This is a genomic window from Microcoleus sp. PH2017_34_RAT_O_A (assembly GCF_020737885.1).
Taxonomy (GTDB): Bacteria; Cyanobacteriota; Cyanobacteriia; order Cyanobacteriales; family Microcoleaceae; genus Microcoleus.
Genome location: NZ_JAEQDD010000098.1, coordinates 1 through 57,671 on the forward strand (window position 1 = coordinate 1; position 57,671 = coordinate 57,671).

The 57,671-nt window shown below is 45.3% G+C and carries 46 protein-coding genes and 2 pseudogenes; 28 read left to right on the forward strand and 20 right to left on the reverse strand.

Features of this window, described 5'->3' with window-relative positions:
• Nucleotides 1-612 precede the first annotated feature (612 nt).
• Nucleotides 613-1,287 (reverse strand): phycobilisome degradation protein NblB, encoded by a 675-nt coding sequence (gene nblB, locus JGK11_RS26280; protein ID WP_293182700.1) that lies wholly within the window; start codon nt 1,285-1,287, stop codon nt 613-615.
• Between the two features lie 126 nt (nt 1,288-1,413).
• Nucleotides 1,414-1,875, reverse strand: coding sequence for a CBS domain-containing protein (locus tag JGK11_RS26285; protein ID WP_293182698.1), 462 nt, complete (start codon nt 1,873-1,875; stop codon nt 1,414-1,416).
• Between the two features lie 248 nt (nt 1,876-2,123).
• On the opposite strand from JGK11_RS26285, the gene JGK11_RS26290 reads away from it, so the two are divergent.
• From JGK11_RS26290 to JGK11_RS26300, 3 genes are all read left to right on the forward strand, one after another.
• Entirely contained in the window at nt 2,124-2,450 is a 327-nt protein-coding gene (locus tag JGK11_RS26290; RefSeq protein ID WP_293213471.1) for a (2Fe-2S) ferredoxin domain-containing protein, read from the forward strand.
• Between the two features lie 388 nt (nt 2,451-2,838).
• Nucleotides 2,839-4,317 carry a D-alanyl-D-alanine carboxypeptidase/D-alanyl-D-alanine-endopeptidase gene (dacB, locus tag JGK11_RS26295; protein WP_293213473.1) on the forward strand — a complete coding sequence of 493 codons (1,479 nt, stop codon included), beginning with the start codon at nt 2,839-2,841 and terminating at the stop codon, nt 4,315-4,317.
• 336 nt (nt 4,318-4,653) lie between these two features.
• On the forward strand, nt 4,654-5,550 hold the full coding sequence (locus JGK11_RS26300; RefSeq protein ID WP_293213475.1) for an alpha/beta hydrolase: 897 nt from the start codon (nt 4,654-4,656) through the stop codon (nt 5,548-5,550).
• Nucleotides 5,551-6,222: 672 nt separating this feature from the next.
• Here JGK11_RS26300 and JGK11_RS26305 read toward each other — a convergent pair.
• The 4 genes from JGK11_RS26305 to recA all read right to left on the reverse strand — a co-directional run bounded on the left by JGK11_RS26305 (nt 6,223) and on the right by recA (nt 8,835).
• Complete coding sequence (locus tag JGK11_RS26305; RefSeq protein WP_293148388.1) at nt 6,223-6,450, reverse strand: helix-turn-helix transcriptional regulator; 228 nt, start codon at nt 6,448-6,450, stop codon at nt 6,223-6,225.
• Between the two features lie 30 nt (nt 6,451-6,480).
• On the reverse strand, nt 6,481-6,648 hold the full coding sequence (locus JGK11_RS26310) for a hypothetical protein (protein ID WP_293182690.1): 168 nt from the start codon (nt 6,646-6,648) through the stop codon (nt 6,481-6,483).
• A gap of 96 nt (nt 6,649-6,744) precedes the next feature.
• Nucleotides 6,745-6,954, reverse strand: coding sequence for a hypothetical protein (locus JGK11_RS26315; protein ID WP_293182688.1), 210 nt, complete (start codon nt 6,952-6,954; stop codon nt 6,745-6,747).
• 741 nt (nt 6,955-7,695) lie between these two features.
• Nucleotides 7,696-8,835: a recombinase RecA gene (gene recA / locus JGK11_RS26320; RefSeq protein WP_293182686.1), complete on the reverse strand. Its 1,140-nt coding sequence runs from the start codon at nt 8,833-8,835 to the stop codon at nt 7,696-7,698.
• A 350-nt stretch (nt 8,836-9,185) separates the two neighbouring features.
• Between recA and JGK11_RS26325 the strand changes: the two genes are divergently transcribed.
• Both JGK11_RS26325 and JGK11_RS26330 read left to right on the forward strand, forming a co-directional pair.
• A complete protein-coding gene (locus tag JGK11_RS26325; RefSeq protein WP_293213478.1) occupies nt 9,186-11,006 on the forward strand; it encodes a glycosyltransferase family 39 protein in 1,821 nt (606 codons plus the stop codon).
• Nucleotides 11,007-11,388: 382 nt separating this feature from the next.
• Nucleotides 11,389-12,915: a peptide ligase PGM1-related protein gene (locus tag JGK11_RS26330; protein WP_293182680.1), complete on the forward strand. Its 1,527-nt coding sequence runs from the start codon at nt 11,389-11,391 to the stop codon at nt 12,913-12,915.
• Between the two features lie 355 nt (nt 12,916-13,270).
• Here the strand turns inward: JGK11_RS26330 and lepB are convergent, their stop codons facing one another.
• Nucleotides 13,271-13,879: a signal peptidase I gene (lepB, locus tag JGK11_RS26335; RefSeq protein WP_293196220.1), complete on the reverse strand. Its 609-nt coding sequence runs from the start codon at nt 13,877-13,879 to the stop codon at nt 13,271-13,273.
• A 245-nt stretch (nt 13,880-14,124) separates the two neighbouring features.
• Between lepB and JGK11_RS26340 the strand changes: the two genes are divergently transcribed.
• The 3 genes from JGK11_RS26340 (at nt 14,125) to JGK11_RS26350 (ending at nt 16,247) form a co-directional block, all read left to right on the forward strand.
• Complete coding sequence (locus tag JGK11_RS26340) at nt 14,125-15,447, forward strand: dihydroorotase (protein ID WP_293213481.1); 1,323 nt, start codon at nt 14,125-14,127, stop codon at nt 15,445-15,447.
• Nucleotides 15,448-15,578: 131 nt separating this feature from the next.
• Complete coding sequence (locus JGK11_RS26345; RefSeq protein WP_293182674.1) at nt 15,579-15,902, forward strand: DUF433 domain-containing protein; 324 nt, start codon at nt 15,579-15,581, stop codon at nt 15,900-15,902.
• Between the two features lie 3 nt (nt 15,903-15,905).
• Nucleotides 15,906-16,247, forward strand: a complete 342-nt coding sequence (locus tag JGK11_RS26350) for a DUF5615 family PIN-like protein (protein ID WP_293192040.1) — start codon at nt 15,906-15,908, stop codon at nt 16,245-16,247.
• Between the two features lie 39 nt (nt 16,248-16,286).
• On the opposite strand, the gene tsaE is transcribed toward JGK11_RS26350, so the two are convergent.
• Both tsaE and JGK11_RS26360 read right to left on the reverse strand, forming a co-directional pair.
• Complete coding sequence (tsaE, locus tag JGK11_RS26355; protein WP_293192042.1) at nt 16,287-16,736, reverse strand: tRNA (adenosine(37)-N6)-threonylcarbamoyltransferase complex ATPase subunit type 1 TsaE; 450 nt, start codon at nt 16,734-16,736, stop codon at nt 16,287-16,289.
• Between the two features lie 281 nt (nt 16,737-17,017).
• Nucleotides 17,018-18,418 carry a gluconeogenesis factor YvcK family protein gene (locus tag JGK11_RS26360; RefSeq protein ID WP_293192044.1) on the reverse strand — a complete coding sequence of 467 codons (1,401 nt, stop codon included), beginning with the start codon at nt 18,416-18,418 and terminating at the stop codon, nt 17,018-17,020.
• Between the two features lie 168 nt (nt 18,419-18,586).
• On the opposite strand from JGK11_RS26360, the gene JGK11_RS26365 reads away from it, so the two are divergent.
• From JGK11_RS26365 to JGK11_RS26420, 12 genes and pseudogenes are all read left to right on the forward strand, one after another.
• On the forward strand, nt 18,587-19,369 hold the full coding sequence (locus JGK11_RS26365; RefSeq protein ID WP_293192047.1) for an ABC transporter ATP-binding protein: 783 nt from the start codon (nt 18,587-18,589) through the stop codon (nt 19,367-19,369).
• Nucleotides 19,362-19,517 (forward strand): hypothetical protein, encoded by a 156-nt coding sequence (locus JGK11_RS26370; RefSeq protein ID WP_293192049.1) that lies wholly within the window; start codon nt 19,362-19,364, stop codon nt 19,515-19,517. Before JGK11_RS26365 ends, JGK11_RS26370 begins: the two co-directional genes overlap by 8 nt.
• Before the next feature lie 86 nt (nt 19,518-19,603).
• Entirely contained in the window at nt 19,604-19,978 is a 375-nt protein-coding gene (locus tag JGK11_RS26375; RefSeq protein ID WP_293182666.1) for a four helix bundle protein, read from the forward strand.
• A 76-nt stretch (nt 19,979-20,054) separates the two neighbouring features.
• Nucleotides 20,055-21,578: an MlaD family protein gene (locus tag JGK11_RS26380; RefSeq protein ID WP_293196214.1), complete on the forward strand. Its 1,524-nt coding sequence runs from the start codon at nt 20,055-20,057 to the stop codon at nt 21,576-21,578.
• A 167-nt stretch (nt 21,579-21,745) separates the two neighbouring features.
• Nucleotides 21,746-22,498: pseudogene (locus JGK11_RS26385) on the forward strand (Uma2 family endonuclease).
• Nucleotides 22,499-22,542: 44 nt separating this feature from the next.
• Complete coding sequence (locus JGK11_RS26390) at nt 22,543-23,130, forward strand: Uma2 family endonuclease (RefSeq protein WP_293196212.1); 588 nt, start codon at nt 22,543-22,545, stop codon at nt 23,128-23,130.
• A 195-nt stretch (nt 23,131-23,325) separates the two neighbouring features.
• A pseudogene (locus JGK11_RS26395) lies at nt 23,326-23,953 on the forward strand (Uma2 family endonuclease).
• Between the two features lie 90 nt (nt 23,954-24,043).
• The gene (locus tag JGK11_RS26400; RefSeq protein ID WP_293213484.1) at nt 24,044-24,670 is read left to right on the forward strand and encodes a Uma2 family endonuclease; all 627 of its coding nucleotides are present in this window, start codon (nt 24,044-24,046) and stop codon (nt 24,668-24,670) included.
• A gap of 324 nt (nt 24,671-24,994) precedes the next feature.
• A complete protein-coding gene (locus JGK11_RS26405; protein WP_293213487.1) occupies nt 24,995-25,735 on the forward strand; it encodes a Uma2 family endonuclease in 741 nt (246 codons plus the stop codon).
• Between the two features lie 194 nt (nt 25,736-25,929).
• Complete coding sequence (locus JGK11_RS26410) at nt 25,930-26,328, forward strand: tetratricopeptide repeat protein (protein WP_293213490.1); 399 nt, start codon at nt 25,930-25,932, stop codon at nt 26,326-26,328.
• A gap of 124 nt (nt 26,329-26,452) precedes the next feature.
• Nucleotides 26,453-33,340, forward strand: coding sequence for an FkbM family methyltransferase (locus JGK11_RS26415; RefSeq protein ID WP_293213514.1), 6,888 nt, complete (start codon nt 26,453-26,455; stop codon nt 33,338-33,340).
• A 16-nt stretch (nt 33,341-33,356) separates the two neighbouring features.
• The gene (locus tag JGK11_RS26420; RefSeq protein WP_293213492.1) at nt 33,357-35,075 is read left to right on the forward strand and encodes an FkbM family methyltransferase; all 1,719 of its coding nucleotides are present in this window, start codon (nt 33,357-33,359) and stop codon (nt 35,073-35,075) included.
• Nucleotides 35,076-35,108: 33 nt separating this feature from the next.
• Here the strand turns inward: JGK11_RS26420 and JGK11_RS26425 are convergent, their stop codons facing one another.
• The 3 genes from JGK11_RS26425 to JGK11_RS26435 form a co-directional block, all read right to left on the reverse strand.
• The gene (locus tag JGK11_RS26425; RefSeq protein WP_293213495.1) at nt 35,109-37,349 is read right to left on the reverse strand and encodes an O-linked N-acetylglucosamine transferase, SPINDLY family protein; all 2,241 of its coding nucleotides are present in this window, start codon (nt 37,347-37,349) and stop codon (nt 35,109-35,111) included.
• 164 nt (nt 37,350-37,513) lie between these two features.
• Entirely contained in the window at nt 37,514-38,083 is a 570-nt protein-coding gene (locus JGK11_RS26430) for a type IV pilin-like G/H family protein (RefSeq protein ID WP_293213498.1), read from the reverse strand.
• 129 nt (nt 38,084-38,212) lie between these two features.
• Nucleotides 38,213-39,535 (reverse strand): class I SAM-dependent methyltransferase, encoded by a 1,323-nt coding sequence (locus JGK11_RS26435; RefSeq protein WP_293205930.1) that lies wholly within the window; start codon nt 39,533-39,535, stop codon nt 38,213-38,215.
• A gap of 365 nt (nt 39,536-39,900) precedes the next feature.
• On the opposite strand from JGK11_RS26435, the gene JGK11_RS26440 reads away from it, so the two are divergent.
• The 3 genes from JGK11_RS26440 (at nt 39,901) to JGK11_RS26450 (ending at nt 44,266) form a co-directional block, all read left to right on the forward strand.
• Nucleotides 39,901-42,102: an O-linked N-acetylglucosamine transferase, SPINDLY family protein gene (locus tag JGK11_RS26440; RefSeq protein WP_293213501.1), complete on the forward strand. Its 2,202-nt coding sequence runs from the start codon at nt 39,901-39,903 to the stop codon at nt 42,100-42,102.
• Nucleotides 42,103-42,340: 238 nt separating this feature from the next.
• Complete coding sequence (locus tag JGK11_RS26445; protein ID WP_293193371.1) at nt 42,341-42,958, forward strand: Uma2 family endonuclease; 618 nt, start codon at nt 42,341-42,343, stop codon at nt 42,956-42,958.
• Nucleotides 42,959-43,081: 123 nt separating this feature from the next.
• The gene (locus tag JGK11_RS26450) at nt 43,082-44,266 is read left to right on the forward strand and encodes an AI-2E family transporter (RefSeq protein WP_293193372.1); all 1,185 of its coding nucleotides are present in this window, start codon (nt 43,082-43,084) and stop codon (nt 44,264-44,266) included.
• 245 nt (nt 44,267-44,511) lie between these two features.
• Here JGK11_RS26450 and JGK11_RS26455 read toward each other — a convergent pair whose 3' ends face one another.
• Nucleotides 44,512-45,138 (reverse strand): Uma2 family endonuclease, encoded by a 627-nt coding sequence (locus tag JGK11_RS26455; protein ID WP_293186545.1) that lies wholly within the window; start codon nt 45,136-45,138, stop codon nt 44,512-44,514.
• A gap of 421 nt (nt 45,139-45,559) precedes the next feature.
• Here JGK11_RS26455 and JGK11_RS26460 point away from each other — a divergent pair, with 421 nt between their 5' ends.
• Nucleotides 45,560-46,735: a homocysteine biosynthesis protein gene (locus JGK11_RS26460; protein ID WP_293186547.1), complete on the forward strand. Its 1,176-nt coding sequence runs from the start codon at nt 45,560-45,562 to the stop codon at nt 46,733-46,735.
• 252 nt (nt 46,736-46,987) lie between these two features.
• Here JGK11_RS26460 and JGK11_RS26465 read toward each other — a convergent pair whose 3' ends face one another.
• A complete protein-coding gene (locus JGK11_RS26465; protein WP_293213503.1) occupies nt 46,988-48,229 on the reverse strand; it encodes a hypothetical protein in 1,242 nt (413 codons plus the stop codon).
• A gap of 796 nt (nt 48,230-49,025) precedes the next feature.
• Between JGK11_RS26465 and JGK11_RS26470 the strand changes: the two genes are divergently transcribed.
• Both JGK11_RS26470 and JGK11_RS26475 read left to right on the forward strand, forming a co-directional pair.
• Nucleotides 49,026-49,961: a tetratricopeptide repeat protein gene (locus JGK11_RS26470; protein ID WP_293213505.1), complete on the forward strand. Its 936-nt coding sequence runs from the start codon at nt 49,026-49,028 to the stop codon at nt 49,959-49,961.
• Between the two features lie 327 nt (nt 49,962-50,288).
• The gene (locus JGK11_RS26475) at nt 50,289-51,179 is read left to right on the forward strand and encodes a Uma2 family endonuclease (RefSeq protein ID WP_293213507.1); all 891 of its coding nucleotides are present in this window, start codon (nt 50,289-50,291) and stop codon (nt 51,177-51,179) included.
• A gap of 26 nt (nt 51,180-51,205) precedes the next feature.
• On the opposite strand, the gene JGK11_RS26480 is transcribed toward JGK11_RS26475, so the two are convergent.
• The 5 genes from JGK11_RS26480 to JGK11_RS26500 form a co-directional block, all read right to left on the reverse strand.
• The gene (locus JGK11_RS26480) at nt 51,206-51,412 is read right to left on the reverse strand and encodes a hypothetical protein (RefSeq protein WP_293213510.1); all 207 of its coding nucleotides are present in this window, start codon (nt 51,410-51,412) and stop codon (nt 51,206-51,208) included.
• Entirely contained in the window at nt 51,409-51,753 is a 345-nt protein-coding gene (locus JGK11_RS26485) for a hypothetical protein (protein ID WP_293186554.1), read from the reverse strand. The genes JGK11_RS26480 and JGK11_RS26485 overlap by 4 nt, the downstream gene beginning before the upstream one ends.
• Entirely contained in the window at nt 51,746-51,991 is a 246-nt protein-coding gene (locus tag JGK11_RS26490; protein ID WP_293186555.1) for a hypothetical protein, read from the reverse strand. The genes JGK11_RS26485 and JGK11_RS26490 overlap by 8 nt, the downstream gene beginning before the upstream one ends.
• Before the next feature lie 148 nt (nt 51,992-52,139).
• Nucleotides 52,140-53,867, reverse strand: a complete 1,728-nt coding sequence (locus JGK11_RS26495) for a succinate dehydrogenase/fumarate reductase flavoprotein subunit (protein WP_293213512.1) — start codon at nt 53,865-53,867, stop codon at nt 52,140-52,142.
• Between the two features lie 130 nt (nt 53,868-53,997).
• A complete protein-coding gene (locus JGK11_RS26500; protein WP_293186559.1) occupies nt 53,998-54,312 on the reverse strand; it encodes a hypothetical protein in 315 nt (104 codons plus the stop codon).
• Between the two features lie 552 nt (nt 54,313-54,864).
• Between JGK11_RS26500 and JGK11_RS26505 the strand changes: the two genes are divergently transcribed.
• Nucleotides 54,865-55,590, forward strand: a complete 726-nt coding sequence (locus JGK11_RS26505) for a lysophospholipid acyltransferase family protein (RefSeq protein WP_293186561.1) — start codon at nt 54,865-54,867, stop codon at nt 55,588-55,590.
• Between the two features lie 353 nt (nt 55,591-55,943).
• Complete coding sequence (locus JGK11_RS26510; protein ID WP_293186563.1) at nt 55,944-56,759, forward strand: alpha/beta fold hydrolase; 816 nt, start codon at nt 55,944-55,946, stop codon at nt 56,757-56,759.
• A gap of 216 nt (nt 56,760-56,975) precedes the next feature.
• On the opposite strand, the gene JGK11_RS26515 is transcribed toward JGK11_RS26510, so the two are convergent.
• On the reverse strand, nt 56,976-57,548 hold the full coding sequence (locus JGK11_RS26515) for a DUF2996 domain-containing protein (protein ID WP_293187126.1): 573 nt from the start codon (nt 57,546-57,548) through the stop codon (nt 56,976-56,978).
• Between the last annotated feature and the right edge of the window lie 123 nt (nt 57,549-57,671).

A 57,671-nucleotide genomic window follows, 5' to 3' on the forward strand; every position in this document is an offset into this window, starting at 1 on the left:
TTGGTTTCACGTACTTTGCCATATTAGTATTATGGATCGCCATGTACGCATTGTCCAGTCTTGTCCAATAAATTAATGATTAGAGGCATACCGATCGAAGGTTAGTGTGGGATGAGAGGCGTGTGAGACTCCGATTCCACCTGTCCATAATCTCAAAGCGCAGCTTTGAGCAGTGGGCGGGTGGATGACGAGATGAACAAAAGTTCAATAGTCGTGGTAAAATACTTAGATCTTGGATCAAAGAATAACAATCTGGGTCTAAGTCCAAAAAATTCAGGTGACAAGTGGGGCGGGACGTGTTCCTCACTATAAAACGCCGTAAAGGGAAACCATTGGAGTCCGCGGGAAGGAAGATCTCGATATCCTTAACAGGACTCAGATGCCTACAATATACCGCTTGCGGTTGATGTAGGAGCGTCACTAAGGTTCATATTGCGCGCCCAGTTCGCGGGCTGGGGGCTAGAAACCCGGTTTCTTCGAGTTTTGCGTTTAGTTACGAAAAATCTACGAAGAAACCGGGTTTCACTCTTGTTAGCGATCGCGCGCCAACTAATTTTTTAGTAGAATCCTCACAAAAAATTCTCAATTAATTCAAAATTCACCGCTCAAAACTCACAATTTCAAAATATTATCTTGTCCGACTTTAGCCTCCTGAGACACTTGCTCAACCTCATCTTTGGCAAGAATTTCCAAAGCTGCATCTGCTTCGACACCGCCCAACCGCCCCAAAGCTTGGGCGACTCTATAACGAATCTGCCAATCTGCATTGGAAGCGTAGGGAAGCAGCAGCGGCAGGGCCCGTTTATCCCCTAATTCTCCTAATGCACTGATGGCAATAGTTTGGATCAATTCGTTTTCAGAACCCAGGGCATTTTCTAACATCGGAAATGCTTTTGGATCGCCCATTTCTCCCAAAGCTGCGACGATGCTGAGTTGCACCAACCATTCAGATGTACTGCTGTAAACTTGCTGCAAATCTTCTAAAGCAGCGGTTAATTTCAAGGCGCCCAAAGCATCGGCTGCGGCTGCTTGCACGTCGGGTTCGGGATCGTTTCGCAAGCTGTGAAGCAGTACCTCTAAAGCGTTCGGCAGATTTTGCTCGCCGAGGGTTGACATTTGGCTGACGGCTGCGTATCTAACGCGGACGTTTTTGTCGCCGATCGCAATTTGAATCAAATTATAGGCGATCGCTGGTTCTAGCTGCCGCAGTTGGTTGACAGCCCGCAACCTTTCGCCAAAATCCTCGGAATTTAGCAATTGTTCGACAGATTCAGGGGTAATACTCATGCGATTTTAAAATTGGTAATTGGTAATTGGTAATTGGTAATTGGTAATTGGTGATTGCCAAAAGCTTAGAGATTGAAGGAGCGATCGGCTCATTTTCTGATACAATCCTTCAACTGCAACAATTAATTAAGACTCGGCTGCCATCCATCGGATAATATCTCCCCTAGTGAGGATGCCGATTACTTTGCCAGCACTATCGACTACCGGCAATCGGTGGATGCTGCGATCGTGCATTAGTTTGGCTGCTGCTTGGACAGATTTGTCTGGTTCGATGGTAACGGGCTCTTGACTCATCGCTTCTCCTACTGTTTGCCCTAAAGCCTTGTGGAGTTCTCGCTCGTAACGCGAGGGATTTTCTAGATAAATCACGCTGTCGAGTACCATGATGTAAGCGGGCGGAGTAACGCCGGTTTCCCGCCACATCAAGTCGGTTTCGGAGATGACTCCTACCAATAAACCATTCTCATCTACAACGGGAAGGCCGCTAATACGTCGATCGGCTAAAATTTTAATCGCTTCGTTTAAGGGCGTTTCGGGGCGCGCCAAAATCGGATCGCGACTCATCACATCGGCTACTGTTTTGGGCATGATTGGCGGTTGATTTAGTTGTTGCTCTACATCCGATCATATAGGGAAAGCGTGACACAGACTGAAGAAAAGCAGCCGGGGAGAAGGGATTCGTGACAAGCTAGAAGGACTCAAATAGTTTGAATGCCAGAATTTATCAAGGTTTTTGCGATCGCACTCACGAATTCTGCCGTTTGTCAGTCAAGCGCGCGGGCGATCGACCTCACAACATTGTTAAGATAAATTAAACAGCCGATAAATTCTTAGCGATGCCAGAATCTACCGCCGCAGAAGCAGATACCCAACCAGAAACGCGCTGTGTATTAGTTTGCCAGTATCAATCTTGCCTGAGACATGGTTCAGCAGCAGTGCTAGCTGCCTTTGAAGCCCAACCAGTCCCAGGGGTAAAAGTTGAAGCTTCTAGCTGTCAGGGACAGTGCAACACGGGCCCGACTGTGCGAGTCACCCCAGACCAAATTTGGTATTGTCGAGTTAAACCGAGTGATGTACCGTTGATCGTGGAACAGCACCTCAAAGGCGGAAAACCTGTAGAGGCGCTGTTCAATCCGAGAATTCATATGCGTTATTATTATTAGTCTTGACTCGGTGATTTTTATAAGATATGTTTGCATCTAATTTGGACTTTTCTCTTAAGTCTTTGATTGGTGGTTAACCGCAGATTTAAAGCAGATAAGCGCAGATGAACGCAGATATTTTTCGGGTGCATCTCAATGCAAGCGAATATATCCGTAGGGGCGAAGCATGACCGCAGTCAATATGAGATGATAACTAATAACTTATATGCGGTCATGCTTCGCCAAAAAGTATTTTGAATGGCGATCGCACCTCTTGCAAAAATACCTGGAACGGGCAAGATGCCCGTTCCACAAGAAAAGATTTTTTTGGTGGGACGGGCTTCTTGCCCGTCCGAAAATTTGATTTAAAGGACTTTTCTAAGAAGTCTATTGTGATGGAAGTGATGCTTTGAGAATTAAAGGAATTGCGGTTAGTTTGTTAGTCCTAATTTTGGGGCGCACGTCGGCGGTAGTCGCTCAAACGTCTGCGGTGGCTGGGGATATTTGTCCTGGGGAATTGGGGGCGAAGGTAGATGCGATCGCCAATCGTGCTGAATTTAGCCGATCGCGCTGGGGCATTTTGATTCAACCGCTATCATCTACTGCGACTCTCTACAGCCGCGACGCCACCAAATATTTCATTCCAGCATCCAATGTCAAGCTGCTAACCACAGCGGCTGCTTTGCAGAAAATCGGTGCAGATTTTCGGATTAAGACATCGGTTTACAGCGGGGAAAATGGGAGTTTGTATGTTGCCGGTAGGGGCGATCCGAGCCTTGCAGAGGCTCAGTTGAAGGACTTGGCACAGCAGTTGAAACGTCGTGGAGTCGATCGCATAAATGAGTTGATTGGCGATGACAGCTATTTTCAAGGCAGTGCAGTCAATCCGAATTGGGAATGGGAAGACGCCCAAGCTGGCTATGGCGCGCCGGTTAACAGTTTAATTTTCAATCAAAACGCGATCGAGCTTGTTTTGTCCCCACAGGCGATCGGGCAACCTCTGAAAGTCACTTTTGCCGAACCAAAGTTAGCCAATCAGTGGCAAATTCTGAACAATTCAGTCACAGTCTCTCAAAACGAATCGGAGTTTATTGAAGTTGGCAGGGAGTTCGATCGGCCTGTCATTCGAGTTGGCGGGCAGTTGAAAGTTGGTGCGGAATCTGAATCAGCTTATGTCGCAGTTGTCAATCCCGCTAATAATTTTTTACAGCATTTTCAGCAAGTTTTAGTAGCTGAGGGAATCCCTGTCAAACAAGCTTTGGTTGCCCCTGTTCCTCGCAATTTAAATCAGGAATTAGCGTTTGTTGAATCGCCACCGCTGGCCGAATTGGTGAAAGAAACTAATCGGGAAAGTAACAATCTTTATGCAGAAGTTTTATTGAGATTGTTGGGAAAAGTCACAGGCTCCATGCCTGTTTCACAAGCAGTCACAGGCAAGATGCCTGTGCCACAAGAGGATACAGGTGAAATTGGTTTGAAGGAGTTAAAAATAGCTTTAACTCAATTAGGTGTAAATCCAAACAGCTACATATTAGCCGACGGTTCCGGACTTTCCCGCCACAATTTAATTAGTCCAGAAGCCTTGGTGCAAACTTTGAGATTGATGGCGAATTCACCTACTGGATCTATCTACCGCGCATCACTGCCCGTGGCTGGCGATAGCGGTACTTTGAAAAATCGCATAAACTCTACACCAAACCGCGTAATTTTGCAAGCAAAAACTGGAACTTTGAGCGGAGTTTCGGCGCTGTCGGGATATATCGAAGTTCCCAATTACGAGCCGCTGGTGTTTAGTATTATCATCAATCAATCCGATCTGTCTGCTTCAAAAATGCGATCGGCAACGGACGAAATTGTGCTATTATTAAACCGCCTGCGCCGCTGTTAAAACCACAGATTTAAGGTGAGAAAGTTTATCTAAGTAGTTACACCTAAAAAACAAGACGTTAAACAGTTGACAGTTGACAGTTGACAGTTGAGTGCGAAGTGATAAGAACATAGATTTAAACTCCGTTCTTATCACAATCTGCCGACCTGAGTAAGGGCTTCAAACCCTTGCTATTCGGCGAAAAACTCTACAAGTTTTAAGTTTAATGAGATTGCAGCGGCGGGGATCGAAAAGCAGCTAGAATAAAAACAGAAGAATTAAAACCATTGGGCTGTTTGAACCTGCTATCAGTCGGCGAGTTCTGTACAGCCCGAAAATAAGTCTAACTTTCCAACTATGAAGTCTTTAGATTCCGAACAGCAACACATCTTTGTCGAAACCAACAACATCCGCTTGCACTGCGTTTCCCAAGGAGAAGGCGAGCTCGTGATCCTCCTGCACGGGTTTCCTGAGTTTTGGTACTCTTGGCGCCATCAAATTCCTGCCTTAGCGCGTCATTTCAAGGTTGTGGTGCCGGATTTGCGGGGCTACAACGATTCGGACAAGCCGGAAAGCGGTTATGATTTGGATACGCTGAGTGCTGATATTCGCGGTTTGATCGATCGGCTGGGCTATACAAAAGCGCACATTGTCGGTCACGATTGCGGTGGTGCGATCGCGTGGCATTTAGCTCAAAAATTCCCCGAAAAACTCAACCGCTTGGCAATTTTAAACGCTCCGCACCCGCAGCGATTCGTGCAGGAAATGGCAAGCAATTTAGACCAACTCCGCCGCAGTTGGCATATTTTGGCATTTCAAGTTCCCGGCATTCCTGAATGGTTGATCCGGCAAAATTTGAAAGATTTTGTACAAAATATCTTGCAAGGACAAGCTGTTCGCAAAGGAGCTTTTAGCGCTGAGGAAACTAAGATTTATCAAACCGCTTTAGAAAAGCCAGGAGTGTTAGCGGCGGCGATGAATTATTACCAGCAGATGTTTCACCCGCAGCGTCTTTGGCATTGGGGGCAGAAGTTAGATCCTGTGACAGTGCCTACTTTGGTGCTTTGGGGAGAAGAAGATGCGTTTTTGAGCCACACACTTGTAGAAGGTTTGGATCGGTTAATTAGCGCTCCGTTTAAGTTAAAATTAATCCCTAATTGTGGTCACTGGATTCAGCAGGAAGCGCCGCAAACGGTGAATCGAGAATTGCTGAATTTTTTGAGAAATTCTTCTCGTTCTTTGGCTTTGGCATAAAAGGTTTTAAATATTGCAAATAAAAACCCGGTTTCACACGGAAACTGGGTTTTTATTTTTCTCCGAGTATGTCTGTAGGGTGCGTCAATCGATTTTAGATTTTAGATTTTAGATTTTAGATTTTAGAGGCGACCCCACGGATAAATTCGGGGGAAGAGAGGATTTTCGATTTTCGATTTGGGGATTCCACGGATAAATCATGTGGCGGGTACCATCAAGAAATTCGCTTGTCAGTAGAGAATTTCTGAGTTACCAGAGAATTAAATCAGGCTGACGCACCCTACTATAGCCTTTCTCAAAGAGATGAGGTATGATTGACCAGAAAGAATTGGTTGAAAGCCCCAAGTCTTTGAGGGAGAAATTAAAATCAGACTATTCATTACTCCAATCCTCGGACTTAAGGGTAAAGGTCGCTCTCAAACTGTCAACTGTCAACTGTCAACTGTCAACTGTCAACTGTTGACAGCTTCTATAACCATTAAACTAAGAGGGCTGAAGCCCAACTACGTACCGCATCTTTCTGAGAACCGCTATATCTAACTTATTCCGCCTCAAAAACAGGTATAAATGCCCGACACGAGGGTCAAAATCGATTCCCAAATTTTAGACCATAGTTCAAGTTCCCTGATTCATCAAGGTGAGTCAACGTAAAATCTAAAATCTTAAATCGACTCATGAGTCCCAGAGCATATTTTCTTGCATCAACAGTGCAATCATCGCAGTTCTAGAACAAACACCGAGTTTGATAAAAATCCGCCTCACGTAAGTAGCCACCGTCCAGTGACTGATATTTAAATTTTTGGCAATACATTTGTTTGGCAGACCTTGGGCTACTAATTGGGCGATCGCTCTTTCTCGCGGGCTCAGGCTGATTACCGGTTTGTAAATTGTGCTTTGCATAGTTTTGCAGTGCAGTGACGAGTTAAAAAATTAATCAATTAATGGTAGAATCCCCAGTTTCTCTCGGACTTCAGATAAGGGAGTTTCCCAATCAGATGCAACGTCCCAGTCAATTAGCCGCTCGGCTAATTTTCCATGTTTTAAACCTTTGATAATTTGTCCGATCGGGCATTTGCCACTTAGCAATCCAACTAACACTAAAATCGCACAGGAAGGGCGAAATACTTGAGCGCGAGTAAACGCTTGAAGTACAAATTCATCTTCGGCAGAAGGTGAAAGACCAGTGAGAACCGGTTAAACGTCGTGGTTTCGTTGAATCCAGTCTCCAGATGCGATCGGCTCAAACCCTTGTTCGTCTAGAAATCGCGCCACTTCGCACCCTAATGTTCCTGCTGGCAGTTGACGCAATTTTTCCAAGTCTATTTCAAAATGTCGATCGCTCTCAATTTGAGGATTAATTGTTTGAGCCATCTTTAATATAACTCCTAATTGACCGTCAGTCATGATTGATTCTCCTGGGATAAGAATTTAAGTTCCTGAAAAATGAAATTCATGTTTGTCCAGTTCATTTTTGCGATGAATCAAGACAACTTTTTTTTACAGTTCAGCTCAGAAATCCTACATTCTGTAACAGCAATTAACTTTCAGGAGCTTTTACATTTCTTTACAAACAGCCTCAGAGGTGAAATCTGTCAGTTGTCAAAATCTGGCTAGTGTTAGTTACCGCAGCTTGACCCAGAGGGAAGTAACCGTAAACTCCACAGTATTTAGCGGTGATTGGAACTCCTTTACTTACGTATATGAATCTATTCTGCTCCTAAGTATTTGCACCTGCAATGAGTCAGAAGCTGAAGCGTGTAAACGCAGTGATGCGAGTGCTACCAAGTGAATCAAGGTGAAGAGACCAGAAGCAGGGTGAAGTAAACATTTGACAGCTTGCCCTGTAGCAATATTATTCGTAGGGTGTGTCGCCATTAAAAATTTGTGAATTAAAATCGACTTTTCGAGTAGCGACGCACCTCAATAGCTCTCGGTGAGGGAAATTTCCTCGGGCGATGGCTACGTCCCGGCTTGCGCCTACGCACTCGAAGCGAGCTAGTATTGATGCAAAAATGAGATGCACCCATTTAATTTGAGAGCATCTCATTTTTGTAACAAGCATTTTTGATTTTAGTGGTGTCCGCGAAGAGCATATTATACAATACGCTCTTCGCGGACAGAACTAATGACCGATCGCGACAAAATTTAAATTTCTTCCATGTCTCCTACATCTTGAATGTCATCATTATCAACAACCTCATCATCATCAGCATCGACATCATCAGCATCGACATCCACAGGAGCGACAGAATTAGCAGAAACCACTGCCCCAGTATCAAGTTTTTCCCGTACTAGCCGCTCGATCTCATTTTTGAAATCGATATTTTTCTCCATGTGTTGAATCACTTTGTCTCGTCCTTGAGCGATGTTCTCGCCGTTGTAACTATACCAAGAACCTTTTTTCAGGATTACTCCCATCTCGTCTGCCAAGTCAGTCAGACAGCCTAAGGTAGAAATGCCTTTACCAAATACAATGTCAAATTCGGCAATGCGGAAAGGCGGAGCAACTTTATTTTTAGCAACTTTAACTTTTGTGCGGTTGCCGTATTCTTCGGTACCTTTTTTCAAGCTTTGAATGCGGCGAATGTCGAGCCGCACGCTGGCGTAAAATTTGAGGGCGTTACCGCCGGTTGTGGTTTCGGGGTTGCCGTAAGTTATGCCGATTTTCTGCCGCAATTGGTTGAGGAAAATCACGGTACAGCCGGATTTACCGATGTTGCCGGTGATTTTCCGCAGTGCTTGGCTCATCAAGCGGGCTTGCAAACCCATGTGGGAGTCGCCCATGTCGCCTTCGATTTCGGCGCGGGGGACGAGGGCGGCTACGGAGTCAATGACTACGATATCGACGGCGACGGATCGCACGAGTTGATCGACAATTTCTAGGGCCATTTCGCCGGTATCCGGCTGGGAAACTAAGAGATTTTCAATATCGACGCCTAATGCTGAGGCGTAGGTGGGATCGAGGGCGTGCTCGGCATCTACGAAGGCTGCGATGCCGCCGGTTTTTTGGACTTCGGCGATCGCGTGGAGCGCTAGAGTAGTTTTACCGGAACTTTCGGGGCCGTAAATTTCAATTACTCGGCCTTTTGGCAAACCGCCGCCCAAAGCAATGTCCAGTGTCAGAGCTCCGGTGGGGATGGTTTCTACCCTCATGCGAGTGGAGTCTCCCAATCGGACGATCGCTCCTTTGCCAAAGCTGCGCTCGATTTGGGACAGTACGGAAGTTAGGGCTTTTTGCTTTTCTGTGTTTTCAGTAGTTTTTGTAGAAGCTTCTTTTTTTGCCATTTTCGGTACGCGGGTAGACCCCTTGCGGAGCTTGTTGATTAACTGTACAACACGTATGTTAGCAGTTATTTTTGGGGTCTGGAGGTTCTGGGGGGATTTGGTTTAGAATTCTTGATTTTGCGGTGGTTGGGCCCGATCGCGCCCTCACCAGAAAGAATTGGTTGAAAGCCCGCCCGCCTTCGAGAGAGAAATTAAAATCAGACTATTCATTACTCCAATCCTCGGATTTAAGGGTAGAGGTCGCTCTCCTTCGGTCAACTGTCAACTGTCAACTATCAACTGTCAACTGTTGAAGGTGGCTCTTGCTTGGAAGGTAGAAGGCTTTCGGCAGAAGGTAGAATAATGGTCGGTTGGGATCTGTACAGGTATCGATCGATCTTTTACAGGGCCCAAACGGGGGTGGAGAGAAACCGGGTTTTTCCACAGCAATACACAGGTTGCAGCAGGCGAACCCGGTAAAAAACCCGGTTTCTGAGCGTAGTGGTGCGATCGTCCCCGGAGTCGATCGGTACGCATCTGGGACGATCGCTACAATTAGGACAAGCATGGCATCTACAACACATCAAGACACATCTGTTAATCCCAAAAATCCTCAAAATTCGCGGTTGCTGATCTGGTTATTGGCGATCGGCATTTTACTAGGTATCGGATTTCGGTTCTTCGAGATCGATCGCAAACTTTACTGGCACGACGAAGCTTACACATCAATCCGCGCCGCTGGTTTTACCAGGCAAGAAATCGACGACGAACTATTTCAAAACCGCATTATTCCCGCACCAGAATTGCAGAAATATCAGCGGATCAAACCGGGGAGTACAGCAGCAGACACAATACGTTCCTTAGCACTAGAAGACCCGCAGCATCCGCCTTTGTACTTTTTGATGGCTCGTTTGTGGATGCAGCAATTTGGCAGTTCTCTTGCAGCATCCCGCAGTTTGCCAGCAATATTGAGTTTGCTGTCGCTGCCTTTGATGTACGCTTTAGCCCAGGAACTTTTCGCTTCAAATTTGGCAGCCTTAGTAGCAACAACGCTGTTGGCTTTATCTCCCTTTGACATCTTGTTTGCTCAGACAGCAAGGCAGTACAGTTTGCTGACTGCAACGGTGATTGGCAGCAGTTGGCTGCTGCTGAGAGCATTGCGGTTGCGGGGGTGGCAAAATTGGGCGTATTACTCGATCGCGATCGCGATCGGTTGCTACACTCACCCTTTCTTCACGTTAACACTTGTCGGACATGGAGTTTTTATAATTGCTTGCTGGCTGTTTGTCAAAAAAAGAAAATTGCGAGGTCACTTAACTAATTCGCAATTTTTCTTAGCAGTAACAGCAGCTTTAATCTTGTATCTGCCGTGGATTTACGTGCTGGCGACCAACCTGGAACGAGCCTCAGCAACGACAGATTGGACGCGAATATCTCCTGGTTGGCTGTACCTGGCAAAATTGTGGACGCTCAGCTTTACAGCCTTATTTTTTGACTTCGACTTCGGCTTTGACAATATCTGGACTTATCTGCTAAGATTGCCATTTTTGCTGTTAATTGCAGCAGCCGTTTACAACATCTGCCGCCGCACAAATATTTCAACTTTGCTGTTTATTGTAACATCAATTTTCGTCCCGTTTTTGATGCTAGTTTTACCGGATATAATCCTAGGTGGCAAACGCTCCGCCGTCAGTCGGTATCTGATTTCCTGCTTTCCGGGGGTGCAGCTAGCAGTTGCTTGCTTGCTGGCCAATAATGTGAAAACTCAGCAGCGGTTTTGGCAAGTCGTTTTAGCCGGGGTATTTACAGCAAGCATAGCATCCTGTACAGTCAGCGGTGTTGCTGATACTTGGTGGAGCAAAGACTTGAGCTATTTTAATGCTGAAGTTGCGAGAAATATTAACAAAGAGGCGATGGCTAATCGCTCGATTAAAGATACAATTGTAATTAGCGATCGCGGTAATGACTTTACTAACATGGGAGATTTGCTCTCCCTAAGTTATTTGCTCGACAAAGATGTACGACTTATGCTGTTGAGTCAGTCGCCCGATATCGAGATGCTGAACAAATATTCGGCTCCTCTGGTGTTCCGCCCTTCGGAAAAATTGCGATCGGCACTCAAGCAAAATCAACGCCGCCTAGAGCCGATATTGGCATACGCCAAACTTTTTCGAGTGCGGCGAACTTCTTAGTTCCCGGTAGGGTGCGCTGAAAAAAACTGTTTGATTTGCCTCAAATATTTGAACTGACGCACCTTAAGTCACTATTTGAGAATTTTGTCAATTTAAATAAAGGTACGTAGTTGCGCTTCAGCGCCATCTTGGTACGTAGTTGCGCTTCAGCGCCATCTTGGTACGTAGTTGCGCTTCAGCGCTCAAAGGTACGTAGTTGCGCTTCAGCGCTCAAAGGTACGTAGTTGCGCTTCAGCGCTCTTTATATATGTAAGCGCCCAAGCGCAACAACGTAGCTAAAAATTAACCCCTATAAGAGTGCCAGTTGAGTTGTCTCAACTATTTGGGCTGACGCACCCTACATCATTAGCAATAATTATTTGAATAATTAGGAGAAAACGCCATGCAAGAGTCAAACAATTCATCTTCCGAATACTCGCAAAAATTTCGCAATCTTCAGACAGAATTACGCGAACGTTGGCGAGAGATAGAAGAATTTGACAGCGGAGATTGTGATATTATCGTCATTCCTTCTCTCAGCTTAGATCAGCAAGAAATTCTGAAAGTTGAGGGTGCTTACCACTACGAAGAGCGGCATTTATTTTCATTGATTCGCCTGCGAAATCCTCGCACGCGCTTAATTTACATCACCTCGGAGCCGCTGCACCCCATGATTATAGATTATTACCTGCAATTGCTCCCAGGTATTCCATTTTCTCACGCGCGCGATCGCCTTTTGCTGTTCTCGGCTTACGATGCATCGGCGAAATCCCTCACCCAGAAAATTTTAGAACGTCCTCGCTTGATGGAGCGAATTCGCCAAGCAGTACGCCCGACAAAATCTTATATGGTTTGTTACAACTCGACGCCCTTAGAGCGCGAGTTATCTGTTAAATTGGGAATTCCTTTGTGGGCTAGCGATCCGGATTTGCTTTATTGGGGAACAAAAAGCGGCAGCAGGCAAATTTTTCAAGAAGCTGGCGTACCTTATCCTGACGGTTCCGAGTTGGTTTGGAATGCAGAAGATTTGGCCCAAGCTGCGGCTGCGTTGTGGGAAAGACAGCCGGATTTGCAGCGGATGGTAATTAAGTTAAATGAAGGTTTTTCGGGGGAAGGAAATGCAATTTTAGATTTGAAGCCGATCGCAGGTAAAGCACCTCAAGAAAGAGTTAAAGCAATTGGCGATTGCTTCCACAATTTGCGCTTTCAATCAACAGGCGAAACCTGGAAAAATTTCAGCAGCCGCATTCCCGAATTAGGGGCAATTGCGGAAGCATTTATCGAAGGAGAAGAAAAGCGATCGCCCAGCGTTCAAGGTCGAATTGTCCCCAGTGGCGAAGTTGAAATTCTGTCAACCCACGACCAGATTTTAGGCGGCCCAGACGGTCAAATTTTCTTGGGTTGCCGATTTCCGGCGGATGAATCCTATCGGCTGGCGTTGCAAGAATTGGGATGGAAAGTGGGAAAAAATTTAGCAGCAAAAGGTGCTTTGGAGCGATTTGGAGTGGATTATGTTGCTGTCAAGCAATCGGACGGGAAATGGGATATTCAAGCAATAGAAATTAACTTGCGTAAAGGAGGTACAACTCATCCGTTTATGGCTTTGAAGCTGTTAACAAACGGTCGGTACGAGCGAACTACGGGATTATTTTACAGCCAGCAGGGCCGTCCGAAATATTATGTGGCTTCGGATAATTTGAAAAAGGAGCGGTATCGGGGATTGTTGCCGAATGATTTGATGGATATTATTGCTGACAATCAACTGCATTTTGACACTGGTACTGAGACGGGGAGCGTGTTTCATTTAATGGGTTGTTTGTCGGAGTTTGGCAAATTGGGATTGACGAGTATTGGCAATTCGCCACAAGAAGCTGAGGATATGTATAACAAGGTTGTGAAAGTTCTCGATCGCGAAACGTCATTCAGTTGACAGTTGACAGTTGACAATTGACAGTTGACAGTTGACAGTTGACGGTTTGAACAATACTGATGCAACGGGAATTGATATCACCGATCAACCCACAAACCCGGCGGTTGAAACCGCGTCTATACCAACAAAACCCGCCTCCGCGGGTTGAAGAGTCGTAGCGTAGCGGGGCGTAAGCCATCGCACATTGCTCTGAAATTCCATATTTCTTAGTCCGCGGAGGCGGACATTGTTTGTATAGACGCGGTTTCCAACCGCCGAGGATTTGAATCGTTTGTATAGACGCGGTTTCCAACCGCCGAGGATTTGAATCGTTTGTATAGACGCGGTTTCCAACCGCCGAGGATTTGAATGGTAGCTATTTTTTAGCGGGATAAATCGGTGTGGGGTCGATCGAGCCTGTGCGGTTGAGAGGCCAAAAACGGACGATCGCCCTACCGATGATATTTTGTCTGGGTACAAAGCCCCAATAATGGCTGTCACAGCTTGCGTTGCGGTTGTCCCCGAGTACCAAGTAAGAATTTTGAGATACAACTACAGGCCCGTAGGGATACTGCGGAATTTCTTCAATATATTTTTCCTGTAGCGGCTGCTTGTTGATATAAACTTTTCCATCTTTGACTTCCACAGTATCGCCCGGAAGTCCGATCACTCGCTTGATGTAGGCATCTTTGATCGGCGGCGGCTGTCCCGTGCACAAACTCGCCGGATCGGGAGGCATAAACACGATAATATCTCCTCGCTGCGGGTCTTGAAGTCGATAGCTCACCTTGTCTATAATTAATCGATCGTTAATTTGCAAGGTTGGGAGCATTGAGCCGGTGGGAATGTAGCGAGCTTCAGCAACCAGGGTGCGGATACCAAAGGCTAAGAATGCTGCTAAGCCGATCGTCTTAATTCCTTCTATCCAAGGATTTTCGGTATCTTGCGGGGGTTTTTGGTCGGCTGACTTGTCTAGACGAGTCATAAGTATTTAAGTCACTGGGCTGGATACAAATTATAAACTTATTTCGGGGTTTTTTGAGGAAATCTGCAAAATCTGCGCCCCAGACGCGAGTTTTTGTACTATCTGGTTGAGTAAAGTGCGCCGAGGTCGATCGTAAAAATTACAATTTTCCTGAAAGCTAGTTATATTTATTAGTATTTTTCTAACTCTTTTGAGGATAAAATTTGTCTGGGCTTCTACGTACATTACCTATTTAATTATAGCTTATGCCGACCACATCAAGTTTGTTAATCCGTCGCGCTCGCATTCTGTTACCAGACGGTGAGTTTTTGGTAGGGGACGTGCAAATTAGCGATGGCAAAATTGTTCGGGTTGCTCCCGAGATTGCGGCAGAGTGCGATCGCGAAATAGATGCGATCGGCTTAACTCTCTTACCCGGAGTAATTGACCCGCAGGTACACTTCCGCGAACCGGGTTTGGAACACAAGGAAGATTTGTTTACGGCTAGCTGTGCCTGCGCTAAGGGCGGCGTGACATCGTTTTTGGAAATGCCGAATACCCGCCCCCTAACCACAACCCAAGCGGCCTTAGATGACAAGCTAAGGCGCGCTGCTGACAAGTGTTTGGTCAATTACGGCTTTTTTATTGGGGCGACGCCGGAGAATTTACCGGATTTGTTGGATGCGAATCCGACTCCGGGGATTAAGGTGTTTATGGGTTCGATGCACGGACAGTTGTTGATGGATGGAGAGGAAAATTTAGAGCGAGTTTTCGCAAAGGGCGATCGATTAATTGCAGTACACGCCGAAGATCAAACTAGAATTAATCAGCGTCGTCAGGAATTTGCCGGCAGTACCGATTTAGCTGTACACTCGCAAATTCAAGACAATCAAGCAGCCTTGTTAGCAACTCAGCTAGCCGTAAAACTTTCTAAAAAATATCAGCGCCGACTGCACATTCTGCATCTTTCAACTGGCGACGAAGCCGAGTTTTTGCGACAAGAAAAACCGAGTTGGGTAACAGCAGAAGTAACGCCGCAGCATTTACTGTTAAATACCAGCGCCTATGAGAAGATTGGCAGTTTAGCCCAGATGAATCCGCCGTTGCGGGACACCCGCGATAACGAAATACTTTGGCAAGCTTTACTCGATGGCGTAATTGATTTTATCGCCACCGATCACGCGCCGCACACGTTAGAAGAAAAAGCTCAAGAATATCCAAATAGCCCATCGGGAATGCCCGGAGTTGAAACTTCTTTGCCTTTGATGTTGACGCAAGCAGTCGAGGGAAGGTGTACAGTTGCACAAGTTGCTAATTGGATGTCTGCGGCTGTTGCGAAGGCTTATAAGATTCCGAACAAAGGGGCGATCGCTCCGGGTTTTGACGCCGATTTAGTCTTAGTTGATTTGGACAACTACCGCCCGGTGATCGGAGCAGAAATGGCGAGCAAGTGCGGCTGGAGTTCCTTTGAGGGTTGGAATTTAACTGGATGGCCCGTGGTGACAGTTGTGGGAGGAAAAGTTGTTTTTGAGAACGGTAAATTAGATACAAATGTCAGGGGTAAAGCCTTGACATTTGACGTTGAGTAGTCAATTTATATAAACAAAGGTATGTAGTTGCGCTTCAGCGCTGAAGCGCAACTACATACCTAAAACATTACAGCAAAAGTTGTGCTAAAATTATCAGAGTATATTCCCTTACGATCGAGGCGATATTACCTATGCTCCAAGAACTAGAAACACAACTTCTTGCCTTAACTCCGACCGAGAAATCTGAAGCAATACGGCTGTTAACCCAAAGTTTAAGCAATAGCTGGCCGGGAATTACCAAGACTCCCGAAGTGTGCGGCGGCGATGCTTGTATTGCCAAAACTCGCATTCCAGTGTGGCTGCTTGTTGGTTTTCGCAATGAAGGTTCAAGCGATTCCGAACTTCTCCAATTTTATCCCCATCTAAGTGCTGCTGATTTGGTCAATGTTTGGACTTATGCTGATTCACATATAGAGGAAATTGAACAAGCAATCAGCAAAAATGAGGAAGCATAACTTATGGCATTATTATATGCAGACGAACAATTTCCTTTGCCAGTTGTGGAATTGCTGCGGGCTTTTGGTCACAATGTGCTTACAGTTCAGGAAGCAGGAAAAGCAAATCTGGGCATTCCCGATCCTGAAGTGCTAGAATTTGCTGTGAGTAACGATCGCGCTATTTTGACATTAAATCGGTTTGATTTTATCGGACTGCACAACCGAAAGCCAGACCATGCAGGTATTATTGTCTGCACTAAAAATCGGAATGTAGAAATATTGGCAACACGCATTAATGATGCTATTGCTGGTGAAGAAACTTTGAGGGGCAAATTGATTCGAGTCAACCGCCCGCCGCAGTAAGTACGCGCTGTGGCTATCCCGAGCGTGAATCGCACTTCCTCAATTTTCCCATTCCCAATCCAATAACTCGCCAGTCCCCATCAATTCAATTTGGCGCCCGTTATCGAGATAACTCAAAGAAATTTGCAAATATTTTTCGGGTTTGTACTGCAATCTTTCGGCCCATTCGATCGCCACAATCCCCAAATCCCTTTCTAATCCGTCCCAATAACTCTCTAAGTGCAAAGCCTCCGCTTCTTCGGGTTCGAGTCGATACAAGTCTAGATGATACAGCGGAATCCGCCCTGCAAAATACTCGTTAATCAGGGTGAAAGTAGGACTTTCCACAGATTCGGAGATTCCCAAACCTTCGGCGATACCTTGAACCAAGGTGGTTTTGCCGGCGCCTAAGTCTCCTTGTAACAAGATTACAGTGCCTGGTGGGAGCGATCGACCTAACGCAATACCAAACTGGCGCGTAGCCTCAAAATCTGCAAGCAAAGTTTTCATTTCAGTCAGTAGTCAGTAGTCAGTTGTCAGTTGTCATTAGTCATTAGTCAGTTGTCATTAGTCAGAAGTGCGAGCGTCCCCGCTCGCGAACAGCAGTCATTAGTCATTATCGGTTGGGGTGTATCTCAGTTTTGCTTTAAGAGTGCTGTCCCCGCTCGCGTGCTATACAAAGCACGCGAGCGGGGACAGCACTGTAAAAAAAATGCTTTTTGCAAAAATGAGATGCTCCCCATCTCCCCATCTCCCCATCTCCCCATCTCCCCATCTCCCCCTTAATCAGCTTAAATATTCTGGGCTCGCCCGTACCAACGCAGCAACATCCCCGCCAATCTTTGGGAATTGTGGCGAATTAAACCGGTATTTTTATCTTCATCCATGACATTGGCGATGACAATTCGCCGCCCCAGTTGCGTTATGGCTTCTCTATCGAGCACAACCGGATAGGAATTCTCCTGAGAATAGCGGATCAAAGATTTTGCAGATGGGACTTTTCCTTGAACTACTACAGCATCGAATAGGGGGCGGCCGCAAGCCCGATCGATCGCCCGAATGTGATCGGCAACGCTGTATCCGTCTGTTTCTCCCGGCTGAGTCATAATATTGCACACATAAATGCGCGGAACTTCACTATTGGCGATCGCATCAGCAATTTCCTTCACCAACAAATTCGGAATCACACTCGTATAAAGACTCCCCGGCCCAATAATAATAAAATCCGCTTCCCGCAGCGCTTCGACGGCCCTGGGCAAAGCCGGAGGATTAGCCGGATTGCAGCCAATTTTGACGATTTTTCCGTTAGCTTTGGTGATGCTGGACTCCCCCTCAATTCTTCGGCCATCAGACAGTTCTGCCCACAAAGAAACGTCGCTCAGAGTAGCCGGCAGCACCTCCCCCCTCACAGCTAAAACTTTAGAACTGGCGGCGATCGCCTGTTCCAAATCTCCAGCAATATCGCTCATCGCAGTCAAAAACAAATTCCCAAAACTGTGACCAACCAAACCGTCACCGGCTTGAAAGCGATATTGAAATAACTCAGTTAATAACTTTTCCTCATCGGCCAAAGCGGCCAAACAATTGCGAATATCTCCCGGCGGCAATACTCCAATTTCCCGTCGCAGTCGCCCGGAAGACCCGCCATCATCGGCGACCGTGACGATCGCAGTAATTTTGGCACTGTAATCTTTCAATCCCCTAAGCAAATGAGAAAGGCCTGTACCCCCTCCAATGGCGACAATTTTCGGGCCGCGGTGCAAGCGGCGGTGGTTGAGGAGTCGATCGACCAATTCCTCATTGCCTTCGGGCATCAGCACTTGGGTAATCGAGTTCAAACTGCGAGTTTGGCCCCACAGAATTAACAAAATTCCGCCCGCAATCACGATCGGGCCCGACACGTAATTGGGAATAACTTCCGCAATCCAAGTCAAAAAATTTCTCAACAATTGCAACAGCAAAAAGATCGGAGTCATCCCAGTCCAAATCGCTAAACCCAAAGTGGCAAGTACCACACCGCTAGCACTGATCAGCAGCCACCGTTTCACCAACAGTCCGGGGGCCAACCACTTAAACCACTGGTGAACTCGCCCGTTCCGCAAAGAAGAAGGGTAAGGATTTCTGGATTGGACAAAAACCTGCTTAGCTTTGGCAAAGACTCGCAGGGCTTTAGGAAATGAACTAATTGACATGGTTAATTAGTCTTAATGGTATTGGAATAGCTCAAGCTGACAAATTTACAATACAAGAGAGTTTTGATTCTGGCAGTCAATTTAAGTCATTAGTCATTAATCATTAGTCATTAGTCATTAGCTAGACTGATGACTGATGACTGACAACATAATAATCGATCGCATCTTATGGCTGAGCCGCTAATCGAACTCAAGGGGGTAAGTAAGTCCTTCGGGGATAACCCGATCCTCGATCGAGTGGATCTGAGGATATATCGGGGAGAGGCCCTGGCAATTATTGGCCCTTCCGGGACGGGGAAATCTACGATTTTGCGGATAATTGCGGGTTTGTTGGCCCCGGATGCGGGCGAGGTTTTCGTTCAGGGACAGCGACGGATGGGATGGGTGGACGACGTGGCAGATCCGATCGGGATTGGGATGGTGTTTCAGCAAGCTGCTTTGTTTGATTCGCTTACGGTAGAGGAGAATGTCGGTTTTTTACTGTACCAGCATTCTAAGCTGCCGCGCCGCCGGATTCGGGAATTGGTGGAGGAGAAGTTAGAGATGGTGGGTTTGCGGGGAATTGGCGAACGCTATCCAGCGCAGTTGTCTGGGGGAATGCGGAAGCGGGTAAGTTTTGCCCGCGCCATCATGGCAAATCCCGATAATGCGAGGGACAATCCGGAGGTTTTGCTGTATGACGAACCGACGGCGGGTTTAGATCCGATCGCTTCGACGGTAATTGAAGATTTAATTCGGGATTTGCAGAGAGCTCAGGGAGTTTGTAGCACTTATGCGATCGTCACTCACCAAGACAGTACCATTCGCCGGACTGCCGATCGCATCGTGTTTCTCTATCAAGGCAAAGTGCAGTGGGAGGGAACTGTCAGCGACATTGCATCGACAGATAATTTGTTAATTAAACAATTTTTTAGTGGCAGCGTTACCGGCCCAATTCAAGTGATTGGATAGTCAATTGTCAGTGGGCAGTGGGCAGTTGGCAGTGGGCAGTTGGCAGTGGGCAGTTGGCAGTTGGCAGTTGGCAGTTGGCAGTGGGCAGTTGTTAGTTGACAGTTGGCAGTTGTTAGTTGACAGTGGGCAGTTGTTAGTTGTTAGTTGACAGTGGGCAGTTGTTAGTTGACAGTGGGCGGTTGTTAGGAAAGCGGTTGGCAGTGGTTAATTGTTTGTATTATTGGGAGATGGGATATGTCACAAACAAATTTTCAAAAATTAGATGTTTATAAATTATCAGAAAAATTAGCTGATGAAATTTGGAATATTGTTATAAAATGGGACGCACTAGCTAAAGATACGGTCGGCAAGCAAATTATTCGAGCTGCTGATAGTATTGGTGCTAATATTGCTGAAGGAGATGGTCGAGGCAGCTATCAGGATCATCGGAGATTTATCAAGATTGCCAGAGGTTCTTTATATGAAACAAAGCACTGGTTGAGACGGGCTTATACTAGGCAACTACTAACAACTACACAAGTAGAAACACTCAAGCCAATTATTGACGAACTGTCACCCCGACTAAACGCCTATCTAAAATCTATAGGCAACACATCAGATAAAAATTAACAACTGCCAACCATCAACTATCAACTATCAACTGCCAACTGCCAACTGCCAACTGCCAATTGCCAAAGGAGGCAATATGCGATCGCGAACTGTAAGAGAAGGTTCTGTCGGATTCTTGATTTTAGTAGGAATCGGTTTATTTGGCGGCTTAGTGCTCTGGTTGCAGGGCGTACAACTAGGCAACCGCAGCTACAAATTCGCCGTAGAATTTGCCAGCGCCCAGGGAATGCAAATAGGCACGCCCGTCAGGTATCGCGGCGTCGCCGTCGGTAAAATTACCGCCATCAAAGCCAGCGCCAACGGCGTAGAGGTGACAATGGAGATAGCCCCCGGTACTTTAGTCATGCCGCGCGATGTGGCGATCGAAGCAAATAAATCGGGTTTAATTGGCGAATCGTCGATCGACATTACCCCCAACTCAATTTTGCCCGAATCGTTACTTACCGCCAATCCCATTAGTACCGACTGTCCCCCTGAGATAATCTGCAAAAATTCCCGCTTAAAAGGTCAAGCTGGAGTCAGTCTAGACGAACTGATTCGATCCACAGTCCGCCTATCTAATTTATACACCGACCCCGCGCTGTTCAACAATATTAAATCAATTGCAGAGAATACAGCCAGTACAGCTAAAGGTGCAGCTAAACTCACTCAAGATTTATCAAGTTTAACTCAAACAGCAAAAGCAGAAATCAAAACTTTGAATAAATCTGTAACTGGAGATGTTGGTAAATTAAGTGAGTCAGTAAAAACCGAATTGGCAACTTTAAATCAATCCTTAAAAGGGGAAGCCAACAGTTTGACCCAATCTTTAAAGGAGGAAGTAAACAGTTTGAATCAATCTTTAAAAGGAGAAGCCAGCAGTTTGAATCAATCGCTCAAGGGGGAAATATCAGGAGTCGCCGCAGATGTTTCTAAAGTAGCAGTTACAGCGGACACTTCCACAAAAGCCGTATCGGCCGCTGCAATAAATTCTGCCAATTCAGTAACTCAAGCAGCAAATAAAATCACATTAACAGCTAACGAAGTCAATTCATTAGTAATAACCAACCGCGCCAGTTTAGTCTCAACCCTGAATAACATCAATCAAAGCAGTCAAGAATTGCGGGTAGCCGTCAGCAGTTTGAGTCCAACAATTAATCGAATCAACCAAGGACAATTGCTCAACAATTTAGAAATCCTCTCAGCCAATGCAGCCCAAGCTTCTGCTACTTTGCGAGACTTATCCAGCCAGCTAAACAATCCCGCAACTTTGCTATTATTGCAACAAACCCTAGATTCTGCACGAGCTACATTTCAGAACGTGCAGAAAATCACTTCCGACGTGGATGAACTGACGGGAGACCCGGCTTTCCGCAACAACATTCGCAGGTTATTTAACGGATTGGGAGGCTTGTTGGGCTCGACAGAACAACTGCGGCAGCAAGTTAAAGTTGCTCAAACATTAGCTCCTATTTCAGAGAAAGTAAATGCGAGTACAACGGCAGTAAATCAATCTGTTAAGCCGGGATTGCCCAGTTTTAACAAACAGCAAAAATTGCCTGTTATTCCTTCTCAAACTGCAAAATCAGCAGAACCAGTTGCTCCCGAAAATACTCCTTGAAATCTGGTATCATTGAATAACCGTCGGTAAGGTGCGTGGCGCGCCCTACAGTTAGGAAGGTACGCATTATAGAGGTTTCAGTTAGTAAGGTTGGCAGCGCGCACCCCGAGATTAAAGTTGTGCAAATCTTATTAAAAAAACTCTTTCAATCGAAACAAGGAAAAGCAATGACGCAAACATTATCAAAACCGCCCGCAACGCAAACCAAGTACAATATAACTTGGGAAAAATTGCCAGACGATTTTAAATTACCGGACGATCCAGTTGAAAACATCGACCAACCACTTTTAGCAGCCGCCCTGCGAGAAGCCTTGGAACTTGCAGGATTTATCATAGCTTCAATGCTAATAGCTTCCAACTTTGGACTGTGCGCCAAAGTCAATGACAAAACAGTAGTAAAAGCACCAGATTGGGTCTACGTTCCCTCGGTATTACCAGCAGAACTAGGAGAAGTCCGCCGCAGTTATACGCGCACTGCTGAGGGATAAGTTCCAGCAGTAGTGATGGAATTTTTATCGGATACTAAGGGCAGTGAATATTCGACAATATCAAAATATCCTTACGGCAAGTGGCGGTTTTACGAGCAAATTTTGCAAGTTCCAGTTTATGCAATCTTCGATCCTAAATCGGGAGAATTAGAAGTATACCTTTTGGTTTCAGGACAGTACACAAAGCAAGAACCAGATGCTAATAGTCGATTTTGGATAGAATCAATGGGTTTATTTCTGGGGGTTTGGTCAGGAAAAAAATCTCAGAGAACGGGTTATTGGTTGCGCTGGTGGGATGAGAATGGCAATTTGTTGCTGTGGGGTGCGGAACGGGTGGAACAGGAACAACAGCGGGCCGATGAGGAACGCCAGCGGGCCGATCGCCTAATGGCATACTTGATGAGTCAGGGTATCGATCCTGATGGCATTTGAAGGTCGATCGATTTGAGATTTTACATTAGGAATAAAGGAGCGCCATGACTGCAACAACATTAGAAGAAAAATTAGATCGGCCGTTACTATTTCCAGGGTTAAGCTGGGAACAATTCAAAACCTTAGAACCGATGCTGGATATTCCCGGAGTTCGGCTGTCATTTTTAGATGGGATACTGGAGATTCAGAGAATGCCTGGAAGAAAACACGAAATAGGGAAAGAACGAATTGGTGCTTTACTGGAAACATATTTGCTGAAAGCAGGAATCGATTTCACTCCAACGGGTTCGTTGACTTTAGAAAATGAATCGGAACGAGTGAAGTGTGAAGCAGACAAATCTTACGAATTGGGTGCTGATAGAGAACGTCCAGATTTAGCGATCGAAGTAGTCGTAACTAGCGGCGGAATTGATAAGCTAGAGGCTTACAAACGCCTGCAAATTTCTGAAGTCTGGTTTTGGGAAAACAGCCGACTGTCTCTGTATGCTCTGGGAGAGGAAGGATACGAACAGATTGCGAGTTCTCAATTGCTCCCAGAACTCGATATTGATTTACTTGTCAGGTGTGTTAATATGCCGAGTCATGTTGAGGCAGTTAAGGAATTCAAAAGGGCGATCGAGCTCAATTATTAGTCAAAAATATTGAGCGTATGTGGCATCATTGAAGAATTGGTAAGCTGTTGCGGCCTTAAAATTTAATTTTTTGGGGCTAGGTAGGAGCATCGCCCCACTCGTTGTTTCCAGAAACATGATTGTTAAAATTAGATGCGCGCCAGCTTAACACCAGAAAAGTTTATAATAGAGCTACAACTCACAGGAAGCACGACCATGACAGCAGTCGTTACCACCCTCAAAACTTCTGAAATCATATACCCTAGCGCTGATGGAGAACCAGTGGCAGAAATTATACTACGCTCAAGGTTTCCCAAAAGTCCGCTTAACACCTGATGTGATGGTAATTTTTGATGTAGAACCTGGTGGCAGAGATAATTACAAAATCTGGGAAGAAGGACAAGTGCCGAAAGTGATTTTTGAAATGACATCACCAAGCACGCAGTCGGAAGATAAAGTGATTAAAAAAGATTTGTATGAAAGATTAGAAGTTCAGGAATACTGGTTATTTGACCCAAAAGGTGAATGGATTCCTGAAAAATTGCGCGGATATCGACTGGGGGTAGAGGGTTATCAAATAATTACAGATAGTCGTTGCGAAGTATTGCAACTGCGTTTAGAAATAGAAGGAAAACTGATTGGGTTTTATCGGGAAGATAATGGAGAAAAATTATTAACTCCTGATGAATTGGCTTCAGCTTTAAAAGCGGAACGGCAACGGGCTGAGGCGGAACGGCAACACGCAGAAGTGGAGAGTCAACGTGCACAATCGGAAAGTCAGCGTGCTGCTGAACTCGAATCTTTGCTAGCGCGTTATCGAGAGCAGTTTGGAAAATTGCCGTAGAATAAATAGTATAGGGGCGGGGCATCGCCCCTACAAAAATAGTTAGAGTCAACTAAAATTAAATATAATTAGAATAAAGGAGCAATCGACATGATTCAAGCCTTAACAAAATTAGTAACATTTAACGAATTCATTGCCTGGTATCCTGAAAATTCAGAACATCACTACGAACTGCACAATGGAGTAATTATTGAAATGCCCAAAGGAACTGGCCAACATTCAGAAATATCTGGCTTTCTCAATATAGAAGTTGGCGTTATATGTCGCAATACCCGATTGCCCTATTTCCTTCCCAAAGAATGTGTCCTTAAACCCGATCGCGACGAATCAGGATATGAGCCAGATGTCATAGTTCTCGATCGCCAGCAAGTGATAAATGAACCACGTTGGGCAGCAGAATCGATTATCACAATGGGTTCATCAGTACGTTTGGCAGTAGAAGTAGTCAGCACCAACTGGCAGACTGATTATCTTACCAAACTGCGAGATTATGAAGAAATGGGCATTTTTGAATACTGGATTGTGGATTATTTGGGATTGGGTGGAAGACGCTACATAGGCAATCCCAAACAACCGACGCTTTCGGTATATCAATTAGTTGACGGGGAATACGAGTTGGCGCAATTCCGGGGAGACGATAGAATTGAATCCGGTGCTTTCCCCGAGTTAAACTTGACTGCTCAACAGGTGTTTGAAGCAGGAATTGTGAATGAATAAGGAGAATTGTCATAGGATAAGAGGTATTAAATAGACCAAACTAAAAAACAGAACTCCCAGAACCCCGACTTCTTAAAGAAGTCAGGGTTCTTCTAAGAACGATCGCATTTTAGGTTATATCAATTCCGGTTACACGACCTATGATATAGAGGAGACGGCAGTGCCGTGTCCCTACAATATTTTGGGTAGGGACACGGCACTGCCTTCTCCTAATTTCGGCTAATAATCATTCCGATGCTACCGGATTTGATATTAATTAAATTAACCTACTTAATTACAGCAAAAAAGTTTATAATATGTATACAACTCACAGGAAGCACGACCATGACAGCAGTCGTTACCACCCTCAAAACTTCTGAAATCATATACCCTAGCGCTGATGGAGAACCAGTGGCAGAAATTTTAGCAAACCAATATTTGTACTACGCTCAAGGATTCCCAAAACTGCGCGTAGCACCTGATGTGATGGTGATTTTTGATGTAGAACCAGGTGGCAGAGATAATTACAAAATCTGGGAAGAAGGCCAAGTGCCGAAAGTGATTTTTGAAATAACATCACCGGGCACAAAGTCGGAAGATATAATCAATAAAAAAGACTTGTATGAGGGGATAGAAGTTGAGGAATATTGGTTGTTTGACCCTAGAGGTGAATGGATTCCCGAACAATTGCGCGGGTATCGATTGGGGGAAGATGGGTATGAATTAATTAGAGATAGTCGCAGCGATGTATTGCAATTGCGGTTAGAAATAGAAGGAAAATTGATTGGGTTTTATCGGGAAGATAATGGAGAGAAATTATTGATTCCCGATGAATTGGCTTCAGCTTTAAAAGCAGAACGACAACGGGCTGAATCTGAACGACAACGGGCTGAATCTGAAAGTCAACGGGCTGAAGCTGAAAGTCAACGTGCTGAAGCCGAAAGTCAACGGGCTGAAGCTGAAAGTCAACGGGCTGAGGCCGAAAGTCAACGGGCTGAGGCTGAAAGTCAACGGGCGACTGAACTGGAATCTTTGCTAGCGAGTTATCGATCGCAGTTTGGAGAATTACCGCAGGATAACGGCTAAAGAATTATAAGTGCGATCGTCCTTCACTCTCGATCGCACTTCCATAATTCTTATTTAAATAGTGTTGACAAATTTCAAATTTTGTGTTAAAGAATTCCACATTTTAAAACTGATCGTTTTGCGATCGAACTTGGGCAATCTAGATATAGGTACGAGTGCGAGTGCCTGGAAAACAGCTACAGTAAAGGTTAGCAATGGAAAGTACGCAGAAAAAGTCTAGTGATAGTCAGGTTCGTAAGGGCGATCGTATTAAGCAGATTTTTGCGTTTGTATCAATGGCTGGCTTTGCGGGTTCGACAATTTTTGGTATGGTGAGTCTGTTCAGCAGCGGTTTGAGCAGCCAGCACCGACAAAAACCCGTGGCTGCTGTTGTGGTTTCTCAGGAGTCTCTGCTGGCGGCCCAGGAACGGGGATATGAGACGGTTTTGCAGCGGGAACCTCAGAATCAGACGGCTCTGGAGGGCTTGGCAAATGTGCGGTTGGAGATGAATAATGCTAAAGGGGCGATCGAGCCTTTGGAGAAGTTGGTGAAGCTAAATCCTGACAGAGCTGATTATCAGGCGCTTTTGGCGCAGGCGAAGGGGAAGAAGTAACGGAAAGGGCGATCGGTAACTCGTTGTTACTACAGTAGATTGATAACTTTTAAATTAAATATTTGTTCATAATTCAAATGGCTGACTTACTTTCATAAAAGGATTGAATATGGGCATAGTACGCATGGGGCCGCCGACCGAAATTATATACAAACTCAAAGAAGTTTACGGGATTAATAATTTCATTGAAACAGGAACTTATCAAGGCCATACAGCCTACTGGGCAAGCCAAGTATTTGACCAAGTTTTTACAATAGAGTATTCTCAAGACATTTATCAAAAAGTTACCGAAAAATACGGTCATATCAAAAACATAGACTTTCTGTACGGCGATACCAGAAACCTGCTTCAAAATACACTATCACAGCTTGAAAGTCCAAGTTTATTCTGGCTTGACGCTCATTGGAGCGGAGGGCTAACTTACGGGGAAAGCGACGAGTGCCCCTTGCTAGCAGAAATCGAAATAATCAACCGCTCCGACTGCGAACACTTTATTTTAATTGATGATGCCCGATTGTTTTTATCTCCGCCACCTGCGCCCCATTCACCTCAACAATGGCCGGATATTAGCGCCATCTTAAATTTGTTGAATTCAGCAAAAAACAGCAGGCATATTGTAATTGTTGATGATGTAATTATTGCTGTTCCACTGCGGGCAAAACAACTAATTGTTCGGTATTGCCAAGATGCGATCGCAAGTTTAGGCAATACAAACAGCCGGAAACAGCAAGAAAACAATCAAACCACTGAGGTATCTGCGGATAATCTTAATAACGGAGAATCTATCAACAACTATGAATTGAAAATTATCGAAAATTTTATTGCTTCCGGTAATGTGGTTTTCGATATTGGCGCAAACATAGGTAGCTGGACAAATCAAGTATTAAACATCTGCCCCGACGTTCAAATCCATTTGTTTGAGCCAGCACCGCCAATATATCAAACACTTCTACAAAACCTGGCTGAACCGATTAAAAGCGGTCAACTCGTGTTAAACAACTTGGCAATAGCACACCAACCGGAAATCAGGGAATTTTATTATTACGAAAAATCTTCTGGATGGAGTACATTTCACCGCCGATTTGAAATCGAAAAACAGTATAATATTCAGTCGCCTCAGCCATTTCAAGTTTTAACCGCTACCCTTGATGATTATGTCCAAACAAGGGGCATAAAGCGAATTAATTTCTTAAAAATTGATACAGAAGGCGGGGAACTAGAAGTTCTTCGCGGAGCAACTAACCTTTTACAGAAAGGCAAAGTAGATTATATTCAGTTTGAGTACGGCGGAACATTTGTCGATGCCAACATTACATTAAAACAAGTATTCGAGCATTTACAAAAATTCCGTTACACAATCTTTAAAATACTGCCCAATGCTTTACAACCCTTACCCCAGTTTTCACCAGAATATGAGAATTACGAGTATAGCAACTTTTTAGCGGTAAACGAGAGGTTCACAGCTTTGATTTTTAGTGAAGCACCAAAACTGCTCGATTTGCAGCAGCTTTGCACAAAACATTCTGTTGTACCGCGCGGCGTTATTCACATTGGGGCGCACGAAGGCAAGGAAATTGCAACATATCAAACGATGGGGGTGGAAAGGGTACTATTTGTTGAAGCAAACCCTGCTGTTTTTGAACGTTTGCAAACGAATATAGCTGGTTTTTCTAACGCGCTAGCCGTAAATTGTGCAATTAGCAATATCAACGGCACAAGCACATTATATGTAACTTCTCTGGATCAAAGCAGTTCGATATTACCATTGAAGTATCATCAGGATATTTATCCAGAAATAAAGGAAGTCGATCGTGTAGTTGTGGAGTCGAGGACTCTCGATACACTTTTAGAAGAACTTCAAATTAATCCCGCCGACTTTAATATATTAAACATTGATATTCAAGGTGCAGAGCTTTTGGCTTTGCAAGGAGCAACCAATGTTCTGCAACACATAGAAGCAATAAACACAGAAGTCAATTATAAAGAACTCTATGAAGGATGTGCTTTAATTGACGACATTGATGATTTTTTAGAGACGTGCGGCTTCGATCGCGCTGCAACTGCAACACCCTACCACCCATCTTGGGGCGATGCGTTTTATGTGAAAAAACCAGTAATTGCAATGTCCACGCTGGGCAGAAACGGGCGGTTTGCCAATCAAATATTTCAGTATGCTTTCTTGAAAATTTATGCAAAAGAACATAACTTGAAGGTAGAGACACCAGCTTGGATTGGCCAGTATCTCTTTGGATGCAATGATATGCCCATATCTCAGCATTTACCTGTAGTTAGCGAAGAAACTAATAACCTTTTAGAAGCTCGCATACCTAATGCAAAAGAAATATTTAAAAATGTGGATTTTTGGGGTTACTTTCAGTACCATACAAGGTATTATGCAGCGCACAAGGAGTATTTTAGGGCGCTGTTCAAACCGGTGCCGGAAATAGAAAAGAAAATGAGTGAAGCCTGGGATTGTTTGCGATCGCGCGGTAAAACAATCGTCGGTTTGCACTTGCGGCGGGGAGACTACGGCTACAGCGATTTCTTCATCGCACCGAGCGAATGGTACAGAGAATGGCTAAAAGGTTTGTGGGAAACTCTGGATGAACCGATACTATTTATTGCCAGCGATGAACCGGAAAAAGTTTTAAGTGATTTTGAGGATTACAATCCCGTCACAGCAAAAGATTTAGGTTTGGAGTTACCGCAAGCAGAGTTTTATCCTGATTTTTACTTGTTGAGCCAGTGCGATATTGTAGCAATTTCAAATAGCTCATTTTCATTCGCAGCTTGTATGCTAAATGAAAAAGGCAAATTTTTCTTTCGACCGCACTTGTCGGCGGAAAAATTAATACCATTTGACCCCTGGAATAGCGAACCAATTTTGCGAGAATCTATGCCAATTAACTTTTTGACGATCGTCCTCAACGGCCAGCCTTTTATCCGCTACCACATAGAAGTATTTAAACAACTACCTTTTAAGTGGCACTGGCATATTGTTGAGGGCGTAGCCGAGCAAAAACACGATAGTGCTTGGATGCTTAAATTCGGCGGGCAAATTACGGACGAGCTTCACGACAACGGCCGCAGCAAAGACGGGACAACAGAATATTTAGATGAACTCGCGCAGCTATATCCAGAGAATGTAACAATTTATCGGAAAGGAGCGGGTGTTTTCTGGGATGGAAAACTAGAAATGGTCAATGCACCTCTGGAAATGATTAATGAGGAGTGCTTGCTATGGCAAGTAGATGTAGATGAATTGTGGACGGTTGAGCAGATTTGTACAGTCCGGCAGATGTTTGCAGATTATCCAGAAAAAACAGCAGCTTACTATTGGTCCTGGTTTTTTGTCGGAGAAAAACTGGCTGTCAGCACGCGCAACTGTTATTCTCAGCATCCTCAGCAGGAATGGTTGCGGACTTGGAGATATAAACCGGGAGCTAGGTGGAAAAGGCATTCACCCCCCACCTTAGTTGAGCCTTTGGCAGACGGTGAAGTTAGAGATATTGCTACTGTCAATCCTTTCCTTCACGAAGAAACAGAAAGACTGGGCTTGGTGTTTCAACACTTTGCTTATGCGACACCTGAGCAACTACAGTTTAAGCAACGGTATTACGGTTACAAAAATGCAGTGGCAGAATGGATTTCCCTGCAAGCTGCAACGAGTTTTCCCGTGCGCCTAGGCAATTATTTTTCCTGGGTGTCAGATGGAACGATGATTAATACCGCAGAAGCGCTGGGAATAGCACCGATCGCGCGGCGAGACAACGATAGCAATGAGTGGCATTTTGTGCAGCCAGAAAAGGTGCAAAAGCAAACTACCCTTGCCGAACAGTCTCTCAAAATTGTTGTGGACGGCGTGTTTTTCCAGCTTTACAATACGGGAATTGCTCGCGTGTGGCGATCGCTCCTAGAAGAGTGGGTGCATCAGGATTTTGCCAAGCATATTATTGTGCTCGATCGCGCCGGAACAGCACCAAAAATACCGGGTATTAATTACCGTCCTGTTCCCGCTTATAGTTATGACAGCACAGATGCCGATCGCGGAATGCTACAGCAAGTTTGCGACGAACTGGAAGCTGACTTATTTATCTCGACTTACTACACAACCCCGATCGCCACAACCTCTGTATTCATGGCTTATGATATGCTTCCCGAAATATGGGGAGCTAACCTGGACAAGCCCATGTGGCGAGAAAAGCATCGCGCTATTAACCACGCATCAGCTTATATTGCGATTTCTCAAAATACTGCTTCCGATTTAGTCAAATTTTTCCCAAATATTGCTGCGGAGTCGATCGCCGTAGCTCATTGTGGAGTCGCCAGCAGTTTTTCGCCAGCCAATCAAGAAGAAATTACCTATTTTAAGACTAGGTACGGCATATTCAAACCTTATTTCCTTGTGGTAGGTGCTGGAGACGTTCATAAAAATACAGATTTATTCTTTCAAGCTTTTAGTCAACTTCCTACAAGACAAGCATTTGATATTGTCTGTACGGGGAAACGTTTCCCATTTAAAGATGAGTTTAGAGAATATACATCCGGTAGCGCCGTCCACATACTGGAACTTAGCGATCGCGAGTTGAGTTTCGCCTACTCTGGTGCCGTTGCCCTCGTTTATCCTTCAAAATATGAAGGTTTTGGTTTACCAGTTTTAGAAGCGATTGCTTGCGGATGTCCTGTCATTACTTGTCTTAACGCTTCTATCCCTGAAGTTGCGGGTAAAGCAGCTTTATATGTGAGCGATACTGACGTTAACGAGCTTGCACAGGCACTTTGCGAGGTACAAAAGCCAGATGTCCGCAGGGCTTTAATCGCAGAAGGACTAGAACAAGCGAAAAAGTTTTCTTGGTCAAAAATGGCAAGGATAGTTAGCACGACGTTGATATATGCTGCTTTTCAAGCTTTAAAGCTGAGGAAAATTAATTTAATCGTTTTCCCAGATTGGTCAGCATCAGAAGAGTCTATTGCCACTGATTTGATTAAAGCGATTAGGGCGATCGCCACTCACCCTGACAGAATGAAGATGACATTACTCGTAGATACTGCCAACATTTCTGAGGAAGAGGCAAATCTGGCTTTATCGGGCGTTGCGATGAATCTGTTGATGGAGGAAGATTTAGACGTTACTGAATCTGCTGAAATATCGTTAGTGGGAAATTTGGAGCCAAGGCAGTGGGATGTTCTGCTCGGCCGCATCCAAGCTAGACTTGCTTTGGAAAACGAAAATGAACAGGCGATCGCAGCCGTCAAAGCAGAAAGCCTGCTTTCCTGCGAGCTAGATAGCTTCAGCAACAGGCGAGCTGTTTTGTCAGAAGAAGGAGATTGGAAGTTCATTTCTCCCGAGCTAGAATCTCTGACAGATCCTCAAACAGAAAATGATTTTCAAGAACAATCACCGGTAGATTGCTACTTAGAATATATTAAAACAAATTGTCCGACTCTAGATTTAAATACTTGGTTGCGCATAAAGTCAAGTCTTGAAACTACATCTTGGGACAATCCTGTATCCGCAGCAGATTTGAATAATTTTGCTGTTGTGGCCTTGATTCAAGCCGAAAAGTGTCCGGACTTATCGGTTAAGGAACTCTATTTTAATATGGCATTAGAAGCTTTAAATAGAGGAGTAGAGTTGCGGGAGCATCCTCTCTGTACGGCTCATCTTGCTGTAGTGCTTGCCATGACCGGAGAAATATTAGAATCCAGTCAAATTTCGCTAGCATCCTTTATCGATACTCTGCACTATGCTGATAGCTCGGTTGATAAAATTCTGCCAGCAATTGTATATATTCCTGAAAAGGATAACAGTTTGAGAAGTTACCGGAACGAAAATATTACTCAAATTATACAAGCAAAAGAGGGTTATACTCAAGCGGTTATGTTGTTGACAGAAGTGCTGTGTCGGTCACTGCTTGTCTCTTACAACACCCGAGGACTTTTCATCAAACACTTAGCAGCTCAAGTTTTCCCGGATTCCATTTCGATCAATTTAACGCTCGGAATATCGAGCTTGATCAACAATTTATGGGAAGGGTTGTTATACCTGCACCGCGCTAGACAGAAAGCTCCCGATTCAGCACCGATTTTGCAAGCACTCTACCTCGCATACAAAAATTTAGAACAGACAGAAAAAGCAAATTACTGGCTAAATTATGCTCGCAATGTATGCAAAAATCAAACTCATTCTCTCGATTGGAGATGGACAGAGTTAAAATTGGAAAGTTATTTCACTTACGTGCCATTTGAAGGTCAAATTTTATTGGCGGTTGAATCAAATTTCCAAAGTTATGCGACTGGGGTATTGATTTCAGAAGGAGACTGGTTTGAAAAAGAAATGGAATTTTGGCGCAATTCGATCGAACCAGGCATGACTATTATAGATGTGGGTGCGAATGTGGGAGTGTACACCTTTAGTGCTGCTCGCCGCGTAGGATCTAAGGGTCGTGTTTTAGCAGTCGAACCTTTTTCAAGCTGCGTTCGCTGTCTGCAAGAAAGCTGTAAAATCGGCAACTTTGACTGGGTGACAGTCTGCGCGGGCGCTGCGAGCGATCGCGCAGGAAAAGCTCGGTTGTCTCTTTCTCTTGCCAGTGAACTAAACAAAATTGTGGTTGGCGAATCTGCCGAAAAAATGGAACCCGGTACTTTTGAAGATGTTACCTGCTTTACTCTCGACAGCCTAATTGAAACAGAAAATCTAAGCACAGTAGATTTTATCAAAATAGATGCGGAAGGACATGAAATCTCTGTATTGACTGGCAGCGACAAAATTTTGTCTGAATTTTCTCCTGCAATCCTTTATGAAAATACCGACGTAGGTCAACGCAGCAATCTAGCTGCTGCCGATTATCTCAGAGGTAGAGGATATCGATTATTTATCTATCAACCTTATCTGCAAAAGCTGCTTCCTGTAGAGTCTGCTGGAGATTTGCAAGGAAATCTCAATGTCATCGCTTTACCTAGGCATCTTAATCATTTACAATCTCTAAATCTATCCGAAAATTTTTCATAATTCAAAGGGATTCCTTATGCCTGTTTTTCTCAACAGTTTGAAAAAAAGCGGTCATTTAGACCGGATTTACATGACACTCTGTAATATTGGCTGTCGTAAATTAACAAGCGAAGATGACTACGGCAGCCAGGGATGGAATATTTTTGCACCTCGGCTGACTATTTACGGTTTTGATGCAGATGCAGATGCTTGCGAAGCAGCCAATGCTGACCTTGAAGCGCGACAAGTCAATTGGACTGAAAAACATATTCCTCTAGCCTTAGCAAAGTCTGTAGGTGAATCTACACTTTATGTCACACAACATCCCATGTGCAGTTCGCTTTATCCACCTAATGAACCTTACTTGGAGCGTTTTTCTGGACTACCCGAACTTGTCAACTTAGATTTTTGTATTGAACTTGAAACCACCACTTTAGATGAGTTTTGCCAGCAGGAAGGAATTGATGAAATAGATTTCCTGCAAATTGATGTTCAAGGTGCAGAACTTCAGGTTTTAGAAGGTGCTTGTGAAATTTTAAACCGAAGTGTTCTAGCGGTTCAGTCTGAAGTAGAATTTTCACACTTATACTCAGATCAGCCTCTGTTTGCTGATGTTGACACCCATCTTAGAAAACAAGGTTTTACACTGTTTGATTTAGAACAAGCATATCGGCTTCGTGCTAGAACACCTATTGGCTCGGCAGTTCGGAACGGTCAATTGCTTTGGGGAGATGCTTTTTATTTTCGGGACTTAATTCAACATGACCTTGACAGCCCCTTAAAAACACCGCATAAAATTCTCAAGTTAGCTTGCCTCGCGGATCTTCTGGATTTTCCAGACTATGCCCTGGAGTTACTAGAGTATTTAACTTTGGAGTACGGCAACAACCCTAACTATAACTTTGCCAACAATATCGTTGAGAGTTTGGCTCAATTTCCAGAGCTTGTCAGCCAAGGACTGGGTTCCCTCGCTGTCGTGGCAAGAATTCAAGATTACATTAGCGATCGCGATGTTGTCTCATTCCAGGCAAGTCAACCGCTAAATCAGCAGTCGATTTCTCCAATAGCTATGTTTCAATCCGATCGCTCTAGCCAACTCTTCGTGCAGCGACACAACCAAAGACGATTGGAGCATCTTGCGAGCTTGGGATTAGATATAGCTGCTAAAACTGTACTGGAAGTTGGAGCAGGAATTGGCGACCATACAAGCTTTTTTCTAGACCGGGCCTGTCAAGTTGTCACGACAGAAGCAAGACCTGGTAATCTAGAAATTTTGATTGCCCGCTATCCCAATCTAGAGGTAAAGCATCTAAACCTAGATCAACCCGATTTAACAATGAATCGGCAGTTCGATATCATTTATTGCTACGGGGTGTTGTATCACCTACAAAAACCGACTCAGGCGATCGAGTTCATGGCTCAGTGCTGCAAAGATATGCTACTGCTGGAGACCTGTGTATCATTTGAGGATGAAGAATCGATCAATCCTTGTGTAGAACCGGCAGAGAGTCCATCACAAGCAATATCAGGTCAGGGATGCCAACCTACCAGGCAGTGGGTATACAACCAACTGAAGCAATACTTTAACTTTGTTTATATGCCAATTACTCAACCCAATCACGAAGAGTTTCCTATAGATTGGATTTCACCTCCACCTACAGAAATTTTGACAAGATCGGTATTTATTGCCTCAAGACAGCCGCTCAACAATCAACTTTTGATTGAAGATATTCCTATGCAGCAGCAACGTCATTAAAATCATCCCCTTTGGAAAGGCAATTCAATAATGCTAGCTTAGAAGATAAATTTCCCACATTTGCTCGTAGGCTTTTTCCATCTCGCGAGTAAAATGCTGAGCATTCCAAAGGGGAGAAGTTTGCCTTGACTGCCGAAGTTTCCACGAAATTTGCTGCCGCAAAGCAGCATCTTTCCCTAAACGAATTCCCCATTCCACATATTCTTCATCAGTCCAAGCAATACCCTCTGTCACCCCTGCATTCATCATCATAGTGTAGCTGTTGCGCGCCGCAAACTGCTGCCCGACTCGCGTCACCAAGGGAATGCACATCCAAAGAGTTTCTAGAGTGGTTGTGGCTCCGTTATAGGGATAAGTATCCAGAACTACATCTGCAATACCTAAGTTAGCTCGGTGAACTTCCTCTGAAGAAACTCCTGGCAAAAATCGCAGGCGATCGCCCTCCAAGCCCTCTTCTTCTGCTAACTGGTTAAAGAATTTTTGAATCGATTTTTGATCTGCCCCGCCTTTGATCAAAAAGTAACTGTTAGGAACTTGCTTCAAAATCTTCACCTGGAGTCGCGCTGTATCTGGATGCCGTTTGTAGCCAGTCTGGCTGCTGAGGTATACGACTGCATTGCTCGGAATATTCAATATATCGCGGCGCAAAGTCGGTACTCCCACTTCAAAACCTTCTACAGCTATGTAAGTGTGGGGCAATCGCCAAATTTTTTCACTGTAATCATCCTGAGCAGATTCCGGCACAACGTAAGGATCGGCAATAAAATAGTCAATTGCAGGCAATCCTACAGCATCCCAACCCAACCAAGTAACTTGTATCGGTGCCGGTTTCATTGCCATCACTTCACAGTTCACATCTAAAGTAATACTGTCAAGATCGATCAAGATATCAATTTCATCTCTGTCAATTTGTTCGGCAATATTTGTGCTGACTATCCCGCAGCGATACGGCTTATCAACATGATTGACATACCAGTTTTGTAAAAAGTGTTCTTCCTCTTTGTAGCCGATAAAGTAGGCATGAATTTGAAATTTATCCCGATCGTGATGCTGAAACAGCCATCGCGCTAGCCAGCCCACAGAATGTCTCCTCAAGCAATGGGATAGGTAGCCAATCTTCAGAGGCCTGCCAGAAACACCAAGGCTCTTGCGAAATAACTGTCGCTGCCGGTATCCCTCTATCTCATCCTTAGCATAGTTTTGAACGTTGCTCTGGCACAGTTGAGCCAATTGGTTGCCTATTTTTCTGTTAGTTTTCGGATCGTCCTGAAAATACGGGGAAAAAAAGCTGGTAACGAACAAGTCGCAGACTGTAGAGGATGACAGCGAGGTCGGACATTCAGCTATTAGCAATTCTAGGAGCGAGTGGAGCCGATCGAGCGTTGTGAGCGCTTCTGCCCAATATCCGCCGGCACTCATCAACCCTCGTAAAATCAAGTGAGTAGCGTAAACTTTGGCGGGTAAGTCTTGTTGTAATGAATAGAAAAGCTTCGCTGTTTCTATGCCTTCGTCGAATTCACCTAAATTTTGATAAAAACAAGCCTTGTGGCGAACTAACTCTGGCTGATTGGGAGCTAAACGCAAACCCAATTCAATATAGTTTATTGCCAATCTAGTTAACTTTAAGATGTACCCAAGTTCAACACAAGTTTCAATAATAATGTTAATATAAGTTTGAGGCTCGCGGACGTGAGCTATACAGGTTTCTGCAAACTTCCAGGCGGACGGGTGTGCAGAAACGCAGTTCAAAACCCTTTGCAGCACTCGCATCAATCGAACTGTGTCGGCGGCAACCATCCCAGGCTCCAACTCCAGCATTTCAATCAAGCCTGTAGAAGTCAGTTCATCTGGTGTAAAAGTCTCAAGCTGGATAGAAATCTCGATCGCGCGCAACAGGTTGTCAACATCTGCCGGATTTATTTCCCGGATGTGCTGTCGGATCGCCCAAGCAAGCGAATAGTCTGCCAAGCCCTCTCGGCGATCGGCTTCCGTTTGCAGCACATCTAAAAGTTGAGCAGTCCATTCATCAACTTGTTCCGCTTCCCCGTCGGCCATTCCCAGCAGCCAAGTTGTTTGAGCTTCCATCTCTTGCCCCTGCAACAACAGCATCAACCCCAAGTGCCAGTAGTGGGACTTGACTTCCGGCTCCGCTGCAATTGCTTGCTCGTATAAATTTTCAGCCTGAGTGTAATTTCCTTGAATTAAATATTGATTAGCCTGTTGCTGCCAATGAGCGCGACTATCTGATGAAATATTTTGCAAATAAATTGTCATAGTAGCGTATCAGTCCGATCTTTTCTGAATATCTATCTCAGGTAAATTCGTCATTCAATAACAATGGGTAGTGTCAGCTACACTACCCATTGTTTGATGATAATGTTCAAATTAGGCTTGCAGGAACAATACCAACTTTGACACATTGCTAAATCGGAAACTATCTACTTGGACACTATTGTCCAACTGGTATTATTACATTTTATGTTTTCAGCAGTAATATCCGCAGCATCCGCTGGGCCAGTCGGCAGACCAACGCCTGCTGCTGTACTCTCGCACAGGACTGCGGTGCTAGTTTTCTCAGCACCACCTTGTGCAATTAGTGCTACCGCCCCTATGTAAGATTTGAGTACGTTGCTTTGACCGTGTGCTATATTTCCTACAGCAGTGGTAGTCGTAGCAAGAGTTGGCTCTGCCTGTGTTGCTGCTGGGGCAATACTATATTTGTAGTTCTGAGTCTGAGTTTTAATGCCAAGCCCTAACGCAGGAACGAAACCGACAAATTTGCCGTTTTCAGCAAACCCTGCCTGCTGGGCGCGGTTCATTGAACCAGCGTACTGCTTGGCCTCTGACTGCTTGGCTTTGTTCGCTTGGTTGAGGAAGGAGGGCAAAGCAATAGCAGACAGAATACCGATGATGATGATAACGACCAGCAGTTCAATCAGGGTAAAACCCTTATCTTGTCTTTTTTGATTGAGGTGTTGCAGGAATCTGGCTTTAAATTCAGTTTTCATTGGTTGTTTCTCCTAGAGGGTGGGATGCTTGATTTCTAACTCTTGTATGTAACTTACCCACTTCTGCTCAACTTCATATCACTGTTGGTAAAAATGTTTTTAGCAGTCTCAGTGAAAGGTACAGATAGCTCAATAACGCTCCAAAAGCACGTACATAAAGACTTCTAGGCTCATCAAGAGTTCCTTTATTTCATCGAAAGCCCTCTCCCGACTAACAGGTTCCAGGGTTGCAAGGTCTAGGGGTCTGAGCTTGAGCCAGCGCTCCGCTAACGATATCGCAGGCTGCGCGCCCTCCCACAGAGGCAGCAAGCAAGCTGCCATACCGCTCTCTATCAAAATCGGCACTAAGGTTGGCGAAGTGACATAACGGCTAATCTGGAAGGAACTGTGGTTAGCGATAGATTTAATCAGTTCTTCTTTTAACTGGGGAGTTCGGATCTGAGGATGCAAATGCACCTTTGCCTGCTGCCAGTCAGCCACAGTCCATTCCGAAACAGGTACAAACGAGTGAGCTTGGTTCGGCAGACCGCACCAGAAGTCTATCAAACGATGGACTGGATGTAAAAGTTCAAACAGGTGCAGCCGTTGTTCCACAGTAATGTCTGGCAAGCTCATTGCCAGAAACGCAGGTAAGTCATTTGGCTCCTTGAACAAATCCGTCAAGTCCCACAACCGCCAATAGACCATACTGATAAATTCTAAGTCAGCAGCTTTTAATGCTGAAAAAACTTCCGGTACTGTAGAGCCTTTGTCCCCCAGTAGCAAATAGTTAGCCAGCATCCATTCTTCGTTTTTTTGTGCAGGAGAACTCCAGGTTCTTGCTTTGATAGCCACGTCATCTTTGAGGTTTTGTATAATTTCTTTAGCTAGCTCTATCTCCATTTCTCTAGGATTATCATCCATCAATCCCATGACTTTGAAAACTTTTTGAACGGCAAAGAAAGAACTTCTCTGTAGAGAACTGTGGAGGTTAGTCCGAATAATTCCATCCGGTTTCAAAACCGATTGCATGGCTTGCAATCCGACAACTGCGTCTGGCAAGAGATAAAGCACCTCGTCACAGTTGATATAATCAAACTGCTGATTTAAGCTAGGCAGATCCTCAATTGACAGAGCATGAAACTCAACATTGTCAAAGCCGTGATATTGCAAGCGCTGTCGAGCGAGTTTAACAGACTCTTCGGATAAATCGATGCCAACAATTTTGGATCCCGGATTTGCTTCAGCCAAAACCAATGACTTGCAGCCACTACCACATCCTGCATCTAAAATAATTTTTCCGTCAGTTTGTATAACTTTTTGATTTCTTAAATAGTAAGCTGTTACCAAGTTATGAATGTACAGAGATTGATAGTCAATTTTGGGAGAGTGGTCGAGGGGAATTCGAGGATAAGGGGCATTGTCAAATTGCTGACGAATTTTCTCTATTAACTCTGATTCTTGGGTATCCATTCTGAATCGCTCCTGATGCTTCTAAATTGTGCTGCGCTAATTGCTCTGTTACAATACCGAAACTTATCTTACCCTACGCTCGCAAAAAACGATCGCCCGCGATCGCAGCCGCAACACAATACTTGCAATAATACTCTCAATCCCTAACTATACAACCAACCAGCACATCCATGAACACCAACATCAGCCCCATCCTCAAAGTATTCTCCTTCTCCGCAGCGTTTTCCCTGGCCATCAAGTACGCAGGGCCCAGCCTATCCATAGCCTCAACCGACTTCAACGCCCTCATCGCCGTGTTTACCCCCAGTATCATCCTAGCTGCGATTCTGGGCTGGCGGGCATGGCAACAACAGCCGAGGTAGGAGTTGAGCAGCCGCACACAACACCAAAAGCCCCACAATACCCAACAATACAGGACAGACGATCGCATGGATCTAACCACCTTGAATCTCAAACCCTTAAACTTGCTCATTTTCCCCGATTGGAGCCAACCAGAAGAATTGCTATATTTAGAGTTGGCACCAATTATCAAAAGTATTGTCACTCATCGCGATCGCCATAATCTAGCTCTTTTAATAGATAGCACCGAAATTTCAGAAGACTCTGAGTTAGACGCTGATTTAATTTTGTCCGGGATTCTCATGAATCTTTGCATGGAAGAAGATTTAGATCCTAGTGTCGAACCGGAAATTATTTTATTAGAAAACCTCACTCAAAGCCAGTGGCAAACTCTTCTGCCACAAATTCAATATAGAATTAAGTTGACTGCGGAAAATCAAATAGCACTAGCCTTGTCCGGCGCAGAAATTATCCCATTATTGGAACAGGATAGACTTAGCCATATAACGCTGGAATCACCAGCATCAATGGCCCTGAATTTGGCTAACACACTCTACTATCAAGGAAGATATGAAGAAGCTATTAAGCAGTATCAAAGATTTTCGCAATTCCAGGTAGGAGATGTAGCACTATTTTTGAACTTCAGCGATTGCTGGCGAAGAATTAATCAAATCTCAGCAGCTATCGCAATCCTTGAGCACGGGCTTCGCTATTACCAGACAGCCGGACAACTGCACTTTGAACTAATCAAAATTTGTCAGCAGAGCGGACAAACAAAAAAAGCTATTTCAAATGCAGAAATAGCCGTAGAAATTCTCCCGAATGAATACGTCTTTAAACTTTTTAGCCACTTGACATTGCCAATTGTTTACAATAGTTTACGTGAAATTCAAACTTACCGGAAGAGATTTGTCAGAGAATTAGAAAGCTTGATTCAGCAAACATCTTTGAAAACTCCACAAGAAAAAATAAATGCTTTTTTCGGCTTGCAGAGTTTCACTAATTTCTACCTAGCCTATCAAGCCCACAATGTTGTGGAATCCCAATCAAAATATGCCAATTTAGTGCATCAAATTATGGCGGCGAACTATCCCCAGTGGGTGGAACCGCGACAGATGCCTCCGCTGCCGGAAAATGGTAAAATTAGAGTCGGTTATGTTTCTAGTTACTTGCATTCTTACAGCGGCACTTTATGGTTGACCGGCTGGTTGCGCTATGCCGATACGAAAAAAATAGAAATTTACTGTTACTACACGGGTAACGAACCCGATCTAATTACAGAACAATTTCGCGAATACAGCCATGTATTCCGCCACATTCCTCACAACTTAGAAGCTGTATGCCAACAAATTATTGATGACAAATTGCACATTCTTGTCTTCCCGGAAATTGGGATGGATGCACCAACTGTCCAAATAGCAGCTTTGCGCCTCGCACCCGTGCAATGTTCGGCGTGGGGACATCCTGTAACCTCTGGTTTACCCACAGTTGACTATTTTATTTCCAGCCAATTGATGGAACCGGAAAATGCACAATTGCATTACTCAGAAACCTTAGTTAAGTTGCCTAATATTGGGGTTTCCTACCCAAAACCACTCGTGGGAGAATTAAACAACAGTCGCTTAGATTTTGACCTGCGAGAAGATGCAATAATTTACTTTTGCTGCCAAGCTCCTTTCAAATACTTACCGCAATATGATTTTATTTTAGCAGAAATTGCCCGCCACGTTCCGCAAGCTCAGTTTATTTTTCCGCGCGGTGAACTTTTGCGAAAACGGCTCAAGCGGGCTTTTGCTGCTGTTAACCTCGATAGCGAAGATTACTGTGTATTTCGAGCGATTGCAACTCGACAAGAGTATATAGCCATGAACTTTCTTGCCGATGTTTTCTTGGATACTTTCACTTGGTCGGGGGGAAATACGTCTTTGGAGGCGATCGCCTGCAATTTACCTATAGTAACTTGTCCGGGAGAATTTATGCGGGGACTGCACGCTTATAGCTTTCTCAAGATGCTGGGAGTAACAGAGACAATTGCCCAAAACGAAGAGGAATACATTGAAATTGCTGTCAAGTTGGGTCTAGATTCAGAGTGGCGGCGAGATATTTCACAACGCATGAGTGAGCGACACGCTCTTCTGTTTGATGATAAAGTTTGCGTGACAGCTTTAGAGAGTTTTTATCAAGGAGTTGTTCGAGAAAGACTTAAACAGTTGACAGTTGACAGTTGATAGTTGACAGTTGACAGCGAGGTTTTTTGGATGGGATTTATATCAAGTCCGATCGAATGATGACAATAAAATTAGTTTGTAGTGAGGACTTTAGTCCTTGACAGAATCAGGACTAAAGTCCTCACTACGAACCTTAGAGCCGAAACCCTCGAAAATCGCCCTACAAGTTCGTCTGACGCACCCTACAAGTCATATAATATACGTTAGGACGATCGCAACCAAACTCAAGGCACTCACCATGATTCAAACCATAACTGAATTAGTAACATTCGATGAATTCATTGACTGGTATCCTGAGAATTCAGGATGTCACTATGAACTACACAACGGAGAAATTGTTGAAATGCCAAAAGCAACAGGCAAGCATTCTAAAGTAGCAGGTTTTACCTCGCTGAAGGTAGGAATTGAGATTGAGCGTCTTAATTTACCCTACTTCATCCCGAAAGAAGCCGTCATCAAACCCATGCGCGAGGAATCTGGTTATGAACCAGATATTATTGTACTCAACGAACAAACCATTGGAAACGAGCCGCGATGGGAGAAATCATCAATTATTACAATGGGTTCATCAGTTCCCCTAATCGTAGAAGTAACTAGCACTAACTGGGAGGATGATTATGCCCGCAAACTAGAGGCTTACGAGTCAATGGGCATCCAAGAATATTGGATTATAGACTATCTAGGATTGGGCGGGAGACGGTTTATCGGCAATCCTAAGCAACCAACTTTTTCGGTTTACCAACTAATTGATGGGGAATACCAAGTTAAACTGTTCCGAGGGGCTGAGGTGATTGAGTCGCCAACTTTCCCAAAATTGAATCTGACAGCGCAGCAGGTGTTCGCGAAAGGGAATTGAAGAGGCTGCGTTGTAGGAGTATATTGTAAAGAGGCGATCGCATTTAAGCTATCTTGTAGAGACGCGATTGCAAAAGCGTCTAAAGCAAGGTCGGCAATTCCCGTTATAATATCCAAAAATCGCATGAAGCTAGGACAGTGGATGGGCTTATTAGCCCTCATCGCATCTTGTTACATCCTCTGGCAAATCAGGCAAGCGCTACTGCTGCTGTTTGCCGCCATCGTCTTAGCCACGGCCTTAAACAAACTAGCACGCTACTTACAAAAAAAATTCCGACTCAAAAGGTCGATCGCCGTACTGTGCTCAATTAGCTTCTTATTCCTCGTCTTCGTAGGCTTGTTCCTGATAATTGTACCGCCCTTCGCCCTGCAATTCCAACAACTTACCCAAAGAGCTCCTCAAGGAATAGCAAGATTAAATGATTGGGTAGATCAAATCGAAACTCGCTTCTCGGGACAACTAGGCCAGCGCCTGCCAAATCTTGATGTTAACGACATTATGCGGCAACTGCAACCTTTATTCAACCAACTCGTTGGCGGTGCAGGAGCATTTGTCGGCAATACATTAGGCGTTATCCTGAGTTTTTTGTTAGTCTTAGTTTTGACCTTGATGACTTTAGCAGATCCCCTATCTTACCGCAAAGCATTTACACAACTATTTCCCTCTTTTTATCGGCGGCGAATCGAGGGTATTTTAGATGAATGCGAAATAGCTCTCGGTAGATGGGTCATCGGCGCTTTAATTAGCATGAGTGTGATTGCTTTTTTGAGCTTAATTGGTTTGTCAGTTTTGCAAGTTCCCCTACCGTTAGCTCACGCTGTAGTAGCAGGATTTCTGAACTTGATTCCGAATATTGGCCCTACTATTAGCGTCATTCCGCCAATGACGATCGCACTTTTAGACTCTCCCTTAAAATCAGGTTTAGTCCTCATTCTTTACTTTCTAATTCAACAGTTTGAAAGCAACATCCTCACCCCCTACGTCATGGCACAGCAAGTATCGCTGCTGCCAGCAGTAACTTTAATAGCTCAAGTATTCTTCGCCACATTTTTTGGATTTTTAGGCTTATTGCTAGCCCTTCCCCTCACAGTTGTCGCTCAAGTTTGGATTAGGGAAGTGCTAATTAAAGACATTCTCAACCAGTGGGACGCCAATCCTAAAAGGTTGGCGGCAATTGATTCGGCTATTCATGAAGAGTACGAATCTATAGGAGTCACACAAAGCCGATCAGAAAATTTACCCGAACACAAACCAGACATTTCCGATGATCCAGAGAATGACGCAAATGACGTTCCTGGAAATCAGTAATTCAGGTTTGTACTCATCCCAGATCTGGCTTAAATAGCAGTTTATTTGGGAGCATCTCAGTTTTGCAAGAAGCATTTTTTATGGTAGTGCGAGCTTAAGAGCTCGCGTGCTTGTACAAGCACGCGAGCGGGGACAGCACTGTAAATGCTCCCGTTTATTTTTCAGTCCGCGAAGGCGGACTTTGTTTTTATAGAAGCGATTTTAATCGCCGATTTTTTTAAATATCTATCTTCTATCCTAGCACTCTAAACCGCATCTTGTCCAGCGCTGAAAATCTGTTGCACCGTTAAATTCAACTCTGGAAATGTGGGCGAAACAATCCTATCGCTCCCCCGAAACTGACTAACTTGATACTCGCCATCAACCAAATGGTGAACAAAAAAAGTAGGTTGTTTCGGATTGCCAATATAGCGTCTGCCACCAAGTCCCAAATAATCCGCAATCCAGTATTCAGAAATACCCAAAGCTTCGTAGTCAACCAACTTGTAGCCATAATCATCCCGCCAATTGGTACTGACAACTTCGACAATTAGCCGGACAGAACTACCCATTGTAATGATAGATTGCTTTTTCCATCTCGGTTCGCTGTTCGTCCCTTGTCTGTCCAAAACGATCGCATCCGGTTCATAACCAGATAACTCGTTATCAGCTTTGACAACGCATTCTTTGGGTACGAAGTAGGGCAATTGCAGCCTCTCGATTTCCATCCCTAGCTTCAGGCAAAGGAAGCCAGCTACTTCTGAATGTTCTCCGGTTGTTTTAGGCATCTCAACAATCGTTCCATTATGGAGTTCGTAACGGTTTATCGAATTTTCAGGATACCAGTCAATAAATTCATCGAAAGTGACTGGTTTTAATATCGCTTGAGTCATGGCGATCGCCCTTTATTTGATTTATGATATTATTCTTATATCCGTTATAACTCAATACGGTTCAGATAAGACAGATCCCCCCTAGCCAAGAGGGCGGGAACGGGGGCACCGCCCCTACAAGGGGGGGACAAGAAGTTGCTCAAAATCCCCCGACTATCAGGGGGGATTTAGGGGGATATCCGGGGAATTAACAGTGTTAACTGAACCGTATTGCGTTATAACTCACATCTTGCATCATTATCAAGAACAGGCAAGATGCCTGTTCCACAAGAAAATCAACTCTTTGTGGAACAGGCATCTTGCCTGTTCAGAAAAGGCTAATTGAGAATGGTGTAACATCTCAGTTATAATACATTTCTTTTATCTCAAACTATCGCCCGATCGCCAATCTATCAAACTAAAATCCAAATAAAATAGTGTTATGAGATCGATCGACGAAATCAACGATAAAATCAGCCAAGGCAAAGCCACAGTCTGGACAATCGAAGAACTCAAAACCAGAGTCAGAGAAACCAGCATTACCGAAGCCGCCAAACAAGTCGATGTGATTACCACCGGCACCTTCGAGCCCATGGAATCCTCCGGCGCCATCATCAACCTCGGCCATACTGACCCCCCGATCAAAATCCGGCAGTGCTGGCTGGACGGCGTTTTAGCCTACTCCGGCTTCGGCGCCGTAGACCTGTACCTCGGAGCCACCCAAGTAGCCGAAGACGGCGAAGAATCGCGGGAACGGGGCGGCGGACACGTCATCGAAGACTTAATCGCCGGCAAACCCGTGCAGTTGCGGGCTTTAGGGCAAGTAACAGACTGCTATCCCCGCGCCTCCTTTGAAACCACGATTACCCGCGATACCATCAACCAGTTTTATTTATTCAATCCCCGGAACGCCTATCAAAACTTTATTGTAGGAGTCAACGGGGGCGATCGCCCGCTGTTCACCTACCTCGGCCCCCTGCAACCGAACCTCGGCAACGCCGTCTATTCGAGCCTGGGAGCCATGTCACCCCTGCTAAACGACCCCCACCTCCAACTCATCGGCATCGGCACCCGTATCTTCCTAGGAGGTGCTCAGGGCTACATCACCTGGGAAGGAACCCAACACTTCCCGCTGCAAAAACGGCAGCCTAACGGGACTCCGATCGGCCCAGCCGCCACCCTGGCACTCATCGGCGACGCCAAACAGATGAACTCCAAATGGGTGCGCGGCTGCTACTTCAAAAACTACGGCCCATCCTTGATGCTGGGAGTCGGCATCCCTTTTCCTGTTTTAAACGAAACAGTCGTGGCGCACTGTGCAGTATCAGACAAAAAAATAGTAGCGCCGGTGGTAGATTTCTCTATCCCCCGGCGCGTTCGTCCCACATTTGGTTTAGTTAGTTATGCTCAATTAAAAACTGGTCGCATTCTCATCGAGGGTAAACCCGTGCGGGCCGCCCCGCTGGCGAGTATGTTTCTCTCGCGGCAAGTAGCTTTGGAATTGAAGCAGCAAATTGAAGCGGGTTTATTTACCCTCACGGCCCCAGTTGCTCCTCTATCTGTCGATCGAGTATTTCTTCCCCAAGATTTGTGGGGAGCCCAAGTCAGGATTGAATAAACAATTTGAGATTTTAGATTCTAGATTTTAGATTTTTTTGTGGAAGCACAAGGTCTTAGAAACCGGGTTTCTTGTCCCCGGCGTTGCTTGAAAGCTGAGGTTTGTTGTCAAGAAACTCAGTTTCCGATCCTTGCGAGTGCGTCCAGGATTCTAGATTTTAGATTGAAGTCTTCTGGTGAAAAACTGCACCCATGGGAAACTGATGCACTCACCGAAAATCTAAAATCTAAAATCTAAGAATCTAAAATAGTCTTATTCCTCAACAAGCTTAGGCTTCTTCACAGGCTTAGGAAGAGGTTCCTTGGGGACAGGCGGTGCTGCTGCGGACTTGATAGTAGGACGCCCTACAGGAGTACCGTCACCGCTGGGCTTAGGAGTAAAGGCACGCTTGTTTCCCCCTCCTTTGTAGCCACCACCGGGCGGCTTGCTACCGGGGGGGAATTTCCGCTTTTTAATCGGCAGGGCGCCAATATTGTTGGCCTGCTCAATCATCAGACTGTCAGCTTGCAATTTGACGTGGAAATCCCAAAAAAACCCGATCGCCTTTGTTCCTACATCCCCCTTGAGTTTCAACTTAAAAAACTTCATCTTGTCGTCATTCTTGCGAGGAGCTTGCTTGATTTTGACGATGAGATATTTTTCTTCCTCTTGCGATTGTTGATAAATCACCTCGCCTCGAATCGAAAAATAGCCATCTTCAACATCAGGTTCCGAGGGCGGCAAAGATGCAGTCGATGGTTCGCCGCCCTGCTCAATCTCCCCTGCTTCCTGATTTTCCTCATCAGAGGAAGTTTCGGGAGATTTTTTCAGGGTTTCCGGCTCCCAAACACCCATAATTTGGGCGTGCAAGTTGCCGTCTTCTTGCCTGGTGCGGGGATAGACCACCCACAGGTGTTCTTGTTCGAGATCCAGGTGATTTTTGACTAAACTCATAACTCTACCCAGCAAAACTGCGTCGATGGCAGTTCCGTCGGCAGCTATCAACATACCTCGGGTGAATTGCTCTTCAGATTGGGTGTAGCGGCCCCGCACTAAACCAACAGCTCGGTACTGTCTGGGTTCACTGGGAGGGGGAATGGGATGTTGGCGCATGACAGAGGGTATGTCATCATCATCGACCTGAGTTTCGTTAGTGGGAGGCTTGGGGGTTGGGGTAGGTACGACCGTGAGTTCAGTTGTCTTACCAGCAGATTCCGCAGGCGCTGCTGGCTCCGAGATCGCAGGAGCATCGCTGGGCTTTGGCTTTGTTTTGTCCCCATCGGGGGCAGAACTGTAGCGTGGTCGTTGCAGCGTATCCTTTGGCGCTGGGGCGTCTGTTGTCGCTGGGGCGTCCGTTGGCGCTAGGGCGTCATTTGGCGCTGGGGCGTCCGTTGTCGCTGGGGCGTCCGTTGGCGCTGGTGGTTGATTTTGGTCAACAGGTGCAGCCGACGCGGAAGACACGGGACTTTCGTCTGGTGTCTCGGGCACGGAGGCTGTAACTGCGGGCTGATTCACGGCGGGCTCGGTTGGCTGAGCCTTGCGAGCAGAAGTAGATTTGGACGATTTGGAAGACCGGTTGGGAGAGGGGTTCATAAAAACTCCTTGCAGCGGAGACACATCCCTTGAGGGAAATTAGGAATAAACTGAAGAAACTGATTTAAAAACTACTAGCACCCGACTTGAGGCTTGCGCCGGAAAGTTTGGTTTTGACCCGTCAACGCCAACTTTCTACTGCGCTACGAGCGATCCCGGATTTGCTGGCTGCTCTAATCCTTGTTGGCAAAGAGTTTGAGAGTTGCTAACCCAAGAATCGGTCGATCGCCCGAAAGCTGGCGTTGCTGGCTAATAGCGTTTAGGATATTCAGATACTTCAAGTCCGGACAATCTAGGATATATCCCGACATAGCGTGTTGAATACCTGAGCATCCAACCCGGCAATATCTCGCAATGATTTGAGGAAAATCCCCAAGGCGCCATTCCAATCTCTCTGGAGTAGCTTGCCTATTTTACTTAATCCAATTACCTAACGGGCTGATCCGCCATATTTTCGGTAATTTTGAGCTTAACCGCACTCTTATTGGACGAAAGCCACGTTCCTTGGGGCTGCGGGTCTTTGTGTCCAAAATAGTTTGGCTAGCGTGGAGTTGCGGGTCTGTTACCATATTAGCTGCAAGCAAAAGACTGGTTTGTGAATTGGGACTTTGAACTTAAGAACTTTTATGGTTGCATAGATCTGGTTAAATCGCAGACGCCCCTAGGCGATGGGTTGATTCTTAGAAAATAGTAGATTTTAAGTTGGGATAGTTGAATTATGGAAAAAGCAAACAAGGGTCGCGGGTTGATTACTGTAGTGGTAGTGCTTGCGCTCATCGCTTTTGTGGGATTTTCTCTGGTTCCAATTTTGGACAGTATTCTCAAGGGCAATCAAGCGCAAAGTCGATCGACTCCAACGCCAACTCAGACAGCCGCATCTAACGATAAGCAATCGCAGTTGCTGCAAGATCAGGTGAGAGGGTATGAATTGGTTTTGCAGCGGGAACCTGACAATGTAACGGCTTTGCGGGGACTTTTGCAGGTACGGCTGGAGTTGATCGGACAAGGAGTGGGGGCGATCAAGGATGTGGTGCCGACGTTGGAAAAGTTGGCTAAACTGAATCCTGAAACTACGGAATACGGGATTTTGCTGGCTCAGGCGAAGGAACGCACGGGCGATCGCGAAGGGGCTGCTGGGGCCTATCGGTCAATTTTAGCGTCTAAGCCTGGGGAAATTAAGGCTTTGCAGGGGTTGGTGAATTTGCTGTTGGTGCAACAACGGCCCGAAGCTGCGATCGGACTGCTGCAAGATACGCTCAAGGCTGCTCCGGCGCAGAATCAGGCGAAACCGGGAAGTATTGATGTAACTTCGGTGCAGTTGATTTTGGGGCAGGTTTATGCTGTGCAGAAGCGCTACCCAGAGGCGATCGCGATTTACGACGAATCGGCTAAGGCGAATCCGAAAGATTTTCGTCCGACGTTAGCTCATGCGATCGTGTTGAAGGAACAGGGCAAAACAGACGAAGCAAAAACGCTGTTTGATAAAGCGACTGAGTTAGCTCCTCCTAACTATAAAGATCAAATCAATCAGTTAGCTAGCGGCACTCCTTCGCCTTCTCCTGCGGCAGAAAAACCGAGTCCCGATCCTGCTGCTTCTCCCAGTCCAGAACCGTCAAGTTCTCCCAGTCCAGAAGGTGCGCTACCGAAACCTTAAGGACATTTGTAGGGGCGGTACGAAGAGTTTCCGCCCCACGATTTTGAGTGAAAAATTTGATACTTTTAACTCAAAACTTCTTATTTTATTCCGAATTACAGATTAGAGAGTATCCGCAAAAATAACGATTATAAGGTTTGTAGTGAGGACTTCAGTCCGCAGAAATTGATGCGGACTGAAGTCCGAACGATCAAACCTAGGAAATCATCTTATGATTATAAGGTCTGATCGTTCGGACTTCAGTCTTATGAAATTGATGCGGACTGAAGTCCTCACTACGAACCTAGGACATGATATTATGAATTAAGTCAGACCTCGGAGGGAATTATGACCCAAAGCGTTGACCGCGTTGTTCTACCTCCTGCTTTTCCAGACCACACTCAATTACCAGAGTCGGATGGTACTTTTGTGAAGAATTTCCAGGAGCATCCACAAAGTTTAATTTTAACAGATTCGATCGGCCCGATTTTGCAGCAGCGGCATCCTGACGGACAATATGCGATCGGTCAAGACTGCGGCATTTATTGGCGAGAAACCGAGCCACCGGAAAAAGGTGCAGAAGCTCCTGATTGGTTTTATGTTCCTAATGTACCTCCTAATATTGACGGTCAAATTCGCCGTTCTTACGTGCTGTGGCGGGAACACATAGCACCGTTAATTGCGTTAGAATTTGCGAGCGGGAATGGCGATGAAGAGCGCGATCGCACTCCGTTGTCTCGCACCGAAGAAGGGGTAATCACGAAACCGGGCAAGTTTTGGGCTTACGAGCGGGTGATGCGAATTCCCTATTACGGCATCTATGAAATTAACAGCGGGCGATTAGAAGTTTATCGGTTGATTGACGGATATTATCAACTTTTAGAACTGAATCAGCGCGGTCATTTTGCGATCGCACCTTTAGGCGTAGAATTGGGACTTTGGCAAGGCAGTTATCAAAACCAAACCATGCTTTGGCTGCGTTGGTGGGATGAGGAAGGTAATTTGCTATTGATTGGCGATGAAAGAGCTCAATTGGAGAGATTGCGAGGGGAACAACAACGGGAAAGAGCCGAGAGTGCAGAACAGGCGCGACAGCAAGCAGAACAGGCGCGACAAGCTGAATTTCAGGCAAGAAGGGCTGCAATTCCTCGGTTGTTGGGAATGGGTTTGAGTGCCGAACAGGTGGCGGAGGCGTTAGGTTTATCTGTGGAGGAAGTTAGGCAGAGTTCTCAGGGATGAGCCGATCGCACTCAATCACTTTATCCTTATCTCTCTGATTCAGTAGCTTGAGAAACAGGCTGAATTTTACCTAAACGATAAGCGGTTAGCGGACTTTTGCGAATATCAGCTTCGATCTGAGCAATCAGTTCATCAAGTGCAAAATTAAGACTGTCAAACTGCCGACAGACTTCGCGCATTTTAGCAACTGTCTGCTTTACTTTTTCGGGTTCTGGTTGCGGTTGTTGAGTCATAGTAGGTTCCAATCACTTTTAGCTTCTCGGACAGTAGCTTCTCCGGCCTCGGCTGTAGCTTCAGCTTGTTCTATCGTTTGAGTCAGTAGTTCTATGGTAGCAGTAGGAGCGATCGGCTGAAATTCCGAAATTCGCAGGAGCAGGTTAGAAAGGCGAGAATAAGAAGAAGTAGCTCGTTCTCTAATGTTTGTCAATTGTTCTAGCACAGAAGCAGTTGCCTCCGTTTCTCCAAATATTTCAAAAACAGATAGTTCAGTCGCTCCCGCTTGATTGATTAGCTGCACCAGTCGGCGCTGTAATTCTAGGATAATTGTAATAGTTCTATCGGGCAAATCAGCCATGAACTTTCTCCTCACTATCATCCAACTCCGCCATAAAATCGGCGGCAGAACAAAATTTAACATTTCCCTCAGCATACTCTTGACGAACTTCTGCCACCTCCTTGAGTAATTCATTGCGTCGCTGTTGTCGCAGACGATTTTGAAGAATATCTAGAAGCATGGCTTGATCTTCTAGTGATAAAACTTCTACAGCTTCAAGAGCTTGCTGGAATTGAGATGTCTGTGTCGTTTTACTCATATATAGCACTTCTAGGGGAGGTGAGGTATAGCTAGAACGTCTAAAAGCCTTACGCTACAAGCCCTAACCATTTAGTAAGTAGGGTGCGTCAGCCATTTGGTAATTAGGTAACAAACAAAATTTATTTAGGGCTGACACACCCTATAAATCAATACTTCCGCTCCTGCGGCTCAAACATCGTAATCGCCACCGGCATATAAGCCAAATCAATCCCCGCAGGCGAATAATAAGCCAGCGTATGCTTCAAGAACTTCTCATCATCCCGCTGCAAAAAATCTTCCCGCGAATGAGCGCCCCGACTTTCCTGACGGTTCAAAGCCGAAGTTAAAATCATTTTTCCCACGATTATCAAACTCCGCAATTCCAAAGCTTCCACAATTTCCGTATTCCAAGATTTACCCTTGTCATCCAAGTAAACTTCTTGATATTGTTTTTCCAATTCCTCCAATTTATGCAAACCTTCCTGCATCAATTCTGCGCTGCGAAATACTCCGCAATACTCAGTCATCGTATCTTGGAACTTTTGCCTAATTTGGTTAATTCGGTATTGTCCGGGACGGTCTACAAGTGCTTGAATTTGCTCTTGGGCTTCCTGAATATAACGCTGTTCGTCTACTGCGGGTAACTTGCGATTTTGGACAAATTGTGCTATGGTTGCGCCAGTAACTTTGCCGTAAACTACGCATTCTAAGAGCGAATTGCTGCCCAAACGGTTAGCGCCGTGAACTGACACGCAAGCTGCTTCGCCGGCCGCAAAGAAACCGTCTACCAAACTGTCAGCACTGCTGCGAACTTGTCCGCCAATATTCGTTGGAATTCCCCCCATTGAATAGTGAGCCGTAGGACGCACTGGCATCGGCTGGTCTACGGCATCAATTCCTAGCAAGCGGTGCGCTTCTTCCCAAGCAAAAGGTATTTTGCTCATGATTTTTTCGCGTCCCATGTGCCGCAAATCGAGGTAGATAAAGGGGCCGCCTGCACTACCATCGAGATTAATTCCTCTACCTGCACGAATTTCTAAGGAAATCGATCGCGATGTAATGTCCCTGGGCGCTAATTCCATCCGCGACGGGGCATAATTCGCCATAAATCGATCGCCCTCCGAATTAATCAAATAAGCCCCTTCACCCCGTACAGCTTCTGAAATCAACACTCCCACCGGATACAAACCAGTCGGATGAAACTGCACAAACTCCATATCTTCCAGCGGCAATCCCGCCATCGCCGCCATCGCCAAACCGTCGCCAGTCGAGGCGTAATCGTTCGAGGTGGTGTTGTAAACTCGGCCGTAACCCCCCGTAGCAAACATCACCGCCTTAGCGCGCACGACGGCAATTTCGCCGTCTATTAGGTTAAACATAACTACGCCCTTGGCTTGGCCTGCTTCCAAAATCAGGCGCGTGACATACCACTCCTGATAGATGTGAACTCCACAACGGCGGAGATTGTTGACTAATTCGTGGAGGATGGCGTGACCGGTTTTGTCGGCGGCGTAGCAGGTGCGGCGGTGGGAATGTCCGCCGAAAGCGCGCTGAGCTATTCTGCCGTCTGGGAGGCGCGAAAACAGGACTCCCATGTGTTCTAAATCGATGATGACACCGGGTGCTTCGCGGGTGAGGATTTCTACGGCGTCTTGGTCGGCTAAATAGTCTGAACCTTTTACTGTGTCGAAGGCGTGGGCTTTCCAACTGTCATCTGGATCGACATTTTGGAGGCTGGAGGCCATGCCACCTTGGGCTGCGACGGAGTGCGATCGAATCGGGTGAGTTTTGGCAACAACAGCTACCTTTAAACTTGGGTCAGTCCGGGCAATTTCTACGGCTGCGCGGCAACCTGCTAAACCGCCGCCAACTATTATCACGTCGTGTTCTAGCATTGTTTTTTAATTATTTTGAGTGTTCTGCTCAACTTATGGTGACGCAAAAAAAAACTTCCTACCAAAAGATCGGGAAGTTTTTTAACTTTTGATTTTAATCGAAAATCAAAATCTAAAATTTCAAATTCGACTAGCCGACGCTTTCGACAGACCTTTGATGGGACTGATTTCCCGTTGCAGAAGGTTGATCTTCGGTGGCGGGGTCTACAGAAAGCACTTCTATGTTATTGAGTAGAGTTGTCACGAAAGCAAACAGCAAGAATGGCAGAGACAGCACTAAAATCAAGCCAACTGTAGCCAAGGCGTAGATTTGGCGGGCGCTGCTCCAGAGGGCGAGTGCGGACGCTAGACTCAGGAAGATGACTATCAGCCAAACAATGATTTGACCGTAAATGTCGCCAAAGGTGAGGGTACATTTAAGGCGATAGTTGTGAATGTTATCCATTGATGCCTCGGAAGATTGCTATTACGACTTGTTGAAAAATACTTTGACAGTGCGTCAATGCCCACTGTGAATTTATAACTTTAGCTGCTACAACTTGATTTTGGCGTTCTTTTAAACATTTTTATAGAAGTTTGCAACAAGACTTTATAAAATTTTACTTCTGACTGGGAAATTTTACCAAACCAGACTTAGGCACTCCGACAAAGAAACTGGGTTTTTTACTGTTTTGGCGCTGTAACGAGTCTTTTGGCAAAAAGCTGGTTTCTGACCCCCGGTGCGTGCAGGACTACGACATAAAGGCACAAGGGGAAAGTATACTTTTTGACCGATCGCGATTTTTGTAAAGTAATGTTAAGCTGCATGGGTATGGAATCAACCTTTTCCAGAAAGAATTGGTTGAAAGCCGGAACCCGGAGCGGGAGAAATGAAAATCAGACTATTCATTACTCCAATCCTCGGACTTAAGGGTAGAGGTCGCTCTCCTTCGGTCAACTGTCAACTGTCAACTGTCAACTGTCAACTGTTGAAAGCGTTTTACCTGTGTTTTAGCCCATGTCTTCCGATCGCACATTAATGATTTCGCGCTGTTTCCTGGCTGGTGTGGGAACGCAGATGTTTGTACACCACCAGCAGCGGATTCCGCAAGAAAGTCCGGTACTGGTGGTGAGCAATCACCGCAGTTTCTTAGATCCTTTGGTGCTGACAGCAGCGTTGGGTCGATCGATCCGGTTTGCTTGTCATCACTACATGGGTCAAGTTCCGGTGATTCGGGAAGTTGTCACGAGTTTTGGGGCTTTCCCCTTGGAAGCACCGGAGCACCGACAGCAACATTTTTTCGCTCAAGCGACGGCGCTGCTACAAGACAGGGAGATGGTGGGGGTGTTTCCTGAGGGTGCAGAACCGATGGTGAACTTTACTCAACCCAATACCATCGGGAAGTTTCAGCGGGGATTTGCTCATTTGGCTTTGCGGGCGCCGGTGCGGGATTTGGCGGTATTGCCGGTGGCGATTGCTTCGATGGAGGAAAAGTCGGTGCGATCGGGTTTACCGCTGAAGTTGCTGAGTTTGTTCGATCCTTCCGAACCGTTGTTCGATCGCGCTGGGTGGCATCCTGTGATAGTTTATCAACGAGTTAATATTTTAATCGGCCGCCCTTACTGGATTACAGTCGATCGACAGCAGCAGTATCGAGGCAAAAAAGCCAAAGCAGTTGTGGCTGAACTTACAGAGCACTGTCAGGGGGAAATTGCACAATTACTCGATCGAGGGTGTGTTTAAATCAGTTGTCAGTTGACAGTTGACAGTTGACAGTTGACAGTTGTCAGTTGACAGTTGACAGTTGTCAGTTGACAGTTGACAGTTGACAGTTGACAGTTGATAGTTGACAGTTGACAGTTGACAGTTGACAGTTGTAAAAATGAGCAATAAATTACCAATTACCAATTGCCAATTGCCAATTGCGACCCTTCGGCTTCGCGAGCAAGATTACCAATCACCAATTACCAATTACCAATTACCAATTACCAATTACTAATTACCAATTACCAATTACCAATTACCAATTACCAATTACCAATTACCAACTACCAATTACCAATTACCAACTACCAATTACCAGATTAAGTTTAATCATGCCAACTGCTAACAATAAGGTGCGTTTTCTCAGCCCGAAACCGCCCAAACCCGATCGCCCTTTATTTGTATTTCTGCCCGGTATGGACGGGGGCGGTTTGCTGCTGCGATCGCAAATTCCTAAATTAGCTCCGCATTTCGATATTCGCTGCTTAGCTATACCGGCCGACGACATGGCTAGCTGGGAGGTACTGGTTAAGGAAACAATTGCCTTAATTGAAGCAGAAAAGAAAGCCAATCAGCGACCAGTTTATCTGTGCGGCGAGTCATTTGGAGGATGTTTAGCGATAAAAGTTGTTTTAGAAGCTCCCCAATTGTGCGATCGACTAATTTTAGTTAATCCAGCTTCTTCATTCCGACAACAGCCTTGGGTGCAGTGGGGTTCTCACCTGACTCAGTGGCTGCCGGCGAATCTTTATCCGCTGTCGGTAATCGGTCTGTTGCCGATATTAGCATCCTTAGGAAAGATTGGGCGGGACGATCGGCGAGCTTTGCTGGAAGCGATGCAAGCGGTACCGCAAAATACGTCTGTGTGGAGATTGGCGTTAGTGCGATCGTTTAATGTGGATGAAAATCAGTTGCGTGCGATCGAACAGCCGACGTTAGTAATTGCTAGCGGAGCCGATCGGCTGCTGCCTTCTATGGCAGAAGCGAAGCTTTTAGTCAAGGTAATTCCGAATCCTGAAATGGTGATGCTGGCTAATAGCGGTCATGCTTGTTTGTTGGAAACTGATGTTGACCTTTACGCAATTATGCAAGCTCGCAATTTTTTGGCAGAATCAGAAGAATATTTATCATTAGTCAGGAGTCATTAGTGAGCAGTCAGGGAGCATCTCATTTTTGTATTTTTTTAGTGCGAGCGTCCCCGCTCGCGAGCTATCTTAAGACTCGCGAGCTATCTTAAGACTCGCGAGCTATCTTAAGACTCGCGAGCTATCTTAAGACTCGCGAGCTATCTTAAGACTCGAGCTATCTTAAGACTCGCGAGCTATCTTAAGACTCGCGAGCGGGACGCTCGCACTGCACGATAACTAATTAAGATTCAGCCATTTTTGAGCATTAAGCCGCTGGACGACACCAAAGACCATGAGGTCTAGGGTAATCTTGCGCTCGTCTATCAAAAAAGGCTCTAAAGTGCTGGTTTTGGTGTTATTTTCAGCGCAGGAAAATGCTCTTTGACTTTGAATATCTTCTTGAGGAAAATACAAGTTAAATTGGCGCTGACCTTCTTGAAATTTACCAATTACTTGCCAGCAATCTCCGGCGGAACTCATGCCAGCAACGGGGAGTTTTTGCTTGGTCAAACTCACATCTAAATCCTTAACGCCCTGCTTGGTCAAAGCAGTTTGCAAGGCGGGCAAATAATCTTGTTGAATAAATTCCGCAAAGGGCTTGTCTTCAACAGCAGGTGCTTTTTCCTTTTTAGCTTTAGCTGGGGGCTTGTCACCGTCTGGCTTGGCGGCCGCTTTTTTAGCAGCGGGCGCAGGCTTGTCAGCGCTGGGGATGTCGCTGGTTTCCGGAGTGTCGGAACTCGGAGCGTTTTCAGCAGAAAGGGCCTCTGTTTCGGCTTCGCCTGCTGCTGGATTTTTCGGTTCTTCTGCCATTGGTGCTTCCTTTTAAAAAGTGATGAGTAGAGGAGTCAGGAGTCAGGAGTCAGTAGTTGTTTGTTGGTTGTTATTTGTTGTTAGTTTTAGTTGTTGTTTCTAATAACCAATAACTAATAACCA

What these genes read in the sequence shown, in the direction of transcription:
- JGK11_RS26415 (WP_293213514.1), top strand. Translation starts at nt 26,453, where the DNA reads ATGGGGCCGCCGACCGAAATTATATACAAACTCAAAGAAGTTTACGGG.
- JGK11_RS26505 (WP_293186561.1), top strand. Translation starts at nt 54,865, where the DNA reads ATGTCTTCCGATCGCACATTAATGATTTCGCGCTGTTTCCTGGCTGGT.
- JGK11_RS26430 (WP_293213498.1), bottom strand. Translation starts at nt 38,083, where the DNA reads ATGAAAACTGAATTTAAAGCCAGATTCCTGCAACACCTCAATCAAAAA.
- JGK11_RS26410 (WP_293213490.1), top strand. Translation starts at nt 25,930, where the DNA reads ATGGAAAGTACGCAGAAAAAGTCTAGTGATAGTCAGGTTCGTAAGGGC.
- JGK11_RS26360 (WP_293192044.1), bottom strand. Translation starts at nt 18,418, where the DNA reads ATGTCAATTAGTTCATTTCCTAAAGCCCTGCGAGTCTTTGCCAAAGCT.
- JGK11_RS26315 (WP_293182688.1), bottom strand. Translation starts at nt 6,954, where the DNA reads ATGACTGACGGTCAATTAGGAGTTATATTAAAGATGGCTCAAACAATT.
- JGK11_RS26425 (WP_293213495.1), bottom strand. Translation starts at nt 37,349, where the DNA reads ATGACAATTTATTTGCAAAATATTTCATCAGATAGTCGCGCTCATTGG.
- JGK11_RS26500 (WP_293186559.1), bottom strand. Translation starts at nt 54,312, where the DNA reads ATGGATAACATTCACAACTATCGCCTTAAATGTACCCTCACCTTTGGC.
- JGK11_RS26510 (WP_293186563.1), top strand. Translation starts at nt 55,944, where the DNA reads ATGCCAACTGCTAACAATAAGGTGCGTTTTCTCAGCCCGAAACCGCCC.
- nblB (WP_293182700.1), bottom strand. Translation starts at nt 1,287, where the DNA reads ATGAGTATTACCCCTGAATCTGTCGAACAATTGCTAAATTCCGAGGAT.
- JGK11_RS26435 (WP_293205930.1), bottom strand. Translation starts at nt 39,535, where the DNA reads ATGGATACCCAAGAATCAGAGTTAATAGAGAAAATTCGTCAGCAATTT.
- JGK11_RS26285 (WP_293182698.1), bottom strand. Translation starts at nt 1,875, where the DNA reads ATGCCCAAAACAGTAGCCGATGTGATGAGTCGCGATCCGATTTTGGCG.
- JGK11_RS26340 (WP_293213481.1), top strand. Translation starts at nt 14,125, where the DNA reads ATGCCGACCACATCAAGTTTGTTAATCCGTCGCGCTCGCATTCTGTTA.
- JGK11_RS26495 (WP_293213512.1), bottom strand. Translation starts at nt 53,867, where the DNA reads ATGCTAGAACACGACGTGATAATAGTTGGCGGCGGTTTAGCAGGTTGC.
- JGK11_RS26490 (WP_293186555.1), bottom strand. Translation starts at nt 51,991, where the DNA reads ATGAGTAAAACGACACAGACATCTCAATTCCAGCAAGCTCTTGAAGCT.
- lepB (WP_293196220.1), bottom strand. Translation starts at nt 13,879, where the DNA reads ATGACTCGTCTAGACAAGTCAGCCGACCAAAAACCCCCGCAAGATACC.
- JGK11_RS26405 (WP_293213487.1), top strand. Translation starts at nt 24,995, where the DNA reads ATGACAGCAGTCGTTACCACCCTCAAAACTTCTGAAATCATATACCCT.
- JGK11_RS26300 (WP_293213475.1), top strand. Translation starts at nt 4,654, where the DNA reads ATGAAGTCTTTAGATTCCGAACAGCAACACATCTTTGTCGAAACCAAC.
- JGK11_RS26420 (WP_293213492.1), top strand. Translation starts at nt 33,357, where the DNA reads ATGCCTGTTTTTCTCAACAGTTTGAAAAAAAGCGGTCATTTAGACCGG.
- JGK11_RS26455 (WP_293186545.1), bottom strand. Translation starts at nt 45,138, where the DNA reads ATGACTCAAGCGATATTAAAACCAGTCACTTTCGATGAATTTATTGAC.
- JGK11_RS26515 (WP_293187126.1), bottom strand. Translation starts at nt 57,548, where the DNA reads ATGGCAGAAGAACCGAAAAATCCAGCAGCAGGCGAAGCCGAAACAGAG.
- JGK11_RS26450 (WP_293193372.1), top strand. Translation starts at nt 43,082, where the DNA reads ATGAAGCTAGGACAGTGGATGGGCTTATTAGCCCTCATCGCATCTTGT.
- JGK11_RS26400 (WP_293213484.1), top strand. Translation starts at nt 24,044, where the DNA reads ATGATTCAAGCCTTAACAAAATTAGTAACATTTAACGAATTCATTGCC.
- recA (WP_293182686.1), bottom strand. Translation starts at nt 8,835, where the DNA reads ATGGCAAAAAAAGAAGCTTCTACAAAAACTACTGAAAACACAGAAAAG.
- JGK11_RS26350 (WP_293192040.1), top strand. Translation starts at nt 15,906, where the DNA reads ATGGCATTATTATATGCAGACGAACAATTTCCTTTGCCAGTTGTGGAA.
- JGK11_RS26445 (WP_293193371.1), top strand. Translation starts at nt 42,341, where the DNA reads ATGATTCAAACCATAACTGAATTAGTAACATTCGATGAATTCATTGAC.
- JGK11_RS26345 (WP_293182674.1), top strand. Translation starts at nt 15,579, where the DNA reads ATGCTCCAAGAACTAGAAACACAACTTCTTGCCTTAACTCCGACCGAG.
- JGK11_RS26365 (WP_293192047.1), top strand. Translation starts at nt 18,587, where the DNA reads ATGGCTGAGCCGCTAATCGAACTCAAGGGGGTAAGTAAGTCCTTCGGG.
- JGK11_RS26480 (WP_293213510.1), bottom strand. Translation starts at nt 51,412, where the DNA reads ATGACTCAACAACCGCAACCAGAACCCGAAAAAGTAAAGCAGACAGTT.
- JGK11_RS26470 (WP_293213505.1), top strand. Translation starts at nt 49,026, where the DNA reads ATGGAAAAAGCAAACAAGGGTCGCGGGTTGATTACTGTAGTGGTAGTG.
- JGK11_RS26390 (WP_293196212.1), top strand. Translation starts at nt 22,543, where the DNA reads ATGACTGCAACAACATTAGAAGAAAAATTAGATCGGCCGTTACTATTT.
- JGK11_RS26475 (WP_293213507.1), top strand. Translation starts at nt 50,289, where the DNA reads ATGACCCAAAGCGTTGACCGCGTTGTTCTACCTCCTGCTTTTCCAGAC.
- tsaE (WP_293192042.1), bottom strand. Translation starts at nt 16,736, where the DNA reads ATGAAAACTTTGCTTGCAGATTTTGAGGCTACGCGCCAGTTTGGTATT.
- JGK11_RS26305 (WP_293148388.1), bottom strand. Translation starts at nt 6,450, where the DNA reads ATGCAAAGCACAATTTACAAACCGGTAATCAGCCTGAGCCCGCGAGAA.
- JGK11_RS26485 (WP_293186554.1), bottom strand. Translation starts at nt 51,753, where the DNA reads ATGGCTGATTTGCCCGATAGAACTATTACAATTATCCTAGAATTACAG.
- JGK11_RS26290 (WP_293213471.1), top strand. Translation starts at nt 2,124, where the DNA reads ATGCCAGAATCTACCGCCGCAGAAGCAGATACCCAACCAGAAACGCGC.
- JGK11_RS26460 (WP_293186547.1), top strand. Translation starts at nt 45,560, where the DNA reads ATGAGATCGATCGACGAAATCAACGATAAAATCAGCCAAGGCAAAGCC.
- JGK11_RS26380 (WP_293196214.1), top strand. Translation starts at nt 20,055, where the DNA reads ATGCGATCGCGAACTGTAAGAGAAGGTTCTGTCGGATTCTTGATTTTA.
- JGK11_RS26330 (WP_293182680.1), top strand. Translation starts at nt 11,389, where the DNA reads ATGCAAGAGTCAAACAATTCATCTTCCGAATACTCGCAAAAATTTCGC.
- JGK11_RS26375 (WP_293182666.1), top strand. Translation starts at nt 19,604, where the DNA reads ATGTCACAAACAAATTTTCAAAAATTAGATGTTTATAAATTATCAGAA.